63 protein-coding genes and 2 pseudogenes (1 of these 65 running past the window's edge) are annotated in these 53349 nt (G+C 60.5%); 32 read left to right on the top strand and 33 right to left on the bottom strand.

Going from position 1 to position 53349, the window contains the following annotated elements:
* Window positions 1–325, top strand: partial view of an SDR family NAD(P)-dependent oxidoreductase gene (locus tag CAF80_RS14650; RefSeq protein WP_085667558.1) — the final stretch only. It extends 419 nt beyond the left edge of the window; only the last 325 of its 744 coding nucleotides appear in the window; its start codon lies off the left edge, out of view; its stop codon occupies window positions 323–325.
* Here CAF80_RS14650 and CAF80_RS14655 read toward each other — a convergent pair.
* Window positions 322–1083 (bottom strand): helix-turn-helix transcriptional regulator, encoded by a 762-nt coding sequence (locus tag CAF80_RS14655; protein ID WP_074688840.1) that lies wholly within the window; start codon window positions 1081–1083, stop codon window positions 322–324. The genes CAF80_RS14650 and CAF80_RS14655 overlap by 4 nt on opposite strands.
* A gap of 79 nt (window positions 1084–1162) precedes the next feature.
* Here CAF80_RS14655 and CAF80_RS14660 point away from each other — a divergent pair, with 79 nt between their 5' ends.
* Window positions 1163–2263, top strand: a complete 1101-nt coding sequence (locus CAF80_RS14660) for a cytochrome P450 (RefSeq protein WP_074688842.1) — start codon at window positions 1163–1165, stop codon at window positions 2261–2263.
* Window positions 2264–2282: 19 nt separating this feature from the next.
* On the opposite strand, the gene CAF80_RS14665 is transcribed toward CAF80_RS14660, so the two are convergent.
* Window positions 2283–2597, bottom strand: coding sequence for a helix-turn-helix domain-containing protein (locus CAF80_RS14665; protein WP_039767259.1), 315 nt, complete (start codon window positions 2595–2597; stop codon window positions 2283–2285).
* Between the two features lie 511 nt (window positions 2598–3108).
* Here CAF80_RS14665 and CAF80_RS14670 point away from each other — a divergent pair.
* Window positions 3109–3480, top strand: coding sequence for a DUF6124 family protein (locus CAF80_RS14670; protein ID WP_039767261.1), 372 nt, complete (start codon window positions 3109–3111; stop codon window positions 3478–3480).
* A gap of 9 nt (window positions 3481–3489) precedes the next feature.
* The gene (locus CAF80_RS14675) at window positions 3490–3771 is read left to right on the top strand and encodes a hypothetical protein (protein WP_039767262.1); all 282 of its coding nucleotides are present in this window, start codon (window positions 3490–3492) and stop codon (window positions 3769–3771) included.
* Window positions 3772–3857: 86 nt separating this feature from the next.
* On the opposite strand, the gene CAF80_RS14680 is transcribed toward CAF80_RS14675, so the two are convergent.
* On the bottom strand, window positions 3858–4196 hold the full coding sequence (locus CAF80_RS14680) for an FKBP-type peptidyl-prolyl cis-trans isomerase (RefSeq protein ID WP_007952931.1): 339 nt from the start codon (window positions 4194–4196) through the stop codon (window positions 3858–3860).
* Window positions 4197–4337: 141 nt separating this feature from the next.
* Between CAF80_RS14680 and CAF80_RS14685 the strand changes: the two genes are divergently transcribed.
* On the top strand, window positions 4338–5414 hold the full coding sequence (locus CAF80_RS14685) for a sensor domain-containing diguanylate cyclase (protein ID WP_074688844.1): 1077 nt from the start codon (window positions 4338–4340) through the stop codon (window positions 5412–5414).
* 8 nt (window positions 5415–5422) lie between these two features.
* On the opposite strand, the gene CAF80_RS14690 is transcribed toward CAF80_RS14685, so the two are convergent.
* Complete coding sequence (locus tag CAF80_RS14690) at window positions 5423–5731, bottom strand: RcnB family protein (protein ID WP_011334872.1); 309 nt, start codon at window positions 5729–5731, stop codon at window positions 5423–5425.
* Window positions 5732–5931: 200 nt separating this feature from the next.
* Here CAF80_RS14690 and CAF80_RS14695 point away from each other — a divergent pair, with 200 nt between their 5' ends.
* The 5 genes from CAF80_RS14695 to CAF80_RS14715 all read left to right on the top strand — a co-directional run bounded on the left by CAF80_RS14695 (window position 5932) and on the right by CAF80_RS14715 (window position 10888).
* A complete protein-coding gene (locus CAF80_RS14695) occupies window positions 5932–6528 on the top strand; it encodes a LemA family protein (protein ID WP_074688846.1) in 597 nt (198 codons plus the stop codon).
* A 24-nt stretch (window positions 6529–6552) separates the two neighbouring features.
* Window positions 6553–7599, top strand: coding sequence for a M48 family metallopeptidase (locus tag CAF80_RS14700; protein ID WP_074688848.1), 1047 nt, complete (start codon window positions 6553–6555; stop codon window positions 7597–7599).
* A 10-nt stretch (window positions 7600–7609) separates the two neighbouring features.
* Window positions 7610–8671: a M48 family metallopeptidase gene (locus CAF80_RS14705; RefSeq protein ID WP_085667557.1), complete on the top strand. Its 1062-nt coding sequence runs from the start codon at window positions 7610–7612 to the stop codon at window positions 8669–8671.
* Between the two features lie 143 nt (window positions 8672–8814).
* Entirely contained in the window at window positions 8815–10107 is a 1293-nt protein-coding gene (locus CAF80_RS14710; protein ID WP_085667556.1) for an MFS transporter, read from the top strand.
* 10 nt (window positions 10108–10117) lie between these two features.
* Window positions 10118–10888, top strand: a complete 771-nt coding sequence (locus tag CAF80_RS14715; protein WP_074688852.1) for a substrate-binding domain-containing protein — start codon at window positions 10118–10120, stop codon at window positions 10886–10888.
* On the opposite strand, the gene CAF80_RS14720 is transcribed toward CAF80_RS14715, so the two are convergent.
* Window positions 10878–11792 carry a LysR family transcriptional regulator gene (locus CAF80_RS14720; RefSeq protein WP_085667555.1) on the bottom strand — a complete coding sequence of 305 codons (915 nt, stop codon included), beginning with the start codon at window positions 11790–11792 and terminating at the stop codon, window positions 10878–10880. The two genes, CAF80_RS14715 and CAF80_RS14720, sit on opposite strands and share 11 nt — an antisense overlap.
* A gap of 164 nt (window positions 11793–11956) precedes the next feature.
* Between CAF80_RS14720 and CAF80_RS14725 the strand changes: the two genes are divergently transcribed.
* A complete protein-coding gene (locus CAF80_RS14725; RefSeq protein ID WP_074688856.1) occupies window positions 11957–13765 on the top strand; it encodes a monovalent cation:proton antiporter-2 (CPA2) family protein in 1809 nt (602 codons plus the stop codon).
* A 182-nt stretch (window positions 13766–13947) separates the two neighbouring features.
* On the opposite strand, the gene hcnC is transcribed toward CAF80_RS14725, so the two are convergent.
* The 4 genes from hcnC to CAF80_RS14750 form a co-directional block, all read right to left on the bottom strand.
* Window positions 13948–15207: a cyanide-forming glycine dehydrogenase subunit HcnC gene (gene hcnC, locus CAF80_RS14730; protein WP_085667554.1), complete on the bottom strand. Its 1260-nt coding sequence runs from the start codon at window positions 15205–15207 to the stop codon at window positions 13948–13950.
* A complete protein-coding gene (gene hcnB, locus CAF80_RS14735; RefSeq protein ID WP_085667553.1) occupies window positions 15200–16609 on the bottom strand; it encodes a cyanide-forming glycine dehydrogenase subunit HcnB in 1410 nt (469 codons plus the stop codon). The genes hcnC and hcnB overlap by 8 nt, the downstream gene beginning before the upstream one ends.
* Window positions 16606–16920 carry a cyanide-forming glycine dehydrogenase subunit HcnA gene (hcnA, locus tag CAF80_RS14740; protein ID WP_039767680.1) on the bottom strand — a complete coding sequence of 105 codons (315 nt, stop codon included), beginning with the start codon at window positions 16918–16920 and terminating at the stop codon, window positions 16606–16608. Before hcnA ends, hcnB begins: the two co-directional genes overlap by 4 nt.
* A 405-nt stretch (window positions 16921–17325) precedes the next feature.
* Entirely contained in the window at window positions 17326–18264 is a 939-nt protein-coding gene (locus CAF80_RS14750) for a hypothetical protein (RefSeq protein WP_085667552.1), read from the bottom strand.
* Window positions 18265–18561: 297 nt separating this feature from the next.
* On the opposite strand from CAF80_RS14750, the gene CAF80_RS14755 reads away from it, so the two are divergent.
* Both CAF80_RS14755 and CAF80_RS14760 read left to right on the top strand, forming a co-directional pair.
* Window positions 18562–19245 (top strand): response regulator transcription factor, encoded by a 684-nt coding sequence (locus tag CAF80_RS14755; protein WP_007952956.1) that lies wholly within the window; start codon window positions 18562–18564, stop codon window positions 19243–19245.
* Window positions 19223–20617 carry a HAMP domain-containing sensor histidine kinase gene (locus CAF80_RS14760; RefSeq protein ID WP_074688864.1) on the top strand — a complete coding sequence of 465 codons (1395 nt, stop codon included), beginning with the start codon at window positions 19223–19225 and terminating at the stop codon, window positions 20615–20617. Before CAF80_RS14755 ends, CAF80_RS14760 begins: the two co-directional genes overlap by 23 nt.
* A gap of 127 nt (window positions 20618–20744) precedes the next feature.
* On the opposite strand, the gene CAF80_RS14765 is transcribed toward CAF80_RS14760, so the two are convergent.
* The 3 genes from CAF80_RS14765 to CAF80_RS14775 are packed head-to-tail and all read right to left on the bottom strand — an operon-like array spanning window position 20745 to window position 22997.
* Window positions 20745–21155, bottom strand: coding sequence for an SRPBCC family protein (locus CAF80_RS14765; protein WP_064597619.1), 411 nt, complete (start codon window positions 21153–21155; stop codon window positions 20745–20747).
* A 25-nt stretch (window positions 21156–21180) separates the two neighbouring features.
* Window positions 21181–21978 carry an SDR family NAD(P)-dependent oxidoreductase gene (locus CAF80_RS14770; protein ID WP_007952959.1) on the bottom strand — a complete coding sequence of 266 codons (798 nt, stop codon included), beginning with the start codon at window positions 21976–21978 and terminating at the stop codon, window positions 21181–21183.
* Entirely contained in the window at window positions 21975–22997 is a 1023-nt protein-coding gene (locus tag CAF80_RS14775) for an aldo/keto reductase (RefSeq protein WP_074688866.1), read from the bottom strand. The genes CAF80_RS14770 and CAF80_RS14775 overlap by 4 nt, the downstream gene beginning before the upstream one ends.
* A 112-nt stretch (window positions 22998–23109) precedes the next feature.
* Between CAF80_RS14775 and CAF80_RS14780 the strand changes: the two genes are divergently transcribed.
* On the top strand, window positions 23110–24003 hold the full coding sequence (locus CAF80_RS14780; RefSeq protein WP_039767297.1) for a LysR substrate-binding domain-containing protein: 894 nt from the start codon (window positions 23110–23112) through the stop codon (window positions 24001–24003).
* A gap of 63 nt (window positions 24004–24066) precedes the next feature.
* The gene (locus CAF80_RS14785) at window positions 24067–24993 is read left to right on the top strand and encodes a LysR substrate-binding domain-containing protein (protein WP_039767299.1); all 927 of its coding nucleotides are present in this window, start codon (window positions 24067–24069) and stop codon (window positions 24991–24993) included.
* On the opposite strand, the gene CAF80_RS14790 is transcribed toward CAF80_RS14785, so the two are convergent.
* Both CAF80_RS14790 and CAF80_RS29080 read right to left on the bottom strand, forming a co-directional pair.
* Complete coding sequence (locus CAF80_RS14790; RefSeq protein WP_039767301.1) at window positions 24908–25507, bottom strand: DinB family protein; 600 nt, start codon at window positions 25505–25507, stop codon at window positions 24908–24910. The two genes, CAF80_RS14785 and CAF80_RS14790, sit on opposite strands and share 86 nt — an antisense overlap.
* A 108-nt stretch (window positions 25508–25615) precedes the next feature.
* Window positions 25616–25753: pseudogene (locus CAF80_RS29080) on the bottom strand (pyridoxal-5'-phosphate-dependent protein subunit beta); the annotation flags it as partial.
* 88 nt (window positions 25754–25841) lie between these two features.
* Here CAF80_RS29080 and CAF80_RS14795 point away from each other — a divergent pair.
* Window positions 25842–26501: an isoprenylcysteine carboxylmethyltransferase family protein gene (locus CAF80_RS14795; protein WP_074688868.1), complete on the top strand. Its 660-nt coding sequence runs from the start codon at window positions 25842–25844 to the stop codon at window positions 26499–26501.
* On the opposite strand, the gene CAF80_RS14800 is transcribed toward CAF80_RS14795, so the two are convergent.
* Together CAF80_RS14800 and CAF80_RS14805 are read right to left on the bottom strand one after the other, a co-directional pair.
* A complete protein-coding gene (locus CAF80_RS14800; protein WP_074688870.1) occupies window positions 26495–27163 on the bottom strand; it encodes an HAD family hydrolase in 669 nt (222 codons plus the stop codon). The two genes, CAF80_RS14795 and CAF80_RS14800, sit on opposite strands and share 7 nt — an antisense overlap.
* Before the next feature lie 63 nt (window positions 27164–27226).
* Window positions 27227–27640 (bottom strand): response regulator, encoded by a 414-nt coding sequence (locus CAF80_RS14805; protein ID WP_074688872.1) that lies wholly within the window; start codon window positions 27638–27640, stop codon window positions 27227–27229.
* Between the two features lie 188 nt (window positions 27641–27828).
* Here CAF80_RS14805 and CAF80_RS14810 point away from each other — a divergent pair, with 188 nt between their 5' ends.
* Window positions 27829–28770: a class I SAM-dependent methyltransferase gene (locus tag CAF80_RS14810; protein WP_074688874.1), complete on the top strand. Its 942-nt coding sequence runs from the start codon at window positions 27829–27831 to the stop codon at window positions 28768–28770.
* A 14-nt stretch (window positions 28771–28784) separates the two neighbouring features.
* Here the strand turns inward: CAF80_RS14810 and CAF80_RS14815 are convergent, their stop codons facing one another.
* The gene (locus CAF80_RS14815; protein ID WP_074688876.1) at window positions 28785–29369 is read right to left on the bottom strand and encodes an NAD(P)H-dependent oxidoreductase; all 585 of its coding nucleotides are present in this window, start codon (window positions 29367–29369) and stop codon (window positions 28785–28787) included.
* Between the two features lie 114 nt (window positions 29370–29483).
* On the opposite strand from CAF80_RS14815, the gene CAF80_RS14820 reads away from it, so the two are divergent.
* Window positions 29484–30116 (top strand): TetR/AcrR family transcriptional regulator, encoded by a 633-nt coding sequence (locus CAF80_RS14820; RefSeq protein WP_039767324.1) that lies wholly within the window; start codon window positions 29484–29486, stop codon window positions 30114–30116.
* Between the two features lie 193 nt (window positions 30117–30309).
* On the opposite strand, the gene CAF80_RS14825 is transcribed toward CAF80_RS14820, so the two are convergent.
* Window positions 30310–30936 (bottom strand): TetR/AcrR family transcriptional regulator, encoded by a 627-nt coding sequence (locus tag CAF80_RS14825; RefSeq protein WP_074688878.1) that lies wholly within the window; start codon window positions 30934–30936, stop codon window positions 30310–30312.
* A gap of 156 nt (window positions 30937–31092) precedes the next feature.
* Here CAF80_RS14825 and CAF80_RS14830 point away from each other — a divergent pair, with 156 nt between their 5' ends.
* Window positions 31093–31533 carry a hotdog fold domain-containing protein gene (locus tag CAF80_RS14830; protein ID WP_074688879.1) on the top strand — a complete coding sequence of 147 codons (441 nt, stop codon included), beginning with the start codon at window positions 31093–31095 and terminating at the stop codon, window positions 31531–31533.
* A gap of 71 nt (window positions 31534–31604) precedes the next feature.
* Here the strand turns inward: CAF80_RS14830 and CAF80_RS14835 are convergent, their stop codons facing one another.
* Window positions 31605–32291 carry a GNAT family N-acetyltransferase gene (locus CAF80_RS14835; protein WP_074688880.1) on the bottom strand — a complete coding sequence of 229 codons (687 nt, stop codon included), beginning with the start codon at window positions 32289–32291 and terminating at the stop codon, window positions 31605–31607.
* 182 nt (window positions 32292–32473) lie between these two features.
* Here CAF80_RS14835 and CAF80_RS14840 point away from each other — a divergent pair, with 182 nt between their 5' ends.
* A complete protein-coding gene (locus tag CAF80_RS14840) occupies window positions 32474–32701 on the top strand; it encodes a YXWGXW repeat-containing protein (protein ID WP_039767335.1) in 228 nt (75 codons plus the stop codon).
* Between the two features lie 6 nt (window positions 32702–32707).
* On the opposite strand, the gene CAF80_RS14845 is transcribed toward CAF80_RS14840, so the two are convergent.
* The 4 genes from CAF80_RS14845 to CAF80_RS14860 all read right to left on the bottom strand — a co-directional run bounded on the left by CAF80_RS14845 (window position 32708) and on the right by CAF80_RS14860 (window position 35777).
* On the bottom strand, window positions 32708–33265 hold the full coding sequence (locus tag CAF80_RS14845) for a YceI family protein (protein ID WP_074688882.1): 558 nt from the start codon (window positions 33263–33265) through the stop codon (window positions 32708–32710).
* Window positions 33266–33361: 96 nt separating this feature from the next.
* The gene (locus tag CAF80_RS14850; RefSeq protein WP_074688883.1) at window positions 33362–34717 is read right to left on the bottom strand and encodes an MATE family efflux transporter; all 1356 of its coding nucleotides are present in this window, start codon (window positions 34715–34717) and stop codon (window positions 33362–33364) included.
* 115 nt (window positions 34718–34832) lie between these two features.
* On the bottom strand, window positions 34833–35393 hold the full coding sequence (locus tag CAF80_RS14855; RefSeq protein WP_074688885.1) for a nucleotidyltransferase family protein: 561 nt from the start codon (window positions 35391–35393) through the stop codon (window positions 34833–34835).
* Window positions 35394–35450: 57 nt separating this feature from the next.
* Entirely contained in the window at window positions 35451–35777 is a 327-nt protein-coding gene (locus CAF80_RS14860) for a low molecular weight protein tyrosine phosphatase family protein (RefSeq protein WP_039767343.1), read from the bottom strand.
* A gap of 66 nt (window positions 35778–35843) precedes the next feature.
* Between CAF80_RS14860 and CAF80_RS14865 the strand changes: the two genes are divergently transcribed.
* Complete coding sequence (locus tag CAF80_RS14865) at window positions 35844–36413, top strand: chorismate mutase (protein WP_074688887.1); 570 nt, start codon at window positions 35844–35846, stop codon at window positions 36411–36413.
* Between the two features lie 28 nt (window positions 36414–36441).
* On the opposite strand, the gene CAF80_RS14870 is transcribed toward CAF80_RS14865, so the two are convergent.
* On the bottom strand, window positions 36442–38049 hold the full coding sequence (locus CAF80_RS14870) for an ATP-dependent endonuclease (RefSeq protein ID WP_039767345.1): 1608 nt from the start codon (window positions 38047–38049) through the stop codon (window positions 36442–36444).
* Window positions 38050–38332: 283 nt separating this feature from the next.
* Between CAF80_RS14870 and CAF80_RS14875 the strand changes: the two genes are divergently transcribed.
* The 4 genes from CAF80_RS14875 to CAF80_RS14890 all read left to right on the top strand — a co-directional run bounded on the left by CAF80_RS14875 (window position 38333) and on the right by CAF80_RS14890 (window position 40134).
* Window positions 38333–38656: a hypothetical protein gene (locus CAF80_RS14875; protein WP_085667550.1), complete on the top strand. Its 324-nt coding sequence runs from the start codon at window positions 38333–38335 to the stop codon at window positions 38654–38656.
* A gap of 113 nt (window positions 38657–38769) precedes the next feature.
* Complete coding sequence (locus tag CAF80_RS14880; RefSeq protein WP_039767347.1) at window positions 38770–39171, top strand: hypothetical protein; 402 nt, start codon at window positions 38770–38772, stop codon at window positions 39169–39171.
* An 89-nt stretch (window positions 39172–39260) separates the two neighbouring features.
* Window positions 39261–39578 (top strand): hypothetical protein, encoded by a 318-nt coding sequence (locus CAF80_RS14885; protein ID WP_085667549.1) that lies wholly within the window; start codon window positions 39261–39263, stop codon window positions 39576–39578.
* A 115-nt stretch (window positions 39579–39693) separates the two neighbouring features.
* Window positions 39694–40134 (top strand): hypothetical protein, encoded by a 441-nt coding sequence (locus CAF80_RS14890; protein ID WP_039767350.1) that lies wholly within the window; start codon window positions 39694–39696, stop codon window positions 40132–40134.
* A gap of 73 nt (window positions 40135–40207) precedes the next feature.
* Here CAF80_RS14890 and CAF80_RS14895 read toward each other — a convergent pair whose 3' ends face one another.
* Entirely contained in the window at window positions 40208–40543 is a 336-nt protein-coding gene (locus tag CAF80_RS14895; protein WP_085667548.1) for a hypothetical protein, read from the bottom strand.
* A gap of 174 nt (window positions 40544–40717) precedes the next feature.
* Between CAF80_RS14895 and CAF80_RS14900 the strand changes: the two genes are divergently transcribed.
* Together CAF80_RS14900 and CAF80_RS14905 are read left to right on the top strand one after the other, a co-directional pair.
* Window positions 40718–42397 (top strand): sensor domain-containing diguanylate cyclase, encoded by a 1680-nt coding sequence (locus tag CAF80_RS14900; protein ID WP_074688895.1) that lies wholly within the window; start codon window positions 40718–40720, stop codon window positions 42395–42397.
* Window positions 42398–42467: 70 nt separating this feature from the next.
* A pseudogene (locus CAF80_RS14905) lies at window positions 42468–42620 on the top strand (HIT family protein); the annotation flags it as partial.
* 6 nt (window positions 42621–42626) lie between these two features.
* On the opposite strand, the gene CAF80_RS14910 reads toward CAF80_RS14905, so the two are convergent.
* The 3 genes from CAF80_RS14910 to CAF80_RS14920 all read right to left on the bottom strand — a co-directional run bounded on the left by CAF80_RS14910 (window position 42627) and on the right by CAF80_RS14920 (window position 45246).
* The gene (locus CAF80_RS14910) at window positions 42627–43322 is read right to left on the bottom strand and encodes a hypothetical protein (RefSeq protein ID WP_085667546.1); all 696 of its coding nucleotides are present in this window, start codon (window positions 43320–43322) and stop codon (window positions 42627–42629) included.
* Between the two features lie 153 nt (window positions 43323–43475).
* Window positions 43476–43859: a cytochrome c family protein gene (locus tag CAF80_RS14915; RefSeq protein WP_074688901.1), complete on the bottom strand. Its 384-nt coding sequence runs from the start codon at window positions 43857–43859 to the stop codon at window positions 43476–43478.
* Between the two features lie 55 nt (window positions 43860–43914).
* Window positions 43915–45246, bottom strand: a complete 1332-nt coding sequence (locus CAF80_RS14920) for a PLP-dependent aminotransferase family protein (RefSeq protein WP_074688903.1) — start codon at window positions 45244–45246, stop codon at window positions 43915–43917.
* Between the two features lie 89 nt (window positions 45247–45335).
* On the opposite strand from CAF80_RS14920, the gene CAF80_RS14925 reads away from it, so the two are divergent.
* Window positions 45336–46229 carry a DMT family transporter gene (locus tag CAF80_RS14925; RefSeq protein WP_085667545.1) on the top strand — a complete coding sequence of 298 codons (894 nt, stop codon included), beginning with the start codon at window positions 45336–45338 and terminating at the stop codon, window positions 46227–46229.
* A 3-nt stretch (window positions 46230–46232) separates the two neighbouring features.
* On the opposite strand, the gene CAF80_RS14930 is transcribed toward CAF80_RS14925, so the two are convergent.
* Window positions 46233–47054 (bottom strand): AraC family transcriptional regulator, encoded by an 822-nt coding sequence (locus tag CAF80_RS14930; RefSeq protein ID WP_085667544.1) that lies wholly within the window; start codon window positions 47052–47054, stop codon window positions 46233–46235.
* 134 nt (window positions 47055–47188) lie between these two features.
* Here CAF80_RS14930 and CAF80_RS14935 point away from each other — a divergent pair, with 134 nt between their 5' ends.
* Complete coding sequence (locus CAF80_RS14935) at window positions 47189–47707, top strand: carboxymuconolactone decarboxylase family protein (protein ID WP_085667543.1); 519 nt, start codon at window positions 47189–47191, stop codon at window positions 47705–47707.
* Between the two features lie 19 nt (window positions 47708–47726).
* Here the strand turns inward: CAF80_RS14935 and CAF80_RS14940 are convergent, their stop codons facing one another.
* Window positions 47727–49172, bottom strand: a complete 1446-nt coding sequence (locus CAF80_RS14940; protein WP_085667542.1) for a SulP family inorganic anion transporter — start codon at window positions 49170–49172, stop codon at window positions 47727–47729.
* A 174-nt stretch (window positions 49173–49346) separates the two neighbouring features.
* On the opposite strand from CAF80_RS14940, the gene CAF80_RS14945 reads away from it, so the two are divergent.
* Together CAF80_RS14945 and CAF80_RS14950 are read left to right on the top strand one after the other, a co-directional pair.
* Window positions 49347–49643, top strand: coding sequence for a hypothetical protein (locus CAF80_RS14945; RefSeq protein ID WP_085667541.1), 297 nt, complete (start codon window positions 49347–49349; stop codon window positions 49641–49643).
* A 77-nt stretch (window positions 49644–49720) separates the two neighbouring features.
* Window positions 49721–50266: a hypothetical protein gene (locus tag CAF80_RS14950; protein WP_039767367.1), complete on the top strand. Its 546-nt coding sequence runs from the start codon at window positions 49721–49723 to the stop codon at window positions 50264–50266.
* 56 nt (window positions 50267–50322) lie between these two features.
* Here the strand turns inward: CAF80_RS14950 and CAF80_RS14955 are convergent, their stop codons facing one another.
* Both CAF80_RS14955 and CAF80_RS14960 read right to left on the bottom strand, forming a co-directional pair.
* Entirely contained in the window at window positions 50323–50937 is a 615-nt protein-coding gene (locus CAF80_RS14955; RefSeq protein WP_074688914.1) for a hypothetical protein, read from the bottom strand.
* Window positions 50938–51060: 123 nt separating this feature from the next.
* The gene (locus CAF80_RS14960; protein ID WP_074688916.1) at window positions 51061–51519 is read right to left on the bottom strand and encodes a GNAT family N-acetyltransferase; all 459 of its coding nucleotides are present in this window, start codon (window positions 51517–51519) and stop codon (window positions 51061–51063) included.
* A 123-nt stretch (window positions 51520–51642) separates the two neighbouring features.
* On the opposite strand from CAF80_RS14960, the gene CAF80_RS14965 reads away from it, so the two are divergent.
* Window positions 51643–52284, top strand: coding sequence for a TetR/AcrR family transcriptional regulator (locus tag CAF80_RS14965; RefSeq protein WP_074689303.1), 642 nt, complete (start codon window positions 51643–51645; stop codon window positions 52282–52284).
* A 9-nt stretch (window positions 52285–52293) separates the two neighbouring features.
* Here the strand turns inward: CAF80_RS14965 and CAF80_RS14970 are convergent, their stop codons facing one another.
* Window positions 52294–53313, bottom strand: coding sequence for a lysozyme inhibitor LprI family protein (locus tag CAF80_RS14970; RefSeq protein ID WP_074688918.1), 1020 nt, complete (start codon window positions 53311–53313; stop codon window positions 52294–52296).
* Between the last annotated feature and the right edge of the window lie 36 nt (window positions 53314–53349).

Below are 53349 nucleotides of genomic sequence, written 5' to 3' on the forward strand. Positions count from 1 at the left end.
CAGTTTCGCGGGACTGGCCGCCTACATCGCATCAAAAGCGGCGTTGATCGCCCATGCCCGAACCCTTGCGGTCGAGCTGGCACCCCATGGCGTGCGCATCAATTGCGTCTCCCCCGGCCCGACCGCAACGCCGATCTGGTCGACACTGGGCTTGAGCGACGAAGCGCTCGGCGACGTGGCCCAGGGCGTCAACAAACGGCTATTGGGCGGACAATTCCTGGAACCTGCGGCAGTGGCCGACGTCATTCTTTTTCAGTTGGGCAATGGCGCACGCGGCGTCGTCGGGCAGGATTGGGTGGTCGATAGCGGATACACCCTAAGCTAACGCGCATGCACCGATCCGGGCGGGGAGTCAGTCAGTTGGCGACCTGACGATTCCCGCCCGGACCCAGGCAAAACCAGTCCCCAGCGCGACGCCAGTTCCCGGCGCCCCTGCACCGTCAAAGTGAGCGCCCGACTGTCCAGATCCTGCGTCACCCATTTGCGCTTCAACGCGGCCTGCAACAACGCGGCCCCGAGCGAACCGCCCAGATGCGGCCGACGCATGCTCCAGTCGAGGCACGGGCAGGCAAAGCGGCGGCGCATCGTCGACAGATCCTTGACCTCAATGCCCAGCCCTTCAAAAAACGCCTCCCCGCTTTCACTGAGGCGATAAACCTGTTCATCGGTTTCCACCAGCCATCCCGCCTCAAGCAAGCGGTCATGCAGCAACACCGCCAGCGTCCCGGCCATATGGTCGTAGCAGGTGCGGGCAAATTGCAGGCGATCCGGCGTATGCGGTTTGAAGGTCGGCGCGGGGTTTTGGCCGATCACCATCAGCGCTTCCAGCGCCTGGGCCACGCGCTTGTCGGCGAGGCTGTAATAACGGTGACGGCCCTGCACATGCAGGCGCACCAAGGCCAGGTCCTTGAGCTTGGCCAGGTGCGCGCTGGCGGTCGAGGCGCTGACGTCGGCGAGGGTCGCCAGCTCCGTGGCGGTGCGGGCGTGGCCGTCCATCAGCGAGCACAGCATTTTGGTCCGCGCCGGTTCCGCGATGGCGGCGGCCACTTGCGAGACGCCGATGTCTTGATGTTCTGCGTGCATATTTCGCTCCCGGACGAATCATCGCCCTCAAGGACTGGAGATAGTAGCAACACTTTCCCCACCGACAAGGTTGCGATCCATGGACCCGATCATCGCTGCGACTCACGCCGATCCCTACCTCTACTACGCCGAACTGCGCGCGGCGGGCGGGCTCACGTTTAATCACGGACTGAAACTGTGGGTGGCCAGCAGCGCCCGGGCGGTGCGCGCGGCGCTGGCGCATCCGGATTGCCGGGTGCGTCCGGTGCAGGAACCGGTGCCCAAAGCCATCGTCGACGGCATGGCGGGCAAGGTGTTCGGCCAGTTGATGCGCATGAATGACGGAGAAGCTCAGCGCTGCCCGCGTTCGGCCATCGAGCCGCCGTTGGGGTTGATTGGTCGGGAAGAAGTCAGCGCGCTGGTGTCCGCGCGGTTGATCACGAACGATGCCGACGGCCTCTATAAAGCAATGTTTCGCGGCCCGGTGTGCGTGGTTGCATCGCTGCTCGGATTCACCCCGGCGCAGGCGCGGGTCGTGAGTGAACTAACGGCCGATTTCGCGGCGTGTCTGTCGCCGCTGAGCAATGACCTGCAACTGGCGGCAGCGCATCGGGCGGCGGAGCAATTGCGCGGTTACTTCATTGAGTTGCTGTCGGACCCGAACCCGTTTCTCGCCGACATTCGCCAGCGTTTTGTCGGCGATGCGGACGTGCTGCTCGCCAACCTGATCGGCCTCTGTTCACAGACGTTCGAGGCCACTGCCGGGCTTATCGGCAATGCGTTGGTGGCTTTACAGCGTCAGCCTGAATTACGCGCGGCGTCAGTGGATTCGTTACTGGCTGAAGTCCAACGCTTCGATCCATCGGTGCAGAACTCCCGCCGATTTGTGGCGAACACCTGCGAAATCGACGGCGTGCGGCTGGAAGCCGGCGACGTGATTCTGGTGCTGCTGGCCTCGGCCAATCGCGACCCCGCACTGAATGGAAACCCGGATCGCTTTATGGTGGATCGCCCGAACCGACGCAGCTTCACGTTCGGCAGCGGTCGGCATCAATGTCCCGGACAGATGCTGGCGATGACGATCGCCAGCGCCACGCTCACTGAAATTCTCGCCCGCGACATTGATCCGGGAAGACTCGCGTGGCACTACCGGCCTTCGCTGAATGGACGAATTCCGATGTTCAGCGAGATGCAGACTTAAGCATCGCTGCAATCAAGGATCAGGTGGCCCATTCCAGGGATGCAGGCAACTGGAAACAGAGGTCTACTTCCAGTTTTGCGGCGGCCGACAGGTTGACCAGCGCGTCCAGCGAGAACTTGTCGATTTTGCCGTTGAGTACGTCGTTGAGACGCGGCTGAGTGATGCCAAGACGCTTGGCCGCCTCTTTCTGGGGAAGCTCCCACGCACGAATCGTTTCGCAAAGCGTGCGCATCAGCTTGGCCCGCAGACGCATGTTGGCCGCTTCATGCGGCGTGTCTTCCAGTGCGTCCCAGATGTTTGAGAAACGTTGGGGTGGGTTTTGATGATCCTTCATGTTTCACCTGTTCCTGGCATTTGAACGTGCCACGCAGGCTATATCGAAACCGATATAAATCAAGCTCAAAGTGGCTTATTAAATATTCGGTATCACAAAGAGGATGTTCACAAGCAAACACGCTTCACAGGCCGACGGCGACCTTTTACGTGAGCCATAAAGCCTGACAAATGAAGCATCATTTTGCCCTCATCCGCGAGGCTACATCGCCTTGCGCCTTTGCCTACAACTACGCCAGAATCCGCCGGCTTGTGCGGTTTTGAGGGCGTCAGTAACTTGGTCCGCGTCACTGAATGGTCAGTGATCGGGTTTAGTCGCTCGATGATTTCTCAAAACTTTACATGTGCTCCAGACAGTCAGGTGACCTTCATCTGCACTCTATGGCGGCTGTGTGCAGGGCACCCTCGGGTGCGCCGGTTTTGGGAAGTCGCCGGTCGACTAACCTGCGTACAGCTGCCACCTTTTCGTTTAGTCGCGAGGTGGTGTCGGCATCACTTTGAGGCTTTCCCGAATGTTCAAATACGTCCCCGATCCACCCGAAACAGACAAACCCAGCGAATCCGATCCGGCCTCGCCCTACGCCTCCGCCGATTCCAGAAAACTCCACGAAGCCGCCGAGCGCGCCCTCGACCATTACCTGAAACCCACCGCCCCGAAACAACACTGCCCCGGCCGCATGTTCCTCGTCGCCCCCGACCTGGATCAACATGCGCTGCTGGCCCACGCCTGCGAATCGATGACTTCGGCCAGCGTGATGCTCAGCGACTTCGCCGCGCTGCTGGACCCACCCTACCGCAGCACCGTGCTGGGCATCGCCCAAGTGGTGATGTGTGGCGAACTGGCTGTGAACCGGGCGCTGGACACTCTCGATGCCACGACCTGAGGAACACCCATGGAAAGCAAATCCGATGCACACATCGTCGCCGCCCTGATCTCCATCGGCCTCAACGAGAAAGACAGCCAATGGGCCCAGAAAGCCTGTTTGCTACTGCTCGAGAGCGAACGGAAATCCATCGTCAGCGCCGCACTCACCGCACTCACCCAACTCGCCCGTGACCATGGCGAACTGGACCGCAGCCGCCTGCTGCCGGCACTCACCAGCGTAAAACGCAGATTCCCAAGCCTGACCGGCACGGTTGCCGCGACGCTGGATGAGATGGCGATGGCTGCGTAACACCTGGGGCATAAGGCAAGAAAAAACCCGCTGCCTCCGTGAAGGGAGGCAGCGGGTTTTTATGACTTCAGCGATGAAACGGGCAATCAATCCTCCCGCGTCAAAACCTCAAGCAACTCAATCTCGAACACCAAATTCGAATTCGGCGGAATCTTGCCCATCGTCCGCTCGCCGTAACCCAGATGCGCCGGCACCAGCAGCTTGCGCTTGCCGCCCACCTGCATGCCCATGATCCCTTGATCCCAACCCTTGATCACCCGGCCCGTGCCGATCACGCACTGAAACGGCTTGCCCCGGCTCCAGGACGAATCGAATTCGGTGCCGTCTTCCAGCCAACCGGTGTATTGGGTGGTGATCAACGCGCCTTTGACGGCGGCTTTTCCGTCTCCGGGCTGAAGATCGATTATCTGCAGTTCATCATTCATAACATTCGCTCTATTGTTCCGCTGGCCGCCGTTTTCCCAGAAATACCGGCCATTGGCAACCGTTTGACCCTACGTCGGCCGTGATGGATGATGGCCACCCGCTACCAATCCCGATCGATACGCCATGTCAGCGACGCTTGAATGACTCAACTCTGGATCAGCTTCGCCATTGTCGCTGTGCTGTTGGTCGTGATCGCCGTTCTGATCCGCCGAGTGCGCGAGCTTCGTCAGCAACTCGCCGAGTATCGCGAATTGCTCACCCGCGCCGCCGAGGGCCAGAACATACGTCAGGATGGCGATGCCGACCGCTTCAAGCGCAGCCAGTATTTCGCCCGGATCGGCACGTGGGACTGGGAAGTCGACACTGACCGGCTCTACTGGTCGGACGCGATCTTCGGCATGTTCGGGTTCAAGATCGGCGAAGTGACACCCTCCTACGCCCTGTTCTGCTCCTGCGTACACCCCGACGACCGCGCCCGGGTGCGCGCCGGGGAATTGCGGTGCCTGAAGACCGGTGAAAACCATGATGAGGAATACCGCGTGGTCTGGCCCGACGGCACGATTCGCTGGCTGCGGGAAACCGGTAACGTGGTGCGCAACGATCACGACGCGGTTATCAAGATGATGGGTGTGGTACGCGACATCACCGAAGAAAAGGCCTCGGCCAGCTACCTCCAGCACTTGGCTCACTTCGACCCGTTGACCGGCCTGCCGAATCGGCTGGTGCTGGAGGAACGGCTATCGGAAGCACTGGAACATGCCCGCGTGACCGAGACGCGGGTGGCGCTGGTGTTTATCGATCTCAACGGCTTCAAAGCGATCAACGACCGCTACGGTCACGCCGCCGGCGACCGCGTTCTGATCACCACCGCTACGCGCCTGAAACGCATCCTGCGGGTCAGCGACACCGTCGCGCGGATCGGCGGCGACGAATTCGTGGTCATCCTGCAAGGCCTCGCCCCCGGCCTGAACCTGCAGGACGAAGCGCGCAGCATCTGCCAGAAAATCTTCATCGAACTGTCCCCGCCGACTCCCATCGGCAACGAACAACGCCATATCGGCACCAGCCTCGGCGTCGCCGTATTCCCCGACCACGCACCGACCATGGACCGCTTGCTGCACATTGCGGATCTGGCGATGTATGAGGCCAAGCGCAGCGGGAATAATCAGTATCGATTGGGCGGCGGGCAAGCGCTGAGTCATGGCCGGGCTGATTGAGCCCGAGGCTATTTCTCCACCGGCTGAATCGCCACAATCGTCCCGTTGGTAATCATCACCATCACGTACTTGTCATTGATCTGCACCCACTGCGCTTGCGGTTCCGGCTGCTTGAGGCCTTTCTGTTTCCAGTTTTTGATGGCTTTTTCGCTGCGCTGGTAGATATCCGGGGCGCGGTCGTTGACGTTCAGTTCGCGGTTGCCGGTCGGTGATTGCTCGACAGTGTCGTTCGAGGTTTGCGCCGCTTGAACGAGGGGGCTGATCCCGGCGATGCCGGCGACTAGGGCCAGGCTGGCGATTAGGGTCTTGTTGTTCATCGGTGAACCTCCTTCAGATGTGTGATACCTGAACTCCGACTGCGGGGTTCCGGAATCATTCCTTGTTTATTGATGGAAGTTGAGATTGTAGCCACGCTCCGGAACGCGATCCGGGCTAACCCGCCACCGGGCCAATACAGTCAACGGCATCCATTTGCGATAAGATCGCGCGCCCCTGCCGAGTGAATAAGGACATCACCGTGAAAATCTATCTCATCGTCAATCTGGTGTTGCTGGCGCTGCTGGGGCTCTACGCTGTCAGTCTTTTCAACAAACTTGTTGCCCGGCGCAACGAGATCAAGAACGCATTTGCTCAGGTCGAAGTGCAGCTCAAACGCCGCTATGACCTGATCCCCAATCTGGTCAGCATCGCCAAGGGTTATCTGGCCCATGAGCGCGAAACCCTTGAAGCGGTGATCGCCGCGCGCAATGCCGCCGTGGCCGGACTTGAGGCTGCGCAGGCGAAACCGGGCAGCGCCCAGAACATCGCGCAACTGGGGCTGGCGGACAGCGCACTCAGCAGCGCGGTGGGTCGATTGAATCTGACGCTGGAAGCTTATCCGGAACTCAAGGCCTCCCAGAACATGCAACAACTGAGTGAAGAGCTGAGCAGCACCGAAAACAAGGTGAGCTTCGCGCGCCAGGCGTTTAACGACGCGGTGATGACCTACAACACGCTCAAGCAGAGTTTTCCGGCGGTGCTGCTGGCGGCCAGTTTTGGCCATCGCGAGGATGCGGTTCCGCTGAAGTTCGCCGATACGCTGGCCATCAAGACCGCGCCCAACGTTTCTTTCTGATTGCTGCTCTCCATGGATGGCCCGATGAATTTTTTTGAACGACAAACCCAGGCCCGGAACCAAACGTCACGGCTGGTTTACCTGATGATTCTGGCGATTGTCATGCTGATCGGGATGACCAGCCTGCCCTTCGTCTTCAATGGCTTTGAGGATTACCTGAGCGGGACTGGCACGCTGGCGGACGCGTTTCTGGCAATGGCCGTTATCGCATCGTTCATCAGCAGCATCGTGGTGATTGGCGGTCTGCTCAAATATCGGCAACTGCGCGCGGGCGGCAAAGTCGTCGCGGAGAAACTGGGTGGCCGCCTGCTCAATGGCAATGTGCGAACCCTGGACGAGCAGCGGTTGATGAACGTCGTCGAAGAAATGGCGATCGCCTCCGGCACCTGCCTGCCGGCGGTGTATCTGTTACCGGACGAAAGCATCAACGCCTTCGCGGCCGGATTTACACCGGAGGACGCGGCCATTGGTGTGACCCGTGGCGCAGTGAAACTACTGACCCGAGAAGAACTGCAAGGGGTGATCGCCCACGAACTCAGCCACATCTTCAACGGGGACATGCGCCTCAACACGCAACTGGTGGCAGTGGTGCACGGCCTGTTGGTGTTGGGGCTGGCTGGCACTTACATAATGGCCAGCCTGCTCAAGCGCGACAAACGCGACGTGCGGTTGATGCTGGTGGTTTTTGCGCTCGGTGCCGCACTGTGCGTGGCCGGATTTATCGGAAATCTCTATGGCAATTTGATCAAGGCGGCTGTCAGTCGCCAGCGTGAATTCCTCGCCGATGCCAGCGCGGTGCAATACACGCGCAATCCGCAAAGCATTGTCGGTGCCCTGAAAAAAATCGGCGCCCATGCACAAGGCTCGGTGATCAGCTCGCCCCGTGCCGCCGAGTTCAGCCATTTGTTTTTCAGTACCGGCGGCTCAGGTTTGCTGAGCCGGATGTTTGCGACCCACCCTGATCTGAGCGTACGGATTCGTCGGATCGATCCGCAGTGGGACGGGAGTTTTACGACGGCTGCCGCAGCGGGCAGACCGGTGCCAGATCAGATGGCGGCAACGGCGGATTGATTCAGACTAGATGAATTTCTTTGAACAACAGTGCCGGGCCAAACGTCGCTCGGTGCAGCTCGTGATCTTGATGTTTCTCGCCGTACTCGGCTTGATTCTTGTGTCCTGCATGCTCCTGATTCTGCCGTTCTCATACGGCAAAACGCTGGAGAACATGGCGTCGAACTGGCAGTTTTTCGCGACCGTTGCGACGCTGGTAACGGGTGTTGTGTTGCTCGGCGGGCTAATCAAATACGTCGAACTGACAGGGGGTGGAAAAGTGGTCGCGCGCCGTTTGGGCGGTCGTCTGATCAACCATGACGCGCGGACTCTGGAAGAGCGCCGCCTGGTCAACGTGGTGGAGGAAATGGCGTTGGCGTCTGGCACCGCCGTTCCTTGCGTGTATCTGTTGCCGGATCAGGGCATCAATGCATTTGCCGCCGGTTTCACCCCTCAGGATGCAGTGATCGGCGTCACTCAAGGTGCGATAAGCCTGTTGTCACGCGATGAACTGCAAGGCGTGATCGCACACGAATTCAGCCACATCTATAACGGCGACATGCGCCTGAACACCCAACTGGTCGCGATCGTTCACGGGATCATGGTGATCGGGCTGGCGGGAAACCATCTCTTGCGCGGTCTTGAAGACACACCACACTCATCTGCCAATCGTAAGCAGCCGACCATTCTGGTCAGCATGTTTGGCACTGCGCTGTGCATTGTCGGATTCTCCGGGACGTTCTTCGGCAACCTGATCAAGGCTGCGGTCAGCCGGCAACGCGAATTCCTGGCCGATGCGACCGCCGTGCAATACACCCGCAACCCCGACAGTATCGCCGGGGCACTGAAGAAAATCGGCGGGTATAAAATGGGCTCGACCCTCAAGGCAGCCCGCGCTGCCGAGTTCAGCCACCTGTTTTTCAGCCCTGGCACTTCCAGCGCTCATCTGCTCTCGGGCCATCCGGATCTGCGTGAACGCATTCGCAGGATAGACCCTGACTGGGACGGGATTTTTGTGAGCATCGCCGCACCAGCGCAAGACTCGATGGTAGCCAGAACCGTACTGGCAGCGCCGCCAAAACAGCTGCCATAGCACGCCATTGATCTGCATAGCGCATCAATCCATGCCAACAATGCAATTAACAAATCGATCCCTGCGCGCCACTATCCGCCCCAATAAAAACCGTGCGCCGCCTCCCCGTCGCGCACGTCATAAAAGCGGTGGAGTACTTTTCTATGACAGCCTCAATCCCACACGGCGGCTCGCGGGCCGGCGCCATTTTCCGGGTGACCTCGGGTAACTTCCTCGAACAGTTCGACTTCTTTCTGTTCGGCTTCTACGCCACGCAGATCGCGGCGGTGTTCTTTCCGTCGAGCAGTGAGTTCGCGTCCCTGATGATGACTTTTGCAGTGTTCGGCGCAGGCTTTTTGATGCGTCCGCTGGGGGCTATCGTGCTCGGCGCATACATCGATGACGTCGGTCGTCGCAAAGGTTTGATTGTCACCCTGTCGATCATGGCCAGCGGCACGATCCTGATTGTGCTGGTGCCCGGATATGAAACCATCGGCCTGTTCGCCCCGGCGCTGGTGTTGATCGGACGGCTGCTGCAGGGCTTCTCCGCCGGTGCCGAACTGGGCGGGGTTTCGGTGTATCTCTCGGAGATCGCCACGCCCGGTCGCAAAGGCTTTTTCACCGCCTGGCAGTCGGCCAGTCAGCAGGTGGCCATCGTCGTCGCCGCCGCGCTCGGTTATGGCTTGAACCAATGGATGGCGCCGGAAGCGGTCGCCGATTGGGGCTGGCGTATTCCGTTTTTCGTCGGTTGCATGATCGTGCCGTTCATCTTCTTTCTGCGGCGCAACCTCGCGGAGACCGAAGAGTTCGCCGCTCGTAAACATCGTCCGAGCATGAAGGAAGTGTTCCGCACCCTCGGCCAGAACTGGGGCGTGGTGCTGGGCGGGATGCTGATGGTTGCCCTGACCACCACCGCGTTTTACTTGATCACCGTGTACGCACCGACCTTCGGCAAAACCGTGCTGCACCTGAGCACTTCCGATGCGTTGCTGGTGACGCTGCTGGTGGGCGTTTCCAACTTCTTCTGGCTGCCGATTGGCGGTGCATTGTCCGATCGCGTCGGCCGCCGTCCGGTGCTGATCGCCATGGCGCTGCTGGCGCTGGCCACCACGTATCCGGCGCTGTCGTACCTGGTGCAGGCGCCGAGCTTCAGCCACATGCTGCTGTCGCTGTTGTGGCTGTCGTTCATCTACGGTTTGTACAACGGCGCGATGATTCCGGCGCTGACCGAAATCATGCCGGTGGAAGTGCGGGTGGCAGGTTTCTCCCTGGCTTACAGCCTCGCCACTGCCGTGTTCGGTGGATTCACCCCGGCAATGTCGACCTTCCTGATTGAGTACACCGGCGACAAAGCCGCACCGGGTTACTGGATGAGCATCGGCGCACTGTGTGCATTGTGCGCCACGCTTTATCTGTATCGCCGGGCCGGCGGTCGTCTGCAACCTGTTACTGCCTGAGAACATCACCATGAAAAAACTGTTTACCGTTACAGCCCTGCTCGCCGGTCTTGCGTTCAACGTTGCGGCCCAGGCCGAAGAACTGCGGGTCATGACTTCCGGCGGTTTCACCGCCGCCTACAAGATCCTCGGGCCGAAATTCGCCGCCGCCACCGGCAACACGCTGGACACCCAACTCGGTCCGTCGATGGGCAAGGCGCCGGAGGCAATCCCCAATCGCCTCGCCCGTGGTGAAAAGGCCGACGTGGTGATCATGGTCGGCTACGCCCTCGATGATCTGATCAAGCAAGGCAAGGTTGATCCGGCTTCGCGGGTGGAGCTGGCGGATTCGCGAATCGGCCTGGTAGTGCGCGAAGGCGCGCCGAAACCGGACATCAGCAACGTCGATGCCCTGAAGAAAACCCTGCTGGATGCAAAATCGGTGGCTTACTCCGACAGCGCCAGCGGCGTGTACATCGAGCAGCAATTGTTCAAAAAACTGGGTATCGAAGATCAGCTGAAACCGAAGGCGAAGATGATCCCGAAAATCCCGGTGGGCTCGGTGGTCGCCACTGGCGACTATCAACTGGGCTTCCAGCAGGTCAGCGAATTGCTGCCGGTGCCGGGGGTGAGTTTTGTGGCGAAGATTCCTGAATCGGTGCAGTCGGTGACACGATTTGCAGCGGGGATTCCGGTAGGTGCGCAGCATCCGCAGGAAGCCAAGGCGTTGCTCGCTTATCTGGCCGCACCTGCCGCCCAGGCTGACGTGCAGGCCACCGGTCTGGATTCGGTCAAGCGCTGACCGTCGGCGGCTGGACTTTCATTTCCACCACCAGCCGCTCCAGTTCCAGTGCCGCCGGGGTCAGCGTACGACCCCGGCGTTTGATGATGCCGACGCTGCGCATCACTTGCGGCTCGGTCAGCGGCACCCGCGTCAGGATCGGATGATCCGCCGCCGGCATCGCCATCAGCGGCACCGCCGCCACACCCAGCCCCGCTTCCACCAGACCGATCATGGTCGTCACATGCCGCGTCTCGCAGATGCTCGGGCGCTGCGGCACCACTTTGGCCAGCGCCTGATCCAGCAGAAAACGATTGCCCGAGGTCTTGTCGAGCGAGATGTAATCCTGTAGGTAGAACTCGTCCCAGGTCACGCTGCTGCGCCGCGCCAACGGATGATCGCGGCGACAGGCAACCACGTAGCTCTCCTGCACCAGCGGTTCGAAATCCACGCCCGCCTCCTGGGTGCCCATGAAGCTCAGACCGAAATCCGCCTCGCCGTTGACCACCGCGCTCAGCACGTCGTGGGCGCTGGAATCGAGGACTTTGACTTTGATGCGCGGGAACTGCTGGTGATAACGGGCGACTACGCTAGGCATGAAGTAGTACGCCGCCGACGGCACGCAGGCGACGGTTACATGGCCCTGTCGATTCGAGGCGACTTCGCTGATGCCCAGCAACGCGACGTCCAGATCGTCGAGCAAACGTTCGACGCTGGGCATGAAACCGCGTCCGGCCTGGGTCAGGCTGACCTTGCGCGTGGTGCGTTCGAACAGCTTTACACCGAGGGCGTCTTCGAGCTTTTCAATGCGCCGGCTCAGGGCCGGTTGCGACAGGCGCACGGTGTCGGCGGCCTTGCGGAAACTGCCCTGCTCGACGACGGCGCGAAAGGCTTGCAGGTCGTTGAGGTCGAAGTTGATGGCCATGGAAGACTCGGGAGGAATTGATTCGCTGAGGCTATAAATGTAACCAATTGATGCAAATTATTACAGAAGCACATCTGCTCAATCAGGCTCTGCGCTGGATCTGCAATCATTTCAGCCTTTATCCTTGTCGCCCCCCGCCGTACCGCGTTACTGGAGTTCCGCTCATGCCCCATGAAGGCAATCTGTTACAAGCCGCTGTCGTCTTTCTTCTGGCCGCCGTGCTTACCGTTCCCCTGGCCAAGCGCCTGCAACTGGGCGCGGTGCTCGGTTATCTGTTTGCCGGGGTGATCATCGGCCCGTCGGTGCTGGGCCTGATCGGCAATCCGCAGAGCGTCAGCCATATCTCGGAACTGGGCGTGGTGCTGCTGTTGTTCATCATCGGTCTGGAGTTGTCGCCGCGACGCTTGTGGGTGATGCGCAAATCGGTATTCGGCGTGGGTCTGGCGCAGGTGCTGCTGACCGGTTCGGTGATTGGCGTACTGGCGCTGTCGGTGTTCGGTCAGCCGTTGAACAGCGCGATTGTCTTGGGCCTGGGTCTGGCGCTGTCGTCCACCGCGTTCGGGTTGCAAAGCCTCGCCGAGCGCAAGGAACTGACCAGCCCCCACGGTCGCCTGGCGTTTGCGATTCTGCTGTTCCAGGACATCGCCGCGATCCCGCTGATCGCCCTGGTGCCGATGCTCGCGGGGGTCGATCACCACACCAGCACCGCCGACGACGTGCGCCACAGTTTGCAGGTGCTCGGCGGCATCGCGGTGGTGGTGATCGGCGGACGTTATCTGTTGCGTCCAGTGTTTCGCATCGTGGCGAAAACCGGTCTGCCGGAAGTCTCCACCGCCACCGCGTTGCTGGTGGTGATAGGCACGGCGTGGCTGATGGACATGGTTGGTGTGTCGATGGCGCTGGGCGCGTTTCTCGCGGGCCTGCTGCTGGCGGATTCGGAATATCGCCATGAGCTGGAAGCGCAGATCGAGCCGTTCAAGGGCCTGCTGCTGGGGCTGTTTTTCATCAGCGTCGGCATGGGCGCCAACCTCAGCCTGCTGCTCAGCGCGCCGATCACGGTGCTGGGGCTGACGCTGCTGCTGATCGCCCTGAAGTTGCCGCTGTTGTTTGTGGTCGGGCGTCTGGCCGGCGGGTTGAACAAGGTCAGCGCGATTCGCCTCGGCATCGTGCTGGCGGCGGGCGGTGAATTTGCTTTCGTGGTGTTCAAGATCGGTCGCGATCAGGGCCTGTTCGAACCGCGTCTGTACGACCTGCTGGTGCTGACCATTACCCTGTCGATGGCGGTCACGCCGCTGTTGCTGTTGGTCTGCGCACGACTGGTCAGCCCGAAGGTGCAGCCGGTGGAAGTGCCGGAGAAATTCCGCCAGATCGAGACCGAAACCCCACGGGTGGTGATCGCCGGCATGGGCCGGATGGGCCAGATCGTGGCGCGGATCCTGCGGGCGCAGAACATCAAGTTCGTGGCGCTGGACACCTCGGTGGAGACTATCGAACTGTCGCGCAGTTTCGGTGGCGTGCCGGTGTTCTACGGTGACCCGATGCGTCCGGAAATCCTCAGTGCTGCCAAGGCCGGGGAAGCGGAGTATTTCGTGATTGCCACGGACGATCCGGAAACCAACATCAAGACCGCCGAGATCGTGCGCAAGCTCTACCCGCACATGAAAATCATCGCCCGGGCGCGTAACCGGCAGCATGTTCATCGGTTGGTGGATGTGGGGGCCGATCCGATCCGGGAGACCTATTACTCAAGTCTGGAAATGAGCCGCCGTACCTTGGTCGGCCTTGGCTTGACCCAGGCCCAGGCCGATGCGCGGATCAAGCGCTTCAAGCACCATGATGAACAGGTGCTGGAAGCTCAACACGCGGTGTACGACGACGCGGCCAAAGTCCTGCAGACCGCGCAGGAAGCGCGGGCGGAACTGGCCCGGTTGTTCGAGTCGGATCAACTGGAAGAACAATCGGGCAAGTCCTGAGTTCTCGCACACTGCGCGCGCCCGACCGCCTGACCCTGATCGTTCCCACGTCGAGGCGTCGAACCGTCCGCGTGGGAATGCAGCCCGGGACGCTCCGCGTCCCTTCCAGAGCTGGAACGCGGAGCGTCCCTTGAGGCATTCCCACGCGGAGCGTGGGAACGATCTCGTGGGAGCTAGCAGGCTCAGGCTATCTCCAGCTCCCTCTCTTCTTTGGCCGGCGCCACTTCAAACCGGTCCGCCAGAAACGGCGTGATGTCCAGCGGCAGCGGTTCATCGTTGACCAGTTTGTCCAGCAACACCCCGGTGATCGCCGACGTCAGCACCCCGGTACGGAAATGCCCGCAGGCGTTGAGATACCCCTCTACCCCGGCCATCGGCCCGAGAATCGGCAACTCGTCCGGCGAACCCGGCCGCAATCCGGCCCAGGTACGCTTGAGGTTGATGTCCGCCAGTTCCGGCAGGCAACGGACGGCGCCCTGCACCAGCCCGGCGATTTCCGGCCAGGTGGTGGTGACGTCGAAGCCTTTGTCCTCGGTGGTGCTGCCGATCAGGATTTCGCCGTTGTCCTTCTGCGCCATGTAGCAATCGCTGGTGGTCAGGCATCCGTTGAGGATTTTCGGCAGGCGCTCGGTCAGCAGAATCTGGCCTTTCACCGGTTTCACCGGAATCCGGATGCCCGTGGCCCACTCGCTCAAGTCCGCTGCCCAGGCGCCGGCGGCGTTGATCAGGGTTTTGCAGTGGAACACCCCGGCTTCAGCCGTCTGCACCCCGGTCACCCGCGTGCCGTGATGCAACACGCCGGAGATGTTGGTGTTGACGAACATGTCCACGCCATTCTGCCGGGCGCCTTCGGTGTAGGCGTCGGCCAGGCGGAACGGGCTGACCTGGTGGTCGCAGAGAAACTCCAGCGCCCCGCGCGCTTCATGGCTGACGCTCGGCTCTGACTCGCGCAATGCCGCCTGATCCAGCCAGCGTACCTGATCGGCCAGGTGCGGAATGCAGCCGACGATGTGCTCGGCGTACAAGCGGTCTTCATCGTCATAAATCACGAACTTGAGCCCGGTCTTTTCGAACTTGAAATCCATCCCGTGGTTGTCGCGCAGTTCGCGGTGCAACGCCGGGTACAACGCATTGGACTGCAAGGCGAAATCGAAGAACGACGGCGGCAGAATGTGCGGCGTGCTGGCGTCCACTGCCACCGCCGCGCCCTGGGTTTCGCGCTTGCGGTTGGCCGACATCATGCGGAAGAAAATCACCCCGCAGCCCAGCCCCACCGACTCGCCGATGGCCCACAAGCCGCCGGCGGAGGCACGGGTCGCGTTGCCCGGACGCTTGGCGTCGATCAGCGCGACCTTGAGGCCTTTGCGCTTGGACAATTGGTAGGCGATGGACGCGCCGATCACACCGCCGCCAGCAATGACCACGTCATAGAACTTACTCATGGGAAACGGCCTCCGTGCCGAGGGACTGGAACGCGGAAAAAGGAATCGGATCGATCGGGAAACGCGGCCGCAGCCAGCCGACATCCTGGCGCCCGGTGGCCTGCCGCAAACGGTCGCTGCAATAGCCGACGCACATCCGACCCTGGCAGTCGCCCATGCTCACGCGAGTGCGCATTTTCAGGCTGGCGATGTCTTGCACGCCCTGCTCCAGCGCGCGGTCGATGTCGGCGCGGGTCGCGTGTTCGCAGCGGCAGATCACCGTGTCGGCGGCCGGCAATGCGGTCTGCCCGACGCCGCGTTCGGTGTAGCGATCCACCGCCGCGCGGAAGCGCACGATGGCTTTGAGTTTGCCCAGATAACGGTCGCGACGGACGCGCGCCAGTTCCTCTTCGAGCACACCGCGTTGCAGCAGGATCGAGGTCGCCGCGATCTTGCCGGCCAGCATCGCCGCTTCACCACCACGAATCCCGCCCATGTCACCGGCCAGGTGTACGTGGGGCTCGCTGCTTTGCTGCCAGATGTTGGCGTTGGCGCGCAGGTAGCCGTCGTCGCTGAAGCCGTGATCCAGGCCCATCTGCTGACTCAGTTGGGTACGCGGAATGAAGCCGTAACCGACCGCCAGCGTCTTCGCCTCGAAGCGTTCGACGCGACTCATGTCCGGCTCCCACGTTGCCGAGTACGGCGCCACGCTGACGCTTTTCAGTTCGCCTTCGCCGTGCGCTTCGACCACGCCCCAGCCGTAGTTCATCGGGATGCCATGCAGTTTCAGATAAGCGAGCATGCTCAAGCCATCGAGGAACAGTTGCGGCTTGTTCAGCAGTGCCAGACTTTCCTTGGCGATCTTGCCGAACGCGCAGGCCTCGTAGACACCCGCCACGCTCACGCCAGACGCATGCAACTGAGTCGCCACCAGCGGCAACAGCGGCCCGGTACCGGCGATCACCACCGGCCCCTGCGGTTTGACCACGCCGCTTTTGATCTGCAATTGCAGGCCGCCGAGCATGATCACGCCGGGCAGCGTCCAGCCTGGAAACGGCACGCTGCGTTCATGGCAACCGGCGGCCAGCAGCAACTGCGGGTATTCGATTTCGTGCAGACGCTCGTCGCCGTCCAGCACCACCAGCGAGCGCGTGCCTTCGGCGCCGACCACGCGGTGGTTGAGGCGCACGTCGATCAGCCCGGACTGCTCCTGAAAATCACCGTGCAGTTTGCCCAGCACCTCGGCATAGCGCGGCCCCAGGTAATCCAGCTGCACGCCGTCACGCAGCGGCCCGCGATAGACCACGCCACCCAGGCGCGAAGCTTCTTCAAGCAAGGTGCAGCGCACCCCGTGCCGGGCCAGTTCGATGGCCGCCGCCATGCCCGCCGGGCCACCGCCCACGATCACCGGATGCAGGCTCATACCACCTCCTGCCCGTGAATACGATTGACCTGGGTCTCGATCAGCATGCCGTCGCGCACTACGGTCTGGCAGGCGCGGCGCTTGTGCCGACCGTTGATTTTCACCAGGCAGCACTGGCACACGCCCATGCCGCAATAGGCACCGCTGATCTGGTTGTGATCGTTGCGCGCGACCTGGCGCACGCCGAGGGACTGAATGACGCTGAGCACGGTTTCGCCGATGGCGGCGCTGACCGGCTGGCCGTTGATGTGGACAGTCATATCCGCCTGCGTCAAAGGCTGGATATCGAAGGTTCTTTCTAGGCAGTGCATTGCAATGATCATCCGTGAAAAGTTCAGGTGAGGTTGAAACAGCTCCTTGCTGCACTACACCTCGCCGGCACGTCGGGTGTTATCTCTCTATCGGGCCGGCAGGTTGGTTCCGCTCGCGCAGCAAAGTGCGCGCAAGCAATGTAGTCGATCCAGCGACAAGGGCCTGGAAATTTCACGGTAGGGGATATTGCGCCGACGAATATTGATCCAGGCCATGGAAATGACTGGTCGGTTCTGCGCCTTCGGCCCCGCGCAGAAAGCAAAAAGCCGCTTCAACCCGAAGGTGGAAGCGGCCAAGGCATGTGCCTCAAGGAATCAGTGCACGAACAGGGCGATCAGGATGATGATCGGGATCGGTACGCCGAGGAAAAACAGCAGTAGTGAGCGCATGGTGAGTCTCCTTGATTAACGGACTGGCGGCAGCGTGGTCGTGGTGTAGGTTTCGACTTCGACGTACTCGACCGCATCCCGGCGGCGACCGCCGAAGGTGGCCGAGAGGCTGGCGAAGAACGCACCGGCCAGCAACGCGATGAACATCCACAGCGAAGTCCAGGCAGCGACTTTGGCGGCGGTGTCGGCGGCTTGTTGCGCTTTAACCTTGGCGTCAGCGATTGCCTTCTGGGTGCGGGCGTAGATTTCATCGACCCGACGTTCGGCGTCGGCCTGGGTCAGGTTGGTACGCTGGGCGACCAGTTGGGCGAGGTAGGTACGGTCTTCGGCGCTGAGCTGACCGTTGGCCAGGCTTTGGGCGAAGATCCGGGTCACGGTGCCACGGGCGGCGTCATCGCTGACGGCGGCGGGACGATCGTCGCGGAACAGGCTGTCGACGAAGTAGCCGTACTGATCGCTGTCAGTGTTGGCCGCTGCGGTGCCGGCTGCTTGTGTCATGGCGCTGGCCGCACCACCGGCGACACTTGCACCGGCCTGCACGCCACCGCTGACGATGCTGCTGACCGAACCGACCACCAGCGTCGCGGTGACCAGCGTGGCCACGCACCAGGCGAGGAAGCCATGGGCGGTGTCGCGGAAGTACACTTCGTCACCGTGCATGTTGGCCCATTTCACCCGAAGGCGACCGGCGATGTAGCCACCGAGACCCGAGGCGATGATTTGCGTGGCGGCCAGCCAGATGATCGTTGAAATGCCCAGGCCTTTGGCGCTGACGCCCTCCCCGGCCCACGGTGAAACGGCGGAGAAGCCCAGACCGAAACCCAGCAGCACCAGAATCAGCGACAGCGCCGCCGCCGCGGCCGCCCCGGCGAAGATCGCGCCCCAGGACACGCCCGAGACGTTGCTCGACTCTCCTTCGTAGGCAGGATAAAACCCATCAGAGGATCTATTCATTGTTGTAGTGCTCCAGGCATGAAAAATGGTGTTACAACTCGTCATCAGATGAATTGCAGTGACCGTGCCAGTCGCCAACATTAAATAAATCGTTTTAATTCAATCAGTTAAAAACTCTGAACTTCCCAGGACCATGCAATTTGCAACAACAGCTCAATAACAGCGGGTTTTATGCATTGGCACGAAAGCCCGGCCGTAGCGTTTGTATCCGCAACAACATGAAAGTTAATTTAAAGCGCAGGCGCAAAATCTTGGCAAAATGCTGCCATTGCGTTTGAACAGACCAGCAGGCCCACCATGACTCGCATCCTCACCATCGAAGACGACGCCGTGACCGCCCGGGAAATTGTCGCCGAACTGAGCAGCCACGGCCTCGACGTGGACTGGGTCGACAACGGCCGTGAAGGCCTGGACCGCGCCGTCAGCGGCAACTACGACCTGATCACCCTCGACCGTATGCTGCCGGAGCTCGATGGCCTGGCCATCGTCACCACGCTGCGGACCATGGGCGTGGCCACGCCGATCCTGATGATCAGCGCCCTCTCCGACGTCGACGAGCGCGTGCGTGGCTTGCGCGCCGGCGGCGATGACTACCTGACCAAACCGTTCGCCACCGATGAAATGGCCGCCCGGGTCGAAGTATTGCTGCGTCGCCAGAACAGCAACGGCGCACAACCGACCACGTTGCAGGTGGCGGATCTGCAACTCGACCTGATCAGCCACGAAGCCCGCCGCGCCGAGCAGGTGCTGACGCTGTTGCCGACCGAGTACAAGCTGCTGGAATTCCTGATGCGCAACAGCGGCCAGATCCTGTCGCGGATGATGATTTTCGAGGAGGTCTGGGGCTATCACTTCGACCCTGGCACCAACCTGATCGACGTGCACATCGGCCGCCTGCGCAAGAAGATCGACCCGCCGGGCAATGTCCCGCTGATCCGTACGGTGCGAGGCTCGGGTTATGTCATTGCCGAACCCGTCTGACGGTTGGCGTTCTTCCAGCAGTCGCTTGCTGGCGCTGTACAGTTCGTTGTTCGTGGCCTGGAGCGCGATCCTGATGGGGGTCATGTATTTCGAGGTGTCCGGTTACCTCGACAACCTGGCCAAGCATTCGCTGATGCAACGTCAGCATCTGTTTTCGCACTTTCGCGGCGATCAGCTGGAAGACGCGCTCGCCGCCAGCATGACCTTCGACATTCGCGGCATCGACGCCTACGGTCTGTTCGACGCTCAGCATCGCTACCTCGGCGGCGCGTTGCAGAGGATCCCCGAGGGCCTGCCGCTGGACGGCAAGATCCATATGCTCAGCGAATGCGCCGACTCCGACGACCCGACCCTGCCCGCCGACAGCTGCGACGCAGTCGCCACCCCGACCCGCGACGGCCGCTGGCTGGTGTTGTTGCGCGACAACGGCTCGCTGTTCGCGGTGACGAAGATCATTCTGCATGCCTTGCTCTGGGGTGTGTCGCTGACGATTGTGCCGGGGATCATTGGCTGGCATCTGCTGCGTCGGCGGCCGTTGCGGCGGATCCGGGCGATCCAGGACAGTGCCCAGTCGATCGTCGCCGGCGACCTGACCCACCGCTTGCCGCTGTCCAATCGCCGCGATGAACTGGACATGCTCGCCGCCATCGTCAACGCCATGCTTGATCGCATCGAGCGCTTGATGAACGAAGTCAAAGGCGTGTGCGACAACATCGCCCATGACCTGCGCACCCCGTTGACCCGGTTGCGCGCGCAGTTGTATCGCATGCAGCAACAGGCCGGCGAAGGTTCGCCGGAAGCGGCGCAACTGGATCTGGTGCTGGCCGAGGCCGATACGCTGATGGCGCGGTTTCGCGGTTTATTGAGGATTTCCGAACTGGAGGATCGTCAGCGGCGCTCGGGTTTTGTCGAACTCGATCCGGTGTTGTTGCTGCAGGAACTGCACGAGTTCTATTTGCCGCTGGCCGAAGACGACGAGTTGCGTTTCGAACTGAACATGCCGGAAACCCTGCCGATGCTGAACGGTGATCGGGCGTTGCTGTTTGAAGCGCTGGCGAACCTGTTGAGCAATTCGATCAAGTTCACCCCGGCCGGTGGCACGGTGGTGTTGCGCGGGGTCAATGATGCGGGGCATACGCGGATCGAGGTGCATGACTCCGGCCCCGGTATTCCCGAATCCGAACGGGAGGCGGTGTTCCAGCGCTTTTATCGCGCCGAGGGCGGGCAACCGCAGAACGGCTTTGGCCTGGGGCTGTCGATCGTTGCGGCAATCGTCAACCTGCACGGGTTCAGCCTTGAGGTGGGACGCAGCGATCTGGGCGGGGCGAAGCTGGTGCTGGATTGTCGGCAGAGCCTGATTTCACAGTCTTGAGATAGATCGTTCCCACGCTCTGCGTGGGAATGCCTCAAGGGACGCTCCGCGTTCCAGCTCCGGAAGGGACGCGGAGCGTCCCGGGCTGCATTCCCACGCAGAGCGTGGGAACGATCAGTGAACAAACTCAGGCGGGATAGTTGGCGCGCAGCGCTTCCAGGCCGCCCTGATAGATCCCGCTGAACAACGCCACCACTTCCTCATCGCTCACGCCCTTGGCCGTGAAGCGTCCCGACCACGTTACCTTCGCGCCCTGCCCCTGGGCTTCAACGCGAATCGTCGCCAGATAATCGGTGGCCGGAAACGGTGCCTGCAGAATCGAATAGCTGTAGGTTTTGCCCGCGTTATCGAACGTCTCAAGACGCTCGACCACCACCCCGCCGTCAGCGGTTTGCAAAGTGCGCACGCGCCCGCCTTCGCTCAGTTCGCTGTTGGGAATGAACGGCAGCCAGTCCGGCAGGGTGTTGAAGCCGCCAATCAATTGCCAGACCTGATCGGCCGAAGCCGGGATGTCGATCGTTGCTGATGCTGTTGCCATAAATAAAAAGTCTCTCTCAATGAATTCAGATAGTCAGGCTGTCGACCACGCCGCCGTCGACCCGCAAAGCGGCGCCGGTGGTGGCCGAGGACAGCGGTGAAGCGATGTAGGTGACCAGGTGCGCGACCTCTTCGACATCCGCCACGCGCTGGATGATCGAGCTCGGACGGGCCCGGCGCACAAAGGCGTCAGCCTCGTCCCGCAGGCTGCGGCCAGATTCGGCGGCAGCATCCTTGAGCATTTCCTCGACACCGTCGGTGAAGGTCGGCCCGGGCAAAATCGCATTAACCGTAACCCCGGTGCCAGCCAGACGTTTAGCCAGGCCATGGGACACCGCGAGGTTGGCGCTTTTGGTCACGCCGTAGTTGATCATGTCGGCCGGAGTGGCCACGCCGGATTCCGAAGACAGGAAGATCACCCGGCCCCAGCCCTGTTCGACCATCGCCGGTACGTAATGCCGCGACAGGCGAACGCCGGAGATCACGTTGATTTCGTAGAAGCGCGTCCACTCATCGTCCGGCGCATCGAAGAAATCCACGGCGTTGTAGATGCCGAGGTTGTTCACCAGGATGTCGGCTTTCGGTTCAGCGGCGAACAGTTTCTGCGCGCCTTCGGCCGTGCCCAGATCCGCCGTCAGACCGCGCAGTTGCGCGCCCGGCACTTTGTCTCGAATGCTTGCCAGCGCCTGCTCGACCTTGGCCGCGTCGCGACCGATCACCACCACCGTGGCGCCCGCCTCGGCCAGTGACTGGCTGATGCCCAAACCGATGCCCGCCGTGCTGCCGCTGACAATCGCCAGTTTTCCGCTCAGATCGATCTTCATGCTTTCACCTCGTCGATGGGTAATGGTGCTCGTTCGGACACCAGTTTCGCTTCACGCATGGCCTGCCAGAAACCGGCCGGAATGACCGCCGACAACGCCGCCACATCTTCAGCGATGCGCCCCGGCTTGCTCGCGCCGGGAATCACGGCTGCCACGGCCGGATTGGCCAGCGAGAATTGTAATGCAGCCGCTTTGACATCCACGCCATGGGCCGCGGCGATGCGTTTGATCTGCTCGACCTTCGCCACGATCTCAGGGCTGGCCTTCTGGTATTCGAAGTGCGCGCCGCCGACCAGGATCCCCGAGCTGTAGGGGCCGCCGACCACGATTTCAACGTTCTGCGCCCGTGCCGAATCCATCAAACGCTGCAAGGCGCGATCGTGGTCGAGCAAGGTGTAGCGGCCGGCCAACAGGAAGCCGTCAGGCTGCGCCTCGGTCAGGTCCAGCGTCAACTCGCACGGCTCGACCTTGTTCACGCCCAGGCCCCAACCCTTGATCACACCTTCTTCACGCAGACGGGTCAGGACTTTAAAGGCGCCGGTGCGGGCCTGATTGAAGTACTCGAGCCATTGATCGCCGTAGAAATCCTGAGCGATGTCGTGGACCCAGACGATGTCGAGGCGATCGGTTTTCAGACGTTTGAGGCTGTCTTCGATCGAACGCAAGGTGGCGTCGGCGCTGTAGTCGTTGACGATCTTGTTCGGGCGGCCGTGTTCGAACACCCCGCTTTTCTCGCCCAGATCCCGGGCGGCGGCGTCTTCGACTTCATCGAGAATCACCCGGCCAACCTTGGTGCTCAGCACATAGTCGTCGCGCTTGTAGCGGGACAGTGCTTCGCCGAGGCGAATTTCCGACAGGCCCGAGCCATAGAACGGCGCGGTGTCGAAGTAACGCACGCCGGCATCCCACGCTGCGTGCACGGTGGCTTGGGCTTCCTCTTCAGGAATGGCGCGGAACATGTTGCCCAGTGGCGCGGTGCCGAAGCCGAGTTGGCCGGGGAGTTTGTCTTTCAAGCTCATGATGCTGTCCTCGTAGTTCGTGGTCGGTGTTGACCGTTGAGCAGATCCTAGATTGCGCCACTCAGACCGTCCAAGACATAATCCGCAGTACTTGAGTCCTTGAAGGTCTGACATGATCGACATCCGCCAATTGCGCTACTTCGTCGCCGTCGCCGAGGAAGAACACGTCGGCCGCGCCGCCGAGCGCCTGCACATTTCCCAGTCGCCCCTGAGCCGACAGATCGCCCAGCTCGAAGAACGCCTGGGCCTGACCCTGTTCGAACGCAGCCAGCAGCGCATACGCCTGACCCGCGACGGCCAGACCTTTCTCGCCGAAACCCGCGCCCTGCTGACCCACGCCAATCGCCTGGAATCCCTCGGCAAACGCCTGGGCCGTGGCGAAGAAGGCGGCCTGTGCATCGGCTACATCGAGAACGCGATGCACGCCGGGGTTTTGCCCAATGCCTTGCGCGTACTGCGGGTCGACCGGCCTAACGTGCATGTCGCGCTGTACAACCTGAGTTCTGCCGAACAACTGGAAGGCCTGCGTCAGCGTAGCCTCGATATCGCGCTGGTCAGTGAGCCGCCGACGATCGACGACCCTGACCTGCTGGGCTTCCAGGTGCTGGACGACCCGATGTTGCTGGCGCTGCCCGAACATCACCCGCTGAACCAACTGGCATCGCTGACCCCGGCGGATCTGGCCGATCAGGAATGGATCGGCGTGCAGCCACGCCAAGGCGCTGACGATGAGTTCGTCAGCGCCTGCATCCGTGCAGGCTTCACCCCGGATGTGCGGATGCAGGCCACCGAGCCGTTTACCGCGCTGGGGCTGGTCGCTTCGGGTCTGGGGATCGCGATGATCCAGAAAGGCCTGAGCCACAACGCACCGCCGGGCGTGGTGCTGCGGGAAGTGCCGTGGCTGGCGTTTACCACGCCGTTGTGGGCGGCTTGGCACCGGATCAACCTGCGGCCGCTGGTGGAAACGTTTCGCAAGGTATTGACCGGCGTCGATCCCGCCCAGTGACCCGACAGCGCAAGACTTTGCTGCTTTACTGAAAAGACTCAAAAAACCAGCGAGTCTTCCGGCATGAACCGCAATGACCTGCGTCGCGTGGACATGAATCTGTTGGTGATTTTCGAAACCCTGATGTTCGAAAAGAACCTGACCCGCGCCGGGGAAAAGCTGTTCCTCGGCCAGCCCGCCGTCAGTGCGTCACTGGCGAAACTGCGCGACCTATTCGACGACCCGTTGCTGGTGCGCAACGGTCGCGTGCTGGAGCCGACCCAGCGGGCGCTGGCGATCCTCAAGGAATTGCAGCCGGCGATGGACACCATTTCCGGCGCGGTCAGCCGGGCCAAGGATTTCGACCCGCTGAGCAGCCGCGACGTGTTTCGCATCGGTCTGTCGGACGATGCCGAGTTCGGCCTGCTGCCGCCGCTGCTCAAGCAATTGCGCGAGGAAGCGCCGGACGTGGTGGTCGTCATCCGCCGGGTTAATTTCCTGCTGATGTCGTCGATGCTGGCGTCCGGGGAGATTTCCGTCGGCGTCAGTTACACCACTGAGCTGCCGGCCAATGCCAAACGCAAAAAACTGCGGGACCTGCGCTGCAAGATCCTGCGCGGCGATGATCGTCCCGGCGCGCTGACCCTCGACGACTACTGCGAACGGCCCCATGCGCTGGTGTCGTTTTCCGGCGATCTGGGCGGTGCCATCGACAGCGATCTGGCGCGAATCAACCGTGCACGTCGTGTCGTGCTGGCAGTGCCGCAATTCGCTCCGCTGCGGGCGATTCTGGCCGGCACCGACATGCTCGCCACCGTGCCGGATTTCGCCGCTTGTGCGCTGGTCGAAGGCAGCAGCGTGCTGCGCGCCGACGACCCGCCGTTCGACATCGTGCCTTCGGAGCTGTCGATGGTCTGGAACGGGGTCAACGACAACGATCCGGCGGAACGCTGGTTGCGCTCGCTGATTGCCCATCACATGTCGGCGCCGCTTCCGCCACAGGCGCACTGATCGGCTTGAACCCCGGATCGACCTCGCGCAGGTACACCGGCAGGTCGGTCATCGGCGGCATCTGCGGGATCTCGAAATACATCTGCACCACCCAGCCACGGTGGTAGTTGTTGTGGTTGATCACGTGCATCAGGATCGCCCCGGCGTTCATGGTGCCGCCATCGCCGGAAACAAATTTGAAATCGATCGAGCGGTTCAGCGAGGCTTCGGTCTGCTGCGCGCTCCAGGTGCGATACCAGCCATCGACTTCCTGCTGGGCCTGGCGCAACTCGCCGAGGTCGGCGTGCACCAGATCATGGGACGTCGTGAAACCGTGCTCGCGCCCTTCGAGGTGCGCCTGCCAGATCCGGTCGACCACGTAGATGTGGTTCAGCGTACCGATCATGTTTTTGAAAACCGTCTTGCGCTCCCTCGTCGTCTCCCCCGCCGGCAGCGCTTGCAGGCTGTCGAACAGACGCTGATTGGCCCAGGTCTTGTAGTCCGTGAGCAGATGGGCCGTGGCCAGATTGATCATCGCGGGTCACCGTAGGCACGAAAAAGGGCTTCGCCTAGGATAGACCTCTCTCGCGGGAATGGCGGTGGTGCTGACTATTGGTCGAAGGTGAATACCTTCCGCTTGCGCTCAAGCCCCCAACCGCGCCCACCCCGTCACCAGTTGCGCACTGATACTTACCCCGCCACAAACAATGATCACCACATCCCGTGCCCCCGCCAGCGCCGGGAGGTCAAGATACGCCACCTCCAGTGAAATCCCGCACGCCGTTGATCCTCCATACGCCGTTGCCAGCGGCTAAACGCCGGGGATCGTGCCGGGATCTACACTGAACGGAACAGCCCGTGAGGTGCCTATGAAAATGTCTGCGCAAATGACCGTGGTCGCCGTGCTCGCCACCCTCGCCTATCTGGGCCTGGCGATGTGGGGCATCGGTGGCGTGGCGGTGTTTTTTTCTCACGGCGCATTGGTCGTGGTGGCCCTGGCCACGCTGGCCATGGTGGTGGCGTCGCTGTTCACGGAAGTGAATCTGAGCACCGGCGAGCGCGAGGACCGGGCCAATCGCTGGGTGATTCCGGCGTTCGCCGTAATCGGATTGGTCAGTGCCTTTCTGCCGGCTTACTGCGACCGCATCGGCTTTTGGACCATCGGCCGCGAAGGCACCCGTTGGCTGGGAGCGCTGTTGTTTATCGTCGGCGGCGGATTGCGTTTATGGCCGGTGTTTGTGTTGGGTCATCGGTTCAGCGGGCTGGTGGCGATTCAGCCGGGGCACCGATTGGTTACCGACGGCATCTATCGACATTTGCGTAACCCCAGTTATCTGGGGCTGGTGATCAATGCGATCGGCTGGGCGCTGGCGTTTCGTTCGGTGGTCGGCCTGCTGCTGGCGGCGCTGACGCTGATCCCGCTGATCGCCCGCATCCACGCCGAAGAGGCCCTGCTGCGTGCGCAGTTCGGCGCCGAATACGACGCTTATTGCGCGCGCAGCTGGCGACTGGTGCCCGGGGTTTATTGAGGTTGCAGGCGCAGCTGGCCGTCGCTGTCGATGCTCAGCGCAATGTCGCGGTAACTGGCGATGGTCGCGTGGGTGGTTTCAAGCGGATGCTGGTGAGTGGTGGTGATGATCATCAACGGCGCGCCGGCGGCTTCAGCGGCCTGGATGCCGACGGTGGCGTCTTCGAAAATCAGGCAGTCCGCCGGTTCCAGGCCCAGGCGTTTGGCCGCCAGTCGATAACCGGCCGGATCCGGTTTGCCGGCGCTCACGTCTTCAGCGGTGATCATCACCGCCGGTTCAGGAATCCCCGCCGCCGTCATCCGCCGCAACGCCAGATCCCGTGGCGCCGAGGTCACCATGGCCCAGCGATCCGCCGGCAACGACTTGAGAAATGCCGCTGCACCGGGGATTTCGACAATGCCTTCGACGTCTTCGATTTCCGCCTTGGTGATGAACGCCGCTTGCGCCTCGGCGTCCACGCCCGGCAGGTTCAAACGCGTGATGGTGTCGATGGCGCGCACGCCATGGATGGTCGGCAGGAACGTTTCGACGTTCACCCCGTGCCGCACGGCCCAGGCGGACCAGATCCGCTCGGCGGCGGCGATGGAGTTGAGGACGGTGCCGTCCATGTCGAACAGGAACGCGCCGAACGCGCGGTTGAAAACAGTCTCGTGAGCTGACAAAAGATCACTTCCTCGCAAGGGGCCGGGCAACGATGCCCGGCAATGTAGCACTTGCAGGACGCTTCAGTGCAGACGCGGCGCCCTGGATTTGAACGCACTGTCCACGCAATCGAGCAACTGGCCGATTGCCCAAGGCTTCTTGATAAACGCTACCGGATGTTTCACCCCTGAGGTTTCCGGCGTTTCATAACCGGACATGACCATCACCGGTTTGTCCGGCCAGCGATCGCCGACCAGATTGGCCAGGTCCGCGCCGTTAAGGGTGCCGGGCATGGTGATGTCGGTAAGCAGCAGCGCCACTTCCGGCGCGTGCTCTTCCAGATATTGCGAGGCCGCATCGGCACTGTTCTGCGGCTCGACCTTGAAACCTTCCTCCTGAAGAATTTCGCACAGAAACTCCAGAATCAACGGATCGTCCTCAACTACCAGAATCAATCCGCCAGGAAGGTGCGCGCTCGACGTCGAAATTGGACACATGAACTGGCACTCCCTGAATTGCATGAACGATTTAGCGGCTTGATCCCGCTGCTTATCTGGTATGAGCAGCGCCTTCTACAGAAATTCATTTTTGATACAGCTCTTTTCGATAACACCCGTTCGACGGGCAGTCACCGACGCGTTATTGCGGTTAAAATGCGCGCCCTTTTGCTGGCCGATCCTGATTGATGAACCCTCAAGCCCTCGCCATTCTCCATACCCACCTGCTCAACGCGCTGACGTCGGCCCCGGCCGAAACCCGGCGCCTGTTCCATGGGCGTGGGCGTTGCTGGCCGGGGCTGGAGCAAGTCACCGTGGACTGGCTGCAAGGCGTGGTGCTGGTGTCGTTGTTCAAGGAGCCCGAGACTTCGCAGCTGGAAGACCTCAAGCGTCTGTTGCTGGAAATCACCGCTTCGGCGCCATGGCAGCAGTCCGGTGCCCACACTCTGCTGATCCAGCATCGTTACCTGCCGCAGAGCACCGCTGAATGGCTGTTGGGTGAAGAAATCGACGAAATGACCATCGTCGAGGGCGGCCTGAAATACCGCGTAGATCTGGGCCGCAAGCAGAACGCCGGGCTGTTCCTCGACATGCGTTACGGGCGCAACTGGGTGCGCGAACAGGCGGCGGGCAAACGGGTGCTGAACCTGTTCGCCTACACCTGCGGTTTTTCGGTGGCGGCCATCGAGGGCGGCGCCAGCCATGTGGTCAACCTCGACATGTCCCGCGCCGCGCTGAGCCGGGGCCGCGACAATCACCGGTTGAACGGGCATGATCTGAGCAAGGTGAGTTTCCTCGGCCACGACCTGTTCAAGTCCTGGGGCAAGGTGATCAACAGCGGCCCGTATGACCTTGTGATCATCGACCCGCCGTCGTTCCAGAAAGGCAGTTTTCTGCTGACCAAGGATTACCAGCGCGTGCTGCGTCGTCTGCCGGAATTGCTCACGGCGCAGGGCGCGGTGCTGGCGTGCATGAACGATCCTTCGTTCGGTTCGGACTTCCTGATTGATGGTGTGACCCAAGAGGCACCGAGCCTGCGCTTCGAGCAGCGGTTGGAGAATCCACCGGAGTTTCCGGATATCGACCCGGAAAGCGGTCTGAAGGCGCTAGTCTTCAAGCGCACTGAATAACTTCCTCGCCGGTTTCAGCGGAATAGTCCGAGGCCCATTTCGCGCGCCGCCTGCAGCTGCACCGCAGGATCGCTCGACTCGGACTCCAGCAACAACGCCGAGCCCGCCACTGTCGCCCCGCAGTAGTCGAAAATGCCGTGATCGATCTGCGTCTTCATCGCCGCGCCGTAGCCGTGGCGCTCGTAAGTGCGCACATCCGCTCCGCCGAGTCCGACCAGGTGTACGCGCAATCGTCCGAGTTTTTTCAGCGTCTTGTCGCCGTCGAAATCGTACGCCCAGCCATTGCTGAATACCCGGTCGATCCAGCCTTTGAGCAAAGCGGGCATCGACCACCAGAACACCGGATAGACCAGCACCAGCACGTCGGCGCGGTCGATGCGTGCCTGCTCGGCCAGTACATCAGCGGGTGGGGCGGATTCGCGGTGATGCACTGCCCAGTCGGCCACGCCAAAGCGTGGGTCGAATTCTTCGGCGTGCAGGTCGGCGATTTCGAAGGTGCTGGATGGATCGCTTTCCGACAGGCCTTTGGCAATCTGTTGCGCCAACGCGCGGGTCAGCGAACGTGGATCATCGTGATCTACAACAATCAATGCGTGCATGGGGAAATCTCCGGTTGGTGATTGCTGACCAAGGGCTTACCCTTGCGAAAAGCTACGATTGGTAAGCTACTACTAGCAAGTTACCTTCAGTAAGTTACGTTTGGTATATAAGCAATGTCAACCACTGAAATCCCCGAACACACACAACCCCGTCGACGCCTGTCCCGGGAAGATCGCCAGCGCCAGTTGCTCGACATGGCCTGGCAACTGATTCGCGAAGAAGGCACCGATGCCCTGACCCTCGGTTATCTGGCGGAAAAGGCCGGCGTGACCAAACCGGTGGTCTACGACCATTTCACCACCCGCGCCGGCCTGCTCGCGGCGCTGTATCAGGATTTCGACCGACGCCAGACGGCGCTGATGGACGCCGCGCTGGCCAACGCCGAAGCAACCTTGAACGGCATTGCGACGGTGATTGCCACGGCGTATGTCGATTGCGTGCTGACCCAGGGCAACGAGATTCCGGGAGTGATCGCCGCTTTGGCGAGCACGCCGGAACTGGAGAAGATCAAGCGCGAATACGAGGCGATCTTTCTGGAGAAATGCCGCAACGTGCTGTCGCCTTTCGCTGACGGCGCAGAGATCGGTCAGGCAGGATTACGTGCCATGCTCGGCGCCGCCGAAGCCCTGTCGCAAGCCGCCGCCACCAACGAAATCAGCGCCGAACAGGCCCGTGACGAGCTGCTGGCAACCATCATTGCGATGGTCGAAAGAGCCGCCGCCCGCGCCATCCTGGCAGGTGACTGACGGTACTTGAGCGCATCCCCCCACCTTCCTACGATGGAACTACGCAGTCGCTTGGTCCGCCAAGCCGTTGCGTAGGTGCGGGTGCTCTGAACCCCAATCAAGCCTGCACCTGGCTTCATGCGCATCTTGAGCCTCGCGGGCTCTACTTCCTCCCCATCAAAGAGTCTTGAGGCTCTTTTTTTGTCTCGGAAAATCAGCGTTCGGGTTCACGGCGGATCGAACGCCACGCGGCCTGAGCCAGCAATTCGCGATAGGCCTTCGGACTGCCTTGCACTCGCCCGGACAACCACGCGCGGCAATAGCTGTCGGCCTGACCGACGATCAGCGACGGCAACAACTCGGCCGGGCACTCGTTGAGTTCAGCCGCGCGCCCGGACTCGCTCAGCCAGGTACGCAAGCCGAGGTTGCGGGTCTTGTTGCGCTCGGCCAGTTCGTCCTTGTGCGGGCCCCGGGTCACGGCATAGCGCGCGTGATACTGGAACCGCGCCCACTCCGGCTGGTTCTCGACCCAATCCACGTAGCTGTAGACCAGCGCCTGCACGCCCTCTTCGGTGGTCGTCGCGTCGGCCAGATAGGCATCGCGCAGGCGCGCCTGGTCCTCCAGCGCAGTGAAGAACAGCGCGGCCACCAGCCCTTCCTTGTTGCCGAAGTGGTGGTAGATCGCCCCGACGCTGGTGTCGCATTCGGCGCGGATCATTTCGATGGTGGTGGCCTCGATGCCCTGCTCGTTGAACAGGCGCAGGGCCTTGCGAAAGATGTCGCGCTTGAGTTCGGCGCGGCGGCCGGGGTAGCTGCGTTCGAGAAGATCTGCGGTGTCCATGGGCCTTGAAAATCCGGGTAAAGGGCACGTCCGTGCCGGTGATCGAAACGCGCACAGGTTGACAGATTTCCCGCAGACAGAATACCGTTCCGTTACAGAACAATATTCTGTTACGGAACATGATTCTGTATATCCCCTAACCGCGAGGCTCCACCCATGAGTCAGTTTCTCAGCATGTTCAACAGTGTCGGTTCCCAGGCGTTCAGCCAGATGGCCTGCCAGGTCGCTCCCTATTTCAGCACCATCAACCCACTGGTCACCGAGTTGCGGGCAGGTTCCGCGCAGGTGCAGGTGCCGTTTCGCCGCGAGATCACCAACCACCTCGGCACCGTCCACGCCATCGCCCTGTGCAACGCCGCTGAACTGGCAGCCGGGATGATGACCGACGTGTCGATTCCCGCCGGCGCACGCTGGATTCCCAAGGGCATGACCGTCGAATACCTGGCCAAGGCCAAGACCGACGTGACCGCCGTGGCCAATGGCGAAGGGCTGGACTGGCAGACCGAAGGCGACAAGATCGTCCCAGTGGATGTTCACGACGCCGAAGGCAAGAAAGTGTTCACGGCGCGAATCACCATGAACGTGAAACTGCCCTGAAATCACCGGCACAAAAAAGCCCTTGCTGCGCTGATCGCAACAAGGGCTTTCGTCGTTTCAAAGAGAAGGGATCAGTGAACGGTCAGGCGCTGACGAACAAATTCTTCGGTGCGGCGGGTGACCTGATCCAGATGCCGATCGCGCTGTTTCTCGGCATCGAGCATCGCTCGCTTGCCGTGCTTTTGCAGCAGGTAGGTGTGGATCTGCTGCACTTCCAGCGAACGGTAGATCGGCGTCGTGTCGATAAACCCGCGCAACCCGTTGCTGCGGTAATGCCGAGTGCTCATCAGCACCTGCGTTTCGAGCTGGCCCAGCACCTCGAAACCCAGCGCTTCGAAATACGGCACCTTGCCGACGCTGCAGGTCAGTTCGGCATGGGGGTAACGCGCCACCATGTCCGCGATCAACGAACGGGCCACGCCCTGACGCCGATGCCCCTCGCGCACCGCCAGATAGGCCACGTTGCACGCCTCCCAATCACCCTGCACTGGCAGATACAACAGGAAGCCGATCACCTGCTCCGGATCATCGTCGTCGGTGGCCACCAGCAATTCCACCTCGGTGCCCTTCTCGCCGTTCAACGCCTCCAGATACAGATGCACCTCGTAGCCGACCGCGTACTGATAAACGTTGTACAGCAGGTTACTCGGACCCAGCCCGATGGCGCTGATGTCGGTGAGATAGTCGACCACCATCTGCAGGATCTGGCTGCTGACGCCTTCGGGGCATGGGGATTTGTAGTGGGTGATGCGGGGCATGGCGGGCGGACTCCAACGGTAAAACACAGGTTGCCGGGCGAGTTGAGCGACCGGCGAACCGCGACATCATACCTTGTGCACGCCTGACAAAAATTTCATCTGCCCGAGAACGGATCTTTCGCCGATTTGGCGTCCAATTTTTCAGCTGCGTTCATTCCCGACGCACGCCTTGAGGAGTTGCCATGAACGTTCTGCGTTCCGCGAAAACCATCAAATCCTTGCTCGCTGCCGCGCTGGTAGCGATCACCCTGTCGGGCTGTGTCGTCGAACCGGTTCGCCCGCATCGGCCACCACCGATCGTTGAGGTGGTTCCGGTCATGCCTGCGCCGGGTTATCACTGGGTCGCCGGGCATTACCGCTGGGCCGGCAACCAATGGCGTTGGATGCCAGGGCATTGGCGAGCGTACTGAGGCCGGTCACTGCGCGGGGGCAACGACCTTGAACTTGATGTCGATGTCCTTGGACACCACGGTGTCCGCCCACTCCCCTGCACCGAGCCCGAACTGGTCGCGCTTGAGCACCAGTTCGCCGTCAAAAATGCCGATGCTGCTGTCGGGTTTGAGTTGCACCGGCACCTGCACCTCACGGGTGATGCCTTTGAGCGTGAGATGGCCGTCGACCAGATAACGGTTGTCGCCGGCCGGGCTGAAGCGGGTCGATTCGAACACAGCCACCGGGAATTTCTCGGTGTCGAACCATGCCGGTTTCACCAGCTCGGTGTTGGCGTCCTCACTGCCGGCGTCGATGCTGGTCAGGTCGATGTGCAGCGTGGTGCGGGCATTGGCGAGATTGTCGCTGTCGAAATCCAGCGTCGCATCGAACTTGCCGAACGTGCCGTACATCCGCGAGCCCATCTGGTTGTAGGTGAAACTGATCTGGCTGGCGGTGGTGTTGACCCGGGTGTACTCCACCGCCTGCGCAGCAGGGACGACGATCAGGCAACACGCGGCAGCCCACAACAATCGAATCGACATGCAATGCTCCGGCGCCCGATGGGGCTCGAATGACTTAAGCAAACATCCGGCACTTGCGCCAGCCCCGCCAAGGCCCACCAAGGCCCGCCCGGCCCGTCACACCAGTCGCTCGATCTTCTGATGCTGCCAGACCCGTGTGTAATACAGCGTCTGCAGCACCAGCATCCCCAGATACGCGATCGGAAACGCCATCCACACACCCTGCAGACCGAACTGCCCGTCCAGCCAGTAGGCCGCCGGCAACTGCACACCGAGCACACAGATGATCGCCACGCCCACCGGCACCAGCACCGTGCCGCTGGCGCGCATGATGCCGCCGATGATCGCCTGGAAACCGAAGATCAACAGGCTCCACAACATGATGTGCAACAGGTGCTCGGCCATCGCCCGGGTCGAGTCTTCGGTCAGGAACAGCCCCAGCAACCAGTGCGACAACAGGTAACCCGACAGGATCAAGCCGCCGGTCAGGCACACGTTGATCCACAACCCGGTGCGCAGGATCGGGCCCATTCGCTCCAACCGCCCGGCACCGATCGCCTGAGCGCCGAGGATCGACGCGGTGATCGCAATCGACAGCGCCGGGAACTGCACGTAGTTGACGATCTGCGTCACCGCGCCATACGCCGCTGTCGCCTGCGAGCCGTGCTGGTTGACCAGCGCCAGAATCACCAGCTCCGACAGCGACAGCACAATCATCTGCACCCCGGTCGGCAGGCCGATACGCAACACCTTGCCGAGAATTGCGCCGTCCAGTCGCAGCGCCGCGAAGAACTCACGATCCGGCGCCAGCGGATGGCCCTTGCGAATCAGGCTCCATGACAGCCACGCCATCGACGCCAGCGTACCGGCCAGACCTGCAACCGCCGCGCTCTGGATGCCCAGTTGCGGCAAGCCGATCCAGCCGCGAATGAACGCCGGAGTCAGCGCCAGCCCGACAACGGTCGACAGCAGCAGCGCCAACATCGGCGACAGTGTGTCGCTCACCCCGCGTAACAACTGGGTGAACAGCACGTACACCAGCACAAACGGCAAGGTCCACATCATCACCCGGGCATAGGCCACCGCATCGTCCAGCACATCCGCCGGCGTGCCCAAACCCTGCAAGGCCTGACGCGCAAACACACTGCCCAGCACCGCCGCCACCAGCCCGATCAATACCCCCAGCAACAGCGTCGCCCCGGCAATCGCCTTGACCATGTGCGACTCACGCGCGCCCCACGCCTGACCGATCAACACCCCTGCCCCGGCACCCAGGCCGATGACCAGCGCGATAAAGAAAAAAATGATCGGAAACATCCCCGACACCGCCGCCAGCGCCTGCGTACCGAGCATCTGGCCGATGTAGATGCTGTTGACCGTGCCCGACATCGATTGCAGGAAGTTCGACAGCACCATCGGGGCCAGGAACAGCAGGTAGGTTTTCCAGAGGGGGGATTGAGCGGGGGTTTGCATTGAGGTCCGTCTCGGGTGGAGGATTGCCTGGATATTACGCTAGATGTTTTGAGACTTGTCGGAGGTAATAGCGGTGAAGGTTTTTCTGTCTGATTAAAAGCGGACGAAGCTGAGTTCATCGTTCAATCATGATCTGCAAAAGCGGCCAATCAAGATGCCAGGATTTGGCGCGGACACGCTCCAGATAGATCGAATGCTTCTCGGCGAGGAACCTGCTCGTAGGGCGGACAACGAGGGAAAACAGATCCTGCAGGCCCAAGGGTGCAGCTATTTCAATAACGCCGTTGGCACCAAGTCTGACGCCTATGGCTGTGGCCGTCTCAGGCCAGAACATCATTGCTTCGGTTGCACAAGCATAGGGCTGATCTGCGTTACGCTGATGCATTCTTGCCTGATTCTTGACCGACCAACTTATGCTGCTGTCCAGCGTCATTAGCAATGACTCCAACTGCGCGTCACGCTCTGGACTTGCGTCATCCGAGTCGTACCAAATGACGTCTACATCAGAAGGCAACGCAGAGAACGCCCGCCCATGAAGATGATCCCAGACCAGACTACGTACGAATCCGGCGGCGACCCAGCAATCACGCAACTGCAATCCTCTTACAATCTCAAGAATTTGCATGCGTGCGCGATCACTTGCCATGAGTGCATGAAGATTGGCTTTTAGCATCATTGGGTTTCTGCGGTCGTCATGACGAAGCTCGGTATGCATGGGTGCCTGAACTGAAATTCAAGCGGGTAAATACCGAATAACGCTCTCTTCCAGTAATTTGATCAGCTCAGGATCCATATACTCGTACTCATCCGGTATGTGCAGACAAACAACGTGCTTGTTCGCCAGCGCCGAGCGGAATCGACTGGAAAGTTTTTTGCGATGGGCTGGCTCCATCACACAAATCAGGTCAGCCCAATGCAGCAGTTCAGGGCTGACCGGGACATCCGCCTCGCGATCGGTACCCGCCGACGCAGTTTCCACGCCGGGCCAATCATCGAACCGTTGTTCGGCGGTCGGACTGCGCAAACGATTCTGGCTACAAATAAAAAGTACTTTCAACACCGGCTGACTCCATGCCAATACTCGACCATGACGCTCTTCCAACTCTACAAAGTTCGAGAATTTATCATGCTTCACTCTCCACGCCTGCTCGCCTGCACGCTCCTGGTACTGGTCACTAACACCACGCAAGCCGCCACAACGGGTGCCGTACCCGAATCCTTGCAACCTTTAGTGGCAACCCTGAACGAACGCCTGAACATCGGCGACCTCGTCGCCCTGACCAAATGGGACAGCGGCAAGCCGATCCAGGACAGCCCCCGTGAGGCGCAGGTGATCGACAACGCCCGCAAACTGGCCACCGAACGCAAGCTCGACCCGGAAGACGTCGCGCAACTGATCGCCGCGCAAATGGAGGCCAACAAACTGGTGCAATACGGTTTGCTCGCACAATGGCAAGCGGCCGGTGCCGCGCCGGACACGCCGCGCCCGGATCTGGGCAAGCAGATTCGCCCACGCCTGGACGAGTTGCAAACCCGTCTGCTGCAGCAATACGCCGACTTCACACCCTACCGTCAAGATCCGAACTGCCCGGTGTGGCTGGCCAAGGCACGCACCGGTCTGACCCGCGATGCGCTGCATGATCTGGCCCTGACCCGCGCCACCGGAGAGCTGTGCATTCGGCCGCTGGCGCGCTAGTCGGCTTTCAGGCTAGCCCATCCGACATTCACTTATTGGCATCGTTGATAAGTTGGAAGATCTTTGCGATCTCGTTGATCGGGTTGGCTTGATTACGTTTGAAGAGATTGCGAAAACCGCTACTCGCCGTAGCCTTCACATATTTTTTTGCGAGCTCGACTTTGGTCAGCGCCGTACCGATCGCGATGGTCCCGTCCTTTTTTCTGATCAAATACTTGCCGAACTTGCGCGGTAAGTACCATTCCACGGTGTAACCATGGGTAATCCAGGTTCTGTCCTCACTCAGTGCATCGAGAATCTTGTATTTCGAAGACTCATCCCGGGTACGAACACGCACGCCCTGGTCAAATTTGAAGTCATGATCACAATCAACAACCACGAACGAGTTCCTGTTGATGCTCAGCATGGAAATGGTTTGGCCGACCTTCAGAATTTCATTCGCCTGATAGTGAGAAAGGACAGAGCCACCGTACAAAACAAACGAATAGTGGACATTCTCCAAGGGGGATTTTTGCCTGTTCGTCTGACACCAACGCTCCAACCAGTACTTTATGTAGATGCGATCCGACGGACCTTCTACCCAAATCACGAAATTCGCCTGGTAGAGATCGCTGGCGCGCACACCCAATTCGTTCAATAACTGCTGCGGTGAGTTCTCTACACGAGGGCCATGCAAGGCACGGATGTGCTGGCCGTCGACATGAAAATGCGCAACGTCAACTGCTGGCTTCCTATCCGTAGATTTCCAAACCTCCGGGCTGAGAAATACCGAGGAATGCGATGAGACCAGCAATTGCAGATCCTTTTTCCTGGCCAGTGCGGCCAGCTTCATTGCCAGTACGCGTTGAAGGCGCGGATGCAAATGAGTTTCTGGCTCCTCGATAACCAAAATAGCGCCATTGTTTTGCTTCTTGACCCATGCCAGCAAACCTGAGGCAGCCTTCCAGCCTGACGGCAGATATTCAAACGGAACCGCTTGAGCAATGGTCGGATCGGCAGAAAGCCTCAAATTCACAGAAGCGGTATTTCGCAAGTCAGCGGCAGACGAGAGCTCCACCTCGTCGACCCCGGCCAACTCGGACAGAATACTTCTCAACGCGACGACAAAGTCTTTGCTTAAACAAACCTGTTCAGGCCCGCGCCAATAGCCGATAACAACCCCCATTCTGTCTACGATCTGGTTAACTTTATTCACCTCGGTGATCGTCATTCCTGCAGGAAGGATCCTTGAATAGAGCTCGTCCAGAATTATTTCATCGTGATTGGCCCGATCAAGTACGCGCAATGCCAGAACCGGTGGTGTGCGGGAAGACTCAAACTCCACGTGCAGAACCAGTGGAGAAGGAGACTTAGGGTATTTCGTGTTCCCTCCCCTGAAAGTGAGGTCCATGCCGTGAAAGACTTGCTGATTCAACGCTGAGCGCTTAAGCGTTTGAAACAATCGAGGCTCGGATAGGGCCCGCACCACATCTAGCAGCGTCGACTTGCCCGACCCGTTTCGTCCTCCGAAAACATTGATCTGTTCCAAATGAGCGCTTGGCAAATCGAGAAACCCGGCATCGGCTCCGAACATGTCATTACCGACATGAAAAATGACACCTCGTAACGCACTGAACTTGATTTTTTCTATGTGCAAAATTTCACCTGGTTAAACATTGGGAATACTCAGCATGATCGCGTTCATCCCCCGATCGGCAAAGCAACAGGCAACAGTCATTCAACTGTATCGGTAGCAGACTAGGTCGTTTGAGGCAACGACGTGACGGCAATGAACGAACACGAAAACATCCCTCACAAAACCGACATGCATTCATTGCTGGCGTCGATAGTCACCATCAGTTCAATGAAGTTCTCATAAAAAATCCGCGGCGTAACATCGGCTCCATACCCAACAAACAACACCCTTGGAGCACACGATCATGAAACGCCAAATCCTTCTCGGCATCGCTTTCTCGGTTCTTGCAGTCAACGCTTTTGCAGCCAAACCCGCCCACACCATGATCGCCGAAGGCGGTTCGGATCGGTTGATTGAAAGTCGCTTGGCCGAGGGTGGTTCGGATCGTCTGATCGAACGCCGTGTGGCTGAAGGTGGTTCGGATCGTCTGATCGAACGCCGCGTCGCTGAAGGTGGTTCGGATCGTCTGATCGAACGTCGTGTTGCTGAAGGTGGCGCTGATCGTCTGATCGAACGTCGCGTGGCTGAAGGTGGTTCGGATCGTCTGATCGAACGACGCGTTGCATAAGTAAGCAGCGCATAAAGATAAGCCCGGCCTGATCAGCCGGGCTTTTCTTTGCGCGCGCTTTTTGCGTTTGCTGGGTAAGCTCTTAGCCCGACGCTGCGAATTTCAGGTTTCCCATGGACATTGAACGACTACTGAAGAAAAAACAGCTCAACGTGCAGGAGCAAAACGCAGTCGTTGCGCATCGTTTGATGCTTTGCGCCAGTGAATGGCGCAAACAGGGTGTACCTGTCGCCCTGGCCCGATACGCAGAGTACCAAGGCATCGACTGGTCGTCGTCCATCGTGCTGGAACTGGAAATCGACTTTCCCGGCATGCCTCGCCTGTTCGGACTTTTGCTGGATCAAAACGAATGTTTCATCGCATTTGAAATCGATACGGACGCCTCCCATGAACACATTGAATCCGTGGATCGCTGGGAGGACGTCTCGTCGATGCAAAATACTTCGACATCTAATCCGGGCACAGGTAAAGGCTTTGCCTCGATCGCGCTGGACGTGAAGCGTCAGCTTGTTTGATCGCTCTTTGCGCAACGCTCACTCTTCGGCGTCTTGAAGTCGTCACTGGTTGAATATCTACGCCTCATCAAAAGGAGCACTCATTGAACATGGGCCCGAAAACCGAAACGCTGATCAAGGTACTGAATGAGCTAATCAGTGTTCTGGAAAGCGACGGAGAAGCGCACTGGAGCGCGTGGATGCGAAAAGCTCGCGCACGATTGCTGGACTCTAATTATTCCGGAATCACATGGCTGCTCTCGGCCTATGGCGGGATGGGGTCCTTCAATGATGTCGTGCTCGGACAAACCAGCATCAACGGTGCATTTGCCTGGAAGCGCGGCTATGGCGAACTGAATGCAAAATTTGCCGAACTCCGTGAGCAAGCCTACGAGTTGGCCAATGAAATCAGGCACATGCAGCGATAACGGCATTCATTGCTGGCGTCGATAGTCACCATCAGTTCAATGAAGTTCTCATAAAAAATCCGCGGCGTAACATCGGCTCCATACCAAACAAACAACCCCCCTGGAGCACACGATCATGAAACGCCAAATCCTTCTCGGCATCGCTTTCTCGGTTCTTGCAGTCAACGCTTTTGCAGCCAAACCCGCCCACACCATGATCGCCGAAGGCGGTTCGGATCGGCTGATTGAAAGTCGTTTAGCTGAGGGTGGTTCGGATCGTTTGATCGAACGTCGTGTGGCTGAAGGTGGCGCTGATCGACTGATCGAACGCCGTGTGGCTGAAGGTGGTGCTGATCGTCTGATCGAACGCCGCGTTGCCGAAGGTGGCGCTGATCGTCTGATCGAACGCCGCGTGGCTGAAGGTGGTGCTGATCGTCTGCAAGAACGCCGCGTTGCTGAAGGTGGTGCTGATCGTCTGCAAGAACGCCGCGTTGCTGAAGGTGGCTCGGATCGTCTGCTGGAACGCCGCGTTGCCGAAGGTGGCGCTGATCGCCTGCAAGAACGCCGCGTCGCCTGAATCAAACGCTCTACCGCTGTACAAACAAAAAGCCCGGCCTGATCAGCCGGGCTTTTTCACGTCCAACCGGTGCTTATTGCACGGTTTTCAGTTTGACCACATCACCGGAGACCTTGGTGGTGTAGCCGCTCAGGACCCACGCCCAGAACCAGTTTTCCTGAATCTGAGTGTTGATCATGGCATCGCCGCCCTTGGCCTTGATGGCGGCATCCTGTGCACGGACGAAACGGCTGTTCTGCCGGATCGGGATCACGCCGAACAGCATCAGGCCGGTGGCAGTGGCTTCGCTGTGGCCAATCACGGTGTATTGGCTGCTGTCGTAATGTCTGGTGTTCATCGGGGTGCCGGTGCAACCTGCCAGAACCACACCGAACAGTGCGGCGGCGACTACTTTGCTGAGGTATTTCACTGCAAGACTCCATGGGTAAACGCCCGGGATCCGTCTCTCGGGCGGCGCACACTTTACCGAACACAGTGGCTCATTGATATCGGCCTCGGCAGACTTTCATTAAACGCCTTGCTGGCAGCCCGTCCGCGATGTCGCATACCATGGCGCCACTCCAATAAAGACAGACATTTCTCCATGCTCAAAGCCAGTCTGCGTAGCCACCTGACTCTCTGGTTTGCCGGCTTGTCCCTGCTGACGCTGTTGAGCGTTGGCTTCTATGTCGGCCACATCGCCACCGAACAAATGAAACAGGCCAGCGGCAATGCCCTGTTGAGCACCGCACGGTCGGCCGCAGCATTGCTGGGTGAGCAATTGCGTGAGCGACAACTGGAGGTTTATCTGCTCAGTCGTGCGCCGCATCTGGAGCGTGGTGATCTGGATAACCCGGCGATCCTCAAATCGATGCAGCTGCGCACCCAGGCCCGCGCCGAATATGCGTGGATGGGTATCGCCGACGCCAACGGTCAAGTGCATCAGGCCGTCAACGGATTGCTGGTGGGCCAGTCTGTCCAACAGCGTCCGTGGTTCCAGGCGGGTTTGCGCGGTGAATACACCGGCGACCCACACGAAGCCGTGTTGCTGGCAAAAATGTTGCCGGCGCTGGCGAATGGCGAACCGCTGCGCTTCATCGATTTCGCCGCGCCGATTCACAATGCCGACGGCCAGGTGATCGGCGTGCTCGGCGCCCACGCGCACTGGAGTTGGGTGACACGCATCGTCGAATCGGCGGCGCTTTCGCACAAAGGCGTCGCGCCGGACATCGAGGCATTGATCGTCGATCACGACGGCAAGGTGCTGTATCCGGAAGCGCTGGTTGGCCAGCAACTGGCAGCGAATAATCCCGACTCGCCGGGCTGGACCGTCGGCGACGGTTACCTGACCAGTGCGGTGACGGTGCCGACGCCCTTGAGCACTGCGTTATCCTGGTCGATTGCCGTGCGCCAGCCGTTGGACACCGCGCTGCAACCGGCGCGCCTGCTGCTCTATAAATTGTTGCTGCTGGGGGTGATGGCTGCGGTGGTGTTTGCACTGGTCGCCTACTATCTGGCGCTGTACCTGAGTCGCCCGATCGAGCAATTGGCACGCTCGGCTCAACAGGTGCAGAACAATCAGCCGGGGACGCGTTTTCAGTTGCAGCATCCGGTTCGGGAAATCGCCCAGCTCGGCCAGTCCATCGACACGATGACCCAATCGCTGCTGGCCAAGGAGCGCGAGTTGCAGGAAGCCAACGCTTCGCTGGAAGCCACGGTCGCACAACGTACCGCTGCCCTCACCCAGGCCAATGCCGAACTGCTGAGTCTGGCAACTCATGATGGTTTGACCGGCGCGTTCAACCGTCGCCGGCTTGACGAAAAGCTCACCGAGTACAGTCTTTTGTTTCGCCGTACCGGACGGCCGTTTGCGTTGTTGCTGATCGACGTCGATCATTTCAAACGCATCAACGATACCCACGGCCACGCGGTCGGAGATGACGTGCTGCGACAACTGGCGCAACTCATACAGATCAGCACCCGGGCCACCGATTTTGTCGCACGCTATGGCGGTGAGGAGTTTGCCGTGCTGCTGCCGGAAATCGCCAAACCGGACACCCCGGAAGTGGTCGCCGAGAAGATCCGGACCACCATTGCCGAAGCGACATTTCCGCTGGTCGGGCTCGTTACCGTAAGCATTGGTGTCGGCCTGGCCGACCCGGCCGACAACACCCCGACAGCACTGGTCAAACGTGCCGATCAGCGGTTGTACAAGGCAAAAGCGGCAGGTCGCAATCAAGTGGCCTGCCAGGCTTCGCTCATCGAGGTGAGCGAAAATGGCTGATGCGCACTCGATCCCGCCACGATTCATCCTCCACGAGACCGAACACTGGATTCTCAATCACCACATGGCATTCGGCAGTCTGGAGAATGCGCAGACTGCCACCGATGGCGCCGAGTTGACGTTGTTTATCTGGCGAGAGTTTGGCGAAAGCCCGACACCCCCTGCGATTCAGGGGGCGTCGATCAAAGATGTGACTGCGCGATTGAGGCTGGCGCTGAAGTAAACCGCTTTATTGCTTCATATCTTTGACCAGTTCAGCCATCAGCAGATCAGACACATGGGTAAATGCCTTGCGCAGGACTTCCGGATCTTTCGCGTATTGCTCCGGTAGATAGGCAAGGTTGTTGGCATCATTGAATACCGTGATCGTTTCAAAGTTTCGCCAGACCGCCGAACCCTTGCGCTTGATCTGGGCGTTGGCGCCGATCACCGGATACAGCACCTCGCTGAAGTTTTTGAGGCACAGCCCCCACTGTCCGACCATGATTTCGATTTCGGCGTCGGCCTGCTCGCCTTCTCCGACTATTGTGAACAGCCGCTCCTGCTGAACCCGGTCAACGAAACTCTGGCGGACCAGTTTGGCCAGGTCGATATCATTGGCCTTCATGTTGTTGAGGATTGCCCGGGAAATATCCCCCGTCAGCACATCACCATTTTTTGTCCCCGCAACGGACCCCGCGCCTGCCAATGCATTGACTTGTGTCGTCGATGCACCGGCCGCCATCCCAGTGGCCGCCCCGGCACCGGCACCCAGTCCCGCGCTCCAGGCTTGAGTCATGCTGGTGTATTTGAAGTTATCGACGGCAACAAATACCGGTAGCACCTTCAGTGTCTTGATCTGTTGACGATCTTCGACACTGAAGTTCTTGGTGACGCATCCACATAACAGCAAGAGTGCGCCAATAACAACGAGCAATTTTTTCATGGTGGGGAAAGTTCGAGGGATTGGACATCAGACTTATCGCCCGCACTCGCCAATCCTTGAACCTGGCATGACTCATTGCCACGGAAAAATTGGGGCGCGTGCAAGGCTAACGCCCCGCCCCCTCAAATGTGCAGCTCCCGCACAGGCGCTTCATTACTGAGAAAACGTCTGCAGATACGCCAACAAATTATCAATCTTCTCCTCGTCACTCAGCCCCCAAAAGATCATCCGCGTCCCCGGGACCACCCCCTTCGGATCCTTCAGATACTTCGTCAGCGTTTCACGATCCCAGGTCAGGCCGGAGTTTTTCATGGCGTCGGAGTACACGTAATTCGCCGACGTCCCCGCCGGGCGGCCGATGATGCCGTTGAGTTCGGGGCCGAAGCCCGGGCGGGCAGATTCACCGACCTGATGGCAGCCGCCGCACAGGCGCGGGAAGATTTTTGCGCCGGCCTCGGCGTCACCAGCGGCCAGAACGGGTGTGCTGAGCAGGCCAGCGTTGAGGATCAGGGCGAAAGTCACTGCAGCGTTTTTCATCAGGGATTTCCAGAGCTTCGGCGGCGCCAAGGGTAATCCTGCGCGGTCACTTGCGCTACAGGTAGGCGCCCACGACCTGGCGGACTTTGAGCAAGGCTTGACGCAGGGCAAGCATGTCCACCGATCCCAACGCCAGACGAATCGCATGGGGCACATGGGCTGAAACGGTGAAGGGTTCTGCGGTCGTGACGGAAACCTGTTCGTGCATCAACTCCACCACGATATGGTCGGCCCGAACATCTTCCGGCAGCGGCAGCCAAAGGAAATACGAAGAGGGATGGCCGACAGTCGACAGTCCTTCGAGAATCTGCGCGGCCAGGGCTTGCCGGGCCTGGGCGTCGCTGCGTTTTTGTGCTTCGAGCAAATTGACGGTGCCGTCGTCGAGCCAGCCGCAGGCGATGGCGGTCATCACCCCGGGGGTGTTCCAGGTGGTCGCGCGGATGATCCGCTCCAGCGCCGCCACCTGTTCGACCGGCGCGGCGATGAAGCCGACACGCAGGCCGGTGGCAATGTTTTTCGACAGGCCTGAGACGTAGACCGTGCGCTCCGGTGCCAGAACCGCCAAGGGAGGTGGCGGGTTATCGACCAGAAAGGCGTAGGCCGCGTCCTCGATGATTGTCAGATCATGCCGGCGGGCAATCGCGATCAAGTCCTCACGTTGCTCCAAAGGCATCACCCAGCCCAGTGGGTTGTGCAGGGTAGGCATGCTGTACACCGCACGCACCGGTCGTTGGCGGCAAAGTCTGTCGAGGGCCGCCAGATCGGGGCCCTGCTCTTTCACGGGAATCGCCACCACTTCCAGGTGCAGCGCTTCGGCCAGCACTTTGAATCCCGAATAGGTCAAGGCGTCGGCGGCAACCACATCGCCGGGTTTGAGCAGCGCCATCAGCGTCACCGCCAACCCTTGCTGCGCGCCGTTGACGATCAGCACCTGCTCGGCCTCGACACTCAAGCCCCGTGTTTGCAGGTGCCGCGCCACCGAGGCCCGTTCATGCTGGCGACCGGCGTGGGGCTGATAGCGCAGCAGCGCTTCAAGGTCGCCGGACAACGCCAGCTGCCGCAACGCGGTGCGCAGCAGCTCGGCCTGCCCCGGCAATGACGGGTAGTTGAAGTTCAGATCGATCATGCCCACCGCGACGTCTTTCTGGTCGATGCCCTGCCCCGGCAACAACGACGTTTCCCGCACGAACGTGCCGCGCCCGGCTTCGCCGCTGACCAGGCCCATGGCCTCGAGCTCGGCGTATACGCGCGAGGCCGTGACCAGCGCCAGCCCTTCGCTGGCTGCCAATTGCCGGTGAGTCGGCAGCCGCGTGCCGGGCAACAGGCGGCCGGCGCGGATATCGGCAGCATAGGTGTCGACGAGGGTCTTGTAGCGGGAGCGCGGCATGTCGGCTTGTATCCATGACAATTTTTTGATTGTGCTGATTCTCAGCCCTAGGATCGATCCAACGCAACCCACCTCCGAGCGCCACATCCATGGAACGAACCACCCACCTCGGCACCCCGGCCCTGGAAAAAACCAGCGGCTGGATCAATGGCTTCATCGGCGTCGTGATCTTCAGCGGCTCGCTCCCCGCCACGCGGTTGGCGGTGCTGGAGTTCGACCCGGTGTTTCTCACCGTCATCCGCGCGACCATCGCCGGCGCCCTGGCGTTGTGCCTGTTGTGGCTGTTTCGCGAACGGCGTCCGGCGCGGGATCAGTGGTTCTCGTTGTTGATCGTGGCGCTGGGCGTGGTCGTGGGTTTCCCGCTGTTGACGGCCCTGGCGCTGCAATACGTGACGTCGGCGCACTCAATTGTGTTTGTAGGATTGCTGCCGCTGGCGACGGCGATTTTTGGTGTGTTGCGCGGTGGCGAACGGCCGCGTCCGGTGTTCTGGATTTTTTCGGTGCTGGGCAGTTCGCTGGTGGTCGGCTTCGCGATCTCGCAAGGCCTGACTGCCTCGCCCGCCGGCGATCTGCTGATGCTGGCGGCGATTCTCGCCTGCGGCCTCGGTTACGCCGAAGGCGCAAAACTGTCGCGCACCCTCGGCGGCTGGCAGGTGATTTGCTGGGCGCTGGTGTTGTCGTTGCCGGTGATGGCCGTGCTGAGCGTATGGCTTGCGCCCGCCTCGTTCAGCGGTATCAGCGTGTCGGCGTGGGTGTGTCTGGCTTACGTTTCGCTGTTCAGCATGCTGATCGGTTTCGTGTTCTGGTATCGCGGCCTGGCCCAGGGCGGGATTGCGGCGGTCGGACAGTTGCAATTGCTGCAGCCGTTTTTCGGCCTGGCACTGGCCGCGACCTTGCTCCATGAGCATGTCAGCGTGGGCATGCTGGTGGTTACGCTGGGGGTGATCCTGTGCGTGGCCGGGGCAAAGAAATTCGCCAGATAGTCTTCAACTCGCGCCAGCCTTCCATTCCCGCGGACTGAGCCCGGTCTTGCGTCGAAACGCCCGGGCCAGCGCCGAAGGACTTTCATAACCGACTTCTTCGGCAATCAGGGCGATCGGTCGTCCCTCGCGCAGGCGTTTCTGCGCGAGGCTGATCCGCCAGTTCACCAGATAATCCACCGGCGTCTGCCCCACCACCCGCCGGAAGTGGTCGGCGAAACCGGCGCGGGACAGGTTGGCGGCGCTCGCCAGTTCGGCGACGCTCCAGGCCTTGGCCGGTTGCTCGTGCATCAGGTTCAAGGCTCGGGAAATCTTCGGATCGGCCAGCCCGGCCATCATGCCCGGCTGCTGGTTGCGACTGCTGATTAGATGGCGCAACAACAGAATCACCAGCAACTCGAACAGCCGGTCCATCACCGCTTCACGGCCGCAATGGCCGTCGAAGGCTTCCCTGAACAGCCACTCCAGGGTGCTGGCCATTTCCGGCAGGTCGGCGAGTTTCAGCACCAGATAATCCGGCAGCGCTGCCGCCAAAGCATTGCCCGCGCCGCCGTCGAAGGTCAGCGAAGCGCACACCAGTTGCGTGCCCATGACTTCGTTGGCGAACAAGCGATGGGCCATGGGGCGCGGGAAAAAGATCAGGGTCGGTTCATTGAGCGAGACTTCAGGATCATTGCCCGGTTTGAGCAACAACTCCCCCGCCTGCAACAGGTGCACATGCCCGCACACCTGGTCGCCGCCGTAGGCGCTCACTCCACAGAACGTGCCGCTGTGAAAGGTGCCGGCATTGACGCCGAAATGGCTGAGCAACGTAGAAAGGCGATCCATGACTGATTCTCGCAAGGACAGGTTTGGACGATCTGTCGCATATCCTCGACGATTTGCACCCAAAGCACCAGCCGCGCTCAATAACATGACCTCCATCCCCGGCGCACTTCGCACCGGACTTTCGGAGAATCACCATGAGCCGCATCGCCCCTCTCAGCCTCGAAACCGCCACTGACGCCACTCGCCCAGTGCTTGAAGGCGTGCAGAAAAAAATCGGTTTCCTGCCCAACCTGTTCAAGACCCTGGCCGTTGCACCTGTCGCGCTGGATGCCTACGTGCAAATCTCGGCAACCCTGGGCAAGACATCCCTGAGTGCCAAGGAAAAAGAGGCGGTGTACCTGGCCACCTCGCAAGTCAACGGTTGCGACTATTGCCTGGCGGCGCACACTCTGTTCGCCAGCAAGGCCGGGCTGGCAGCAGAAGAAATCGTCGAAGCGCGTCATGGCCGGCTCAATGCCTTTGCCACCCTCGCCCATCAACTGACCGAAACCCGTGGTCACTTGAGCGATGAACAGATTGCCGCCGCCCGCGCTGCCGGCATCGACGACAAGAAGATCATCGAAGTGATCGCCCTCGTCGCTGTGCAAACCCTCACCAACTACCTGAACAACGCGGCACTCACCGACATCGATTTCCCTGCTATCGATGCCTGACCAGTGACCGGGGTCGATCTCAGTCGTGATCGACCCCGGCGCGTTTCAGCAATTTCTTGCAGCGTTCGGACAGGTGAAACACCTGCAACTGCTTGCCCGCCTTGGCATAGCGTTCGCGCAGGGTTTTCAGCGCGGCGATGGCCGAGTAATCGACAAAGCTCAGGTGCCGGCAATCCAGCGTCACCCGTTGCGGATCGCTGGCCGGGTCGAACTGATTGAGAAACGGCGTGGTCGAGGCAAAGAACAGTGTGCCGTGCAGGCGATAGAGTTTGCTGCCGTCCGCTTCCAGATGCTCATCGGCGTAAAGCTCGCGCGCTTGCTGCCAGGCAAAATTCAGCGCCGCGATAATGATCCCGCACAGCACGGCCGTGGCCAGGTCGGTAAACACCGTGATGGTGGTTACCGCGATGATCACCAGCACATCGTTGAGCGGCACTTTGTTCAGCACCCGCAACGAAGCCCAGGCAAACGTCTGCTGCGACACTACGAACATCACCCCCACCAGCGCCGCCAGCGGAATCCGCTCGATCAGCGGCGACAGAAACAGAATGAACAACAGAATCAGCACCCCCGCTACCACGCCAGACAACCGTCCGCGTCCGCCGGAACTGAGGTTGATCACGGTCTGGCCGATCATCGCGCAACCGCCCATACCGCCGAATGCACCGGAGACCACGTTTGCCGCCCCCAGCGCCACGCATTCGCGATCCGGGTAGCCACGGGTTTCGGTGATTTCGTCGGTGAGGTTGAGGGTCAGCAGGGTTTCCAGCAAACCGACCAGCGCCATCAGAATCGCGTAGGGCGCGATGATGCGCAGTGTGTCGAGATTCCACGGGATGTCCGGCAGCGCAAACGTCGGCAGGCCGCCGGCGATGTGCGCCATGTCGCCGAGGGTGCGAGTCGGCAGACCGAGCAGGTAGACCAGCAAGCCTACGCCGAGGATCGCCACCAGTGCCGGCGGCACCGCGCGGGTCAGGCGCGGCAGGATGTAGACGATGGCCATGGTCAGCAGCACCAGCCCGGTCATCAGGTACAGCGGCGTGCCGCTGAGCCACTGTTCGCCGCTCTTGAAATGCTCCAGTTGCGCCAATGCAATGATGATCGCCAGACCGTTGACGAACCCGAGCATCACCGGGTGCGGTACCATTCGCACGAGTTTGCCCAGCCGCAACAGCCCGAACGCCATCATGATCAAGCCGCCGAACAAAACCGTCGCCAACAGGTACTGCACGCCGTGCTGCACCACCAGCGCAACGATCACCACCGCCATCGAACCCGCCGCTCCGGAGACCATGCCCGGCCGGCCACCGAACAGCGCGGTCAGCGTGCAAATGATGAAGGCGCCGTACAGGCCCATCAGCGGATTGAGGTGAGCCACCAGCGCAAACGCAATGCATTCGGGCAACAGGGCAAACGAGGTGGTGAGTCCGGCCAGGACATCGGCGCGCAGACGAATCGGTTTCATGGCTTACCTGACAGAGTGGCCGACGGGCGCGGCCGCATGCATTGGCGCAAAAGAGCGCCGCGGAAAAAGAGGGTTGCGGATGTTACGCAAATGCACCGGCGTGGGCCAGTCATCGCTGACAACCGTCGGCACGCGCTTTATGCTGGCGCGCAGTTTTTGCCAGTGGAGCCTCGGATGCCGAGCGAATTGACCAGCCGCGAAGTGTGCCAGCGCTTGCGCGATGCCGCGCTGGGCGTGTGTGCCTTGCGGGTGATGGACGCGCGAGCGGATCGGGTTGCGGTCGACATTGAAGGCTGGCGCTTGCAACTGGACTTCGACGGCCAGCGCCTGCATCACTGCGCTGATTGTCTGTGCCCGGACGGTCGCGAATGGACGCTCGACACCCGGCAGCGCTTCGGCACCGATCCGGTCAGTCTGTTGAGTACCTGGGAACTGGCGCAGATCGAAGGCTTGTTGCGGCAACGTGAATGAGAGACGGCAATCAGAGTTGCTCAATGATGGCACTCTGCCCATAATTCGCCCCCCTCTTCTACGCGCAAGGAACTGCCGTGAAAAAATCGCTGTTGTTGATCCCGTTGTTTGCTCTGCTCCTGCAAGGCTGTGGCATGACCATGGCCCGTTACGAGCCAAGCTTCGACAATGTTCAGAAGCTCAAGCAAACCCCGCCGCTGCACGCGATCAGCAATCCACAGGTGACCGCTGAATCGGGCGAAGGCTCGTTGATGGTCCGCGCCAACCCGATCAAGTCGCCGACCGGCAGCATCCCGGCGCATATCCAGGACGCGATCACCGAAGAACTGCGCAAGGCTGGTCTGCTCGATCCGCAGGCGACGCGTCATCTGCAGGTACTGGTCGTGAAAAACCAGTTGAACGCTGGCATGGGTACCGGTGATGGCACCATCGCTGCGCGTTTCACCCTGCGCAATGGCAACGATGTGGTGTACGACGCCACCAAAGATGTCAGCCATCAGTGGAACAGCAGCTTTTTCGGCTTTATCGCGATTCCCAACGCGACCAACGCCTACAACCCGATGCTGCAGGACTTGCTGAAGAATCTGTACAGCGATCCACAGTTCATTCAGGCCCTGAAGTAAGGGCAAAAAAAAGAGCCGCGATTGCGGCTCTTTTTTTGCCCACTCGCTGGAGTGAGTCAGATACCCGAATACTTCGGACGGTTGCTATCGGCCCATTCCTTGAGCAACGCATTGACCTGCCGAGTGAATGTATCGGTCACCGCCGCTTTCGGCGTATTGAACGCCAGCGGGAGGAACCAGATGCCCATCCAGGTGCCGACCGCGTCGTGGTTACTCGCGGTGGACAGCGGCTGGCCTTGCTGATCGAGGGTTTCCAGGCTCATGGTGTACTGGTCGGTGGCATAGGCTGGAATGATCGTCATGCTCAGACCACTGATGAACGCCAGCACCAGCTGACCGCCATTCGGTGGATGGTTGTACATTTTCAGACGCAGGCTGTAGTCACCTGGCTGCTTCTCGAACTGGTCGAAGGTCACACGACCGAACAAACCCGAATCCTTCAGGACGGTTTGCAATTGCGGTTTGAGCATGTCCCGAGCTTGTGGCATTTCCACGGCGGAAGCGCTTTTCGGCTCGCCCTGGTAAAAGTCGAAATCGACATAGATGTTTGGCTTGTTGGCATAACTGGCCATCGATGGCAGCGTGACCGGAGCCACTTCGTCCTGGGTGAAACTGGCACAGCCGCCCAGCGCGAGCACCAGACCCAGCGCCAGGATTTTCCCGAATTGCATGATGTCTTCCCTAAAAGTGATATCAAAGAGCCTCCATTGCGGAGCACCGGGGCGGATTCTAGTGATCGTCTACGTTCAGGAAAAGACCTGATTCGGGAAAAACCTGAAAAAGAGTGCGCCAGCTCAGCTTTGGCGCAAATCGAGGGTGTACGTGTAATAGCCCGTATCGCGCACCCAACCGAGTGATTCGTACAAACCCTGGGCGCTGAAATTATCGGTGGCGGTTTCCAGCACCAGTCCCTTGGCGCCGGTTTCGACGGCGAAGTCGCGGACGGTGTTCATTAAAAGCCGCCCCACTCCACGGCCACGGGCGGCCGGCGTGGTGAACAGGTCGCTGAGCAGCCAGGTGCGATGGGCATCAATCGAGGAAAACGTCGGATACAGCTGGACGAATCCGAGCGCCTCACCGCTTTCATCCTCCACCAGAAAAATCGCCGATTCATTGCCGGCCATGCGCTCGGCAATAAAGGCTCGCGATTGCTCGAGGTTCGACGGCTGGCCATAAAAGCCGCGATAGGCGTCGAACAGCTTCGCCACCGCGTCGAGGTGAGTCGTCGTGGCGCGCAGGGCCCGGAGAGTCATTGGCCTTTTCCTGACGTTATTGAAATTGAAACCAGCATAGCGCCGAGAAACGAGTTCGCTGGCTTAATCGCTATATAGTTTTGTATATTTCGAACCCGAAATGGCCAGACCTCCATGCCGTCCATGAGCAGCATCCGCGCACGCAACCAGCAACTGATCCTGGCCGCCGCCAGTGAAGAATTCGCCGCCAACGGCTTCGACGCGACCCAGACCCGCGACATCGCCGCACGCGCCGGTGTGCCCAAAGCCAACCTGTATTACTACTTCCAGAGCAAGGAAAACCTCTACGGCAAAGTGCTGATCGGCTTCGTCGAACCGTTGCTGGAAGCCTCGGCGGTGCTGCGCGAAAGCGACGACCCACTGATTGGCCTGCGCGCCTACGTTGCCGCCCGCATCCGCATCGCCCGCGAGCATCCGGCGATCGCCAAGGTTTTCAGTAGTGAGTTGCTGCTCGGCGGCCGTCAGTTGCCCGACGAATGCCGCGACCTATTGCACGGTGAGGCACGGCGGAATGTCGAGTGCCTGCGCAGCTGGATCGACCGTGGTCTGCTGGCGCCGGTCGATCCCGAGCATTTGATGTTGTTCATCTGGTCGGCGACGCGCACCTACACCAACATTGGCTGGCAGATGGGGCGCATCACCGGGCGGGAGGTGCCGCAGGATGAGGATTATGCGGTGGCGGCGCAGACGATTACGCGGCTGGTGTTGAGCGGTGCCGTGTCCGAGCCGGTGAGTGATGTTCGCAGGTTGATGTTTGCGACCTGAACGTGAGAGTCAGGGCATCAGGTCCAGGGGCAGTGTCGCCTCTCCCGCCAAGCGTTCATGCCACGCCAGCAGCACATCAGGCACCCGCTTTTTCCATTTGGGAACGTTGGTGTAATACCGCGCCCTGACTTTGCGTTGCTCATCGAAAACCAATAGCACCAGCCAAACTCGGCCTCCCGGCGCGCTCATCAGAATCGCCGCGTTGCTGGAAGCCAGACCTCGCAGCCAGAACTCATTGACCTCACCCCCCGGCACATCACTAGAGGTCTCGCCGGCTGCCATTGAGCCGCTATTTTGCAGCAGCGTCTGATAGTCATTTTTGAGCAACGTGCGTAATGCCTGATCTTCTTGCTGCGTACGCACGACGCCAAGGCTCAGCAAGTCGTATTCAATCGCGATCGGTTGGTCAGATGCCACATACCTTCCATCGTAGTAAACGCCCATCCCGCCACCACAAGCCCCCTCACCGCCATCGGAATCAACATCCAGCAAACCGTTGAGGGCGCTGAATTTCAGGGTGCAGTTGCCTTCAGCGAAATGCGCTACGGCACCGTCGATTGTGGCCACACCGTCCATGTCACCAGAGTTGCCACCATTTGACGCAGAAACATCAAAGGCAATATGCGTGGCGTCCACACGCTTGGTTATGACTTCTGCCGCCGATGAAACGCCCCACGGAATCATCTGCCAGGTGGCATCCCAGCTGAAAGGCTTGGCCACGTATTCAAGCGCTTTCAGACGCATCAAATATTCACGGCGCAGGCAGGAGCTATTGGCAGCGCATTGATTGCGCTGTTTCAACCATGAACGCTGATCAGCCTTGAGCGCTTGCGGGTCAGCCACCTGCGCCAACGTTGTCCGCCAGAGCGCCCCGAGTTTCTCATCGAGACTCGAGGTATACGGATCCGCACAAACGGCCTTTTCAACGGGGCTGGAAGCGCCGGCGCAGTCAAAACTGGCAGCGTGGGACGTGGTAGCAAATACGAGACACGTCAGCAGCAAGGCGTGACGGAGATTGAAAGCGAGCATCGACAGATTCCATTCCTGAGGCGGCGGCAGTATGCC

Source organism: Pseudomonas sp. B34(2017) (assembly GCF_002112915.1).
Classification (GTDB): domain Bacteria; phylum Pseudomonadota; class Gammaproteobacteria; order Pseudomonadales; family Pseudomonadaceae; genus Aquipseudomonas; species Aquipseudomonas pharyngis.

Excerpts from the sequence above, each read along its gene's own strand:
- CAF80_RS14655 (WP_074688840.1), bottom strand. The coding sequence starts at position 1,083 with ATGCACGCAGAACATCAAGACATCGGCGTCTCGCAAGTGGCCGCCGCC.
- CAF80_RS14660 (WP_074688842.1), top strand. The coding sequence starts at position 1,163 with ATGGACCCGATCATCGCTGCGACTCACGCCGATCCCTACCTCTACTAC.
- CAF80_RS14665 (WP_039767259.1), bottom strand. The coding sequence starts at position 2,597 with ATGAAGGATCATCAAAACCCACCCCAACGTTTCTCAAACATCTGGGAC.
- CAF80_RS14670 (WP_039767261.1), top strand. The coding sequence starts at position 3,109 with ATGTTCAAATACGTCCCCGATCCACCCGAAACAGACAAACCCAGCGAA.
- CAF80_RS14675 (WP_039767262.1), top strand. The coding sequence starts at position 3,490 with ATGGAAAGCAAATCCGATGCACACATCGTCGCCGCCCTGATCTCCATC.
- CAF80_RS14680 (WP_007952931.1), bottom strand. The coding sequence starts at position 4,196 with ATGAATGATGAACTGCAGATAATCGATCTTCAGCCCGGAGACGGAAAA.
- CAF80_RS14685 (WP_074688844.1), top strand. The coding sequence starts at position 4,338 with ATGACTCAACTCTGGATCAGCTTCGCCATTGTCGCTGTGCTGTTGGTC.
- CAF80_RS14690 (WP_011334872.1), bottom strand. The coding sequence starts at position 5,731 with ATGAACAACAAGACCCTAATCGCCAGCCTGGCCCTAGTCGCCGGCATC.
- CAF80_RS14700 (WP_074688848.1), top strand. The coding sequence starts at position 6,553 with ATGAATTTTTTTGAACGACAAACCCAGGCCCGGAACCAAACGTCACGG.
- CAF80_RS14705 (WP_085667557.1), top strand. The coding sequence starts at position 7,610 with ATGAATTTCTTTGAACAACAGTGCCGGGCCAAACGTCGCTCGGTGCAG.
- CAF80_RS14710 (WP_085667556.1), top strand. The coding sequence starts at position 8,815 with ATGACAGCCTCAATCCCACACGGCGGCTCGCGGGCCGGCGCCATTTTC.
- CAF80_RS14715 (WP_074688852.1), top strand. The coding sequence starts at position 10,118 with ATGAAAAAACTGTTTACCGTTACAGCCCTGCTCGCCGGTCTTGCGTTC.
- CAF80_RS14720 (WP_085667555.1), bottom strand. The coding sequence starts at position 11,792 with ATGGCCATCAACTTCGACCTCAACGACCTGCAAGCCTTTCGCGCCGTC.
- CAF80_RS14725 (WP_074688856.1), top strand. The coding sequence starts at position 11,957 with ATGCCCCATGAAGGCAATCTGTTACAAGCCGCTGTCGTCTTTCTTCTG.
- hcnC (WP_085667554.1), bottom strand. The coding sequence starts at position 15,207 with ATGAGTAAGTTCTATGACGTGGTCATTGCTGGCGGCGGTGTGATCGGC.
- hcnB (WP_085667553.1), bottom strand. The coding sequence starts at position 16,609 with ATGAGCCTGCATCCGGTGATCGTGGGCGGTGGCCCGGCGGGCATGGCG.
- hcnA (WP_039767680.1), bottom strand. The coding sequence starts at position 16,920 with ATGCACTGCCTAGAAAGAACCTTCGATATCCAGCCTTTGACGCAGGCG.
- CAF80_RS14750 (WP_085667552.1), bottom strand. The coding sequence starts at position 18,264 with ATGAATAGATCCTCTGATGGGTTTTATCCTGCCTACGAAGGAGAGTCG.
- CAF80_RS14755 (WP_007952956.1), top strand. The coding sequence starts at position 18,562 with ATGACTCGCATCCTCACCATCGAAGACGACGCCGTGACCGCCCGGGAA.
- CAF80_RS14760 (WP_074688864.1), top strand. The coding sequence starts at position 19,223 with ATGTCATTGCCGAACCCGTCTGACGGTTGGCGTTCTTCCAGCAGTCGC.
- CAF80_RS14765 (WP_064597619.1), bottom strand. The coding sequence starts at position 21,155 with ATGGCAACAGCATCAGCAACGATCGACATCCCGGCTTCGGCCGATCAG.
- CAF80_RS14770 (WP_007952959.1), bottom strand. The coding sequence starts at position 21,978 with ATGAAGATCGATCTGAGCGGAAAACTGGCGATTGTCAGCGGCAGCACG.
- CAF80_RS14775 (WP_074688866.1), bottom strand. The coding sequence starts at position 22,997 with ATGAGCTTGAAAGACAAACTCCCCGGCCAACTCGGCTTCGGCACCGCG.
- CAF80_RS14780 (WP_039767297.1), top strand. The coding sequence starts at position 23,110 with ATGATCGACATCCGCCAATTGCGCTACTTCGTCGCCGTCGCCGAGGAA.
- CAF80_RS14785 (WP_039767299.1), top strand. The coding sequence starts at position 24,067 with ATGAACCGCAATGACCTGCGTCGCGTGGACATGAATCTGTTGGTGATT.
- CAF80_RS14790 (WP_039767301.1), bottom strand. The coding sequence starts at position 25,507 with ATGATCAATCTGGCCACGGCCCATCTGCTCACGGACTACAAGACCTGG.
- CAF80_RS14795 (WP_074688868.1), top strand. The coding sequence starts at position 25,842 with ATGAAAATGTCTGCGCAAATGACCGTGGTCGCCGTGCTCGCCACCCTC.
- CAF80_RS14805 (WP_074688872.1), bottom strand. The coding sequence starts at position 27,640 with ATGTGTCCAATTTCGACGTCGAGCGCGCACCTTCCTGGCGGATTGATT.
- CAF80_RS14810 (WP_074688874.1), top strand. The coding sequence starts at position 27,829 with ATGAACCCTCAAGCCCTCGCCATTCTCCATACCCACCTGCTCAACGCG.
- CAF80_RS14815 (WP_074688876.1), bottom strand. The coding sequence starts at position 29,369 with ATGCACGCATTGATTGTTGTAGATCACGATGATCCACGTTCGCTGACC.
- CAF80_RS14820 (WP_039767324.1), top strand. The coding sequence starts at position 29,484 with ATGTCAACCACTGAAATCCCCGAACACACACAACCCCGTCGACGCCTG.
- CAF80_RS14825 (WP_074688878.1), bottom strand. The coding sequence starts at position 30,936 with ATGGACACCGCAGATCTTCTCGAACGCAGCTACCCCGGCCGCCGCGCC.
- CAF80_RS14830 (WP_074688879.1), top strand. The coding sequence starts at position 31,093 with ATGAGTCAGTTTCTCAGCATGTTCAACAGTGTCGGTTCCCAGGCGTTC.
- CAF80_RS14835 (WP_074688880.1), bottom strand. The coding sequence starts at position 32,291 with ATGCCCCGCATCACCCACTACAAATCCCCATGCCCCGAAGGCGTCAGC.
- CAF80_RS14840 (WP_039767335.1), top strand. The coding sequence starts at position 32,474 with ATGAACGTTCTGCGTTCCGCGAAAACCATCAAATCCTTGCTCGCTGCC.
- CAF80_RS14845 (WP_074688882.1), bottom strand. The coding sequence starts at position 33,265 with ATGTCGATTCGATTGTTGTGGGCTGCCGCGTGTTGCCTGATCGTCGTC.
- CAF80_RS14850 (WP_074688883.1), bottom strand. The coding sequence starts at position 34,717 with ATGCAAACCCCCGCTCAATCCCCCCTCTGGAAAACCTACCTGCTGTTC.
- CAF80_RS14855 (WP_074688885.1), bottom strand. The coding sequence starts at position 35,393 with ATGATGCTAAAAGCCAATCTTCATGCACTCATGGCAAGTGATCGCGCA.
- CAF80_RS14865 (WP_074688887.1), top strand. The coding sequence starts at position 35,844 with ATGCTTCACTCTCCACGCCTGCTCGCCTGCACGCTCCTGGTACTGGTC.
- CAF80_RS14875 (WP_085667550.1), top strand. The coding sequence starts at position 38,333 with ATGAAACGCCAAATCCTTCTCGGCATCGCTTTCTCGGTTCTTGCAGTC.
- CAF80_RS14880 (WP_039767347.1), top strand. The coding sequence starts at position 38,770 with ATGGACATTGAACGACTACTGAAGAAAAAACAGCTCAACGTGCAGGAG.
- CAF80_RS14885 (WP_085667549.1), top strand. The coding sequence starts at position 39,261 with ATGGGCCCGAAAACCGAAACGCTGATCAAGGTACTGAATGAGCTAATC.
- CAF80_RS14890 (WP_039767350.1), top strand. The coding sequence starts at position 39,694 with ATGAAACGCCAAATCCTTCTCGGCATCGCTTTCTCGGTTCTTGCAGTC.
- CAF80_RS14900 (WP_074688895.1), top strand. The coding sequence starts at position 40,718 with ATGCTCAAAGCCAGTCTGCGTAGCCACCTGACTCTCTGGTTTGCCGGC.
- CAF80_RS14910 (WP_085667546.1), bottom strand. The coding sequence starts at position 43,322 with ATGAAAAAATTGCTCGTTGTTATTGGCGCACTCTTGCTGTTATGTGGA.
- CAF80_RS14915 (WP_074688901.1), bottom strand. The coding sequence starts at position 43,859 with ATGAAAAACGCTGCAGTGACTTTCGCCCTGATCCTCAACGCTGGCCTG.
- CAF80_RS14920 (WP_074688903.1), bottom strand. The coding sequence starts at position 45,246 with ATGCCGCGCTCCCGCTACAAGACCCTCGTCGACACCTATGCTGCCGAT.
- CAF80_RS14925 (WP_085667545.1), top strand. The coding sequence starts at position 45,336 with ATGGAACGAACCACCCACCTCGGCACCCCGGCCCTGGAAAAAACCAGC.
- CAF80_RS14930 (WP_085667544.1), bottom strand. The coding sequence starts at position 47,054 with ATGGATCGCCTTTCTACGTTGCTCAGCCATTTCGGCGTCAATGCCGGC.
- CAF80_RS14935 (WP_085667543.1), top strand. The coding sequence starts at position 47,189 with ATGAGCCGCATCGCCCCTCTCAGCCTCGAAACCGCCACTGACGCCACT.
- CAF80_RS14940 (WP_085667542.1), bottom strand. The coding sequence starts at position 49,172 with ATGAAACCGATTCGTCTGCGCGCCGATGTCCTGGCCGGACTCACCACC.
- CAF80_RS14945 (WP_085667541.1), top strand. The coding sequence starts at position 49,347 with ATGCCGAGCGAATTGACCAGCCGCGAAGTGTGCCAGCGCTTGCGCGAT.
- CAF80_RS14955 (WP_074688914.1), bottom strand. The coding sequence starts at position 50,937 with ATGCAATTCGGGAAAATCCTGGCGCTGGGTCTGGTGCTCGCGCTGGGC.
- CAF80_RS14960 (WP_074688916.1), bottom strand. The coding sequence starts at position 51,519 with ATGACTCTCCGGGCCCTGCGCGCCACGACGACTCACCTCGACGCGGTG.
- CAF80_RS14965 (WP_074689303.1), top strand. The coding sequence starts at position 51,643 with ATGAGCAGCATCCGCGCACGCAACCAGCAACTGATCCTGGCCGCCGCC.
- CAF80_RS14970 (WP_074688918.1), bottom strand. The coding sequence starts at position 53,313 with ATGCTCGCTTTCAATCTCCGTCACGCCTTGCTGCTGACGTGTCTCGTA.